General features: G+C 64.8%; 51 protein-coding genes (2 of these 51 running past the window's edge). 20 read left to right on the forward strand and 31 right to left on the reverse strand.

The features are described 5' to 3' along the window. The 3 genes in view from LGT36_RS04945 to LGT36_RS04955 are tightly spaced (at most 22 nt apart) and all read left to right on the forward strand, a layout consistent with a single transcriptional unit that may run on beyond the window. Window positions 1-921: the 3' portion of an RNA helicase gene (locus tag LGT36_RS04945; protein ID WP_226097538.1), read on the forward strand. 1,824 nt of this gene lie to the left of the window's left edge; the window shows 921 of its 2,745 coding nt (coding positions 1,825-2,745); its start codon lies beyond the left edge, outside the window; the stop codon is at window positions 919-921. Window positions 922-943: 22 nt separating this feature from the next. Continuing rightward, window positions 944-2,485 (forward strand): apolipoprotein N-acyltransferase, encoded by a 1,542-nt coding sequence (lnt, locus tag LGT36_RS04950; RefSeq protein WP_226097537.1) that lies wholly within the window; start codon window positions 944-946, stop codon window positions 2,483-2,485. Further along, window positions 2,482-3,219, forward strand: a complete 738-nt coding sequence (locus LGT36_RS04955) for a polyprenol monophosphomannose synthase (RefSeq protein WP_226097536.1) — start codon at window positions 2,482-2,484, stop codon at window positions 3,217-3,219. The genes lnt and LGT36_RS04955 overlap by 4 nt, the downstream gene beginning before the upstream one ends. On the opposite strand, the gene LGT36_RS04960 is transcribed toward LGT36_RS04955, so the two are convergent. The 10 genes from LGT36_RS04960 to LGT36_RS05005 form a co-directional block, all read right to left on the reverse strand. Beyond that, complete coding sequence (locus LGT36_RS04960) at window positions 3,216-3,551, reverse strand: RNA polymerase-binding protein RbpA (protein WP_226097535.1); 336 nt, start codon at window positions 3,549-3,551, stop codon at window positions 3,216-3,218. The genes LGT36_RS04955 and LGT36_RS04960 overlap by 4 nt on opposite strands. A gap of 151 nt (window positions 3,552-3,702) precedes the next feature. After that, entirely contained in the window at window positions 3,703-4,266 is a 564-nt protein-coding gene (locus LGT36_RS04965) for a cysteine hydrolase family protein (RefSeq protein WP_226097534.1), read from the reverse strand. A gap of 66 nt (window positions 4,267-4,332) precedes the next feature. Continuing rightward, window positions 4,333-4,830 carry a flavodoxin domain-containing protein gene (locus LGT36_RS04970; protein WP_226097533.1) on the reverse strand — a complete coding sequence of 166 codons (498 nt, stop codon included), beginning with the start codon at window positions 4,828-4,830 and terminating at the stop codon, window positions 4,333-4,335. Window positions 4,831-4,947: 117 nt separating this feature from the next. After that, the gene (locus tag LGT36_RS04975) at window positions 4,948-8,358 is read right to left on the reverse strand and encodes a pyruvate carboxylase (RefSeq protein WP_226097532.1); all 3,411 of its coding nucleotides are present in this window, start codon (window positions 8,356-8,358) and stop codon (window positions 4,948-4,950) included. Between the two features lie 182 nt (window positions 8,359-8,540). After that, a complete protein-coding gene (locus LGT36_RS04980) occupies window positions 8,541-9,104 on the reverse strand; it encodes a MerR family transcriptional regulator (RefSeq protein ID WP_226097531.1) in 564 nt (187 codons plus the stop codon). 100 nt (window positions 9,105-9,204) lie between these two features. After that, window positions 9,205-9,927: a MerR family transcriptional regulator gene (locus tag LGT36_RS04985; RefSeq protein ID WP_226097530.1), complete on the reverse strand. Its 723-nt coding sequence runs from the start codon at window positions 9,925-9,927 to the stop codon at window positions 9,205-9,207. An 8-nt stretch (window positions 9,928-9,935) separates the two neighbouring features. Continuing rightward, entirely contained in the window at window positions 9,936-10,358 is a 423-nt protein-coding gene (locus LGT36_RS04990; RefSeq protein WP_226097529.1) for an FHA domain-containing protein, read from the reverse strand. 24 nt (window positions 10,359-10,382) lie between these two features. Beyond that, on the reverse strand, window positions 10,383-10,967 hold the full coding sequence (locus tag LGT36_RS04995) for a CDP-alcohol phosphatidyltransferase family protein (protein ID WP_226097528.1): 585 nt from the start codon (window positions 10,965-10,967) through the stop codon (window positions 10,383-10,385). A gap of 34 nt (window positions 10,968-11,001) precedes the next feature. Beyond that, entirely contained in the window at window positions 11,002-11,157 is a 156-nt protein-coding gene (locus LGT36_RS05000; RefSeq protein ID WP_226097527.1) for a hypothetical protein, read from the reverse strand. A gap of 108 nt (window positions 11,158-11,265) precedes the next feature. After that, complete coding sequence (locus tag LGT36_RS05005; protein WP_226097526.1) at window positions 11,266-12,696, reverse strand: RNB domain-containing ribonuclease; 1,431 nt, start codon at window positions 12,694-12,696, stop codon at window positions 11,266-11,268. A gap of 80 nt (window positions 12,697-12,776) precedes the next feature. Between LGT36_RS05005 and LGT36_RS05010 the strand changes: the two genes are divergently transcribed. Further along, window positions 12,777-13,286 carry a MarR family winged helix-turn-helix transcriptional regulator gene (locus LGT36_RS05010; protein WP_226097525.1) on the forward strand — a complete coding sequence of 170 codons (510 nt, stop codon included), beginning with the start codon at window positions 12,777-12,779 and terminating at the stop codon, window positions 13,284-13,286. Here the strand turns inward: LGT36_RS05010 and LGT36_RS05015 are convergent. From LGT36_RS05015 to LGT36_RS05030, 4 genes are all read right to left on the reverse strand, one after another. Continuing rightward, a complete protein-coding gene (locus LGT36_RS05015) occupies window positions 13,283-14,053 on the reverse strand; it encodes an EI24 domain-containing protein (RefSeq protein ID WP_226097524.1) in 771 nt (256 codons plus the stop codon). The genes LGT36_RS05010 and LGT36_RS05015 overlap by 4 nt on opposite strands. A gap of 27 nt (window positions 14,054-14,080) precedes the next feature. Then, entirely contained in the window at window positions 14,081-14,563 is a 483-nt protein-coding gene (locus LGT36_RS05020) for a hypothetical protein (RefSeq protein WP_226097523.1), read from the reverse strand. A 31-nt stretch (window positions 14,564-14,594) separates the two neighbouring features. Further along, complete coding sequence (locus tag LGT36_RS05025) at window positions 14,595-15,023, reverse strand: OsmC family peroxiredoxin (protein WP_226097522.1); 429 nt, start codon at window positions 15,021-15,023, stop codon at window positions 14,595-14,597. A gap of 72 nt (window positions 15,024-15,095) precedes the next feature. Further along, window positions 15,096-16,496, reverse strand: a complete 1,401-nt coding sequence (locus LGT36_RS05030) for an MFS transporter (RefSeq protein WP_226097521.1) — start codon at window positions 16,494-16,496, stop codon at window positions 15,096-15,098. A gap of 81 nt (window positions 16,497-16,577) precedes the next feature. Between LGT36_RS05030 and LGT36_RS05035 the strand changes: the two genes are divergently transcribed. Genes LGT36_RS05035 through LGT36_RS05045 form a run of 3 tightly spaced genes read left to right on the forward strand, consistent with a single transcriptional unit; the run spans window position 16,578 to window position 19,065 of the window. Continuing rightward, window positions 16,578-17,507, forward strand: coding sequence for an alpha/beta hydrolase (locus LGT36_RS05035; protein ID WP_226097520.1), 930 nt, complete (start codon window positions 16,578-16,580; stop codon window positions 17,505-17,507). Next, window positions 17,504-18,271, forward strand: a complete 768-nt coding sequence (locus tag LGT36_RS05040) for a glycerophosphodiester phosphodiesterase (RefSeq protein ID WP_226097519.1) — start codon at window positions 17,504-17,506, stop codon at window positions 18,269-18,271. Before LGT36_RS05035 ends, LGT36_RS05040 begins: the two co-directional genes overlap by 4 nt. Beyond that, the gene (locus LGT36_RS05045; protein WP_226097518.1) at window positions 18,268-19,065 is read left to right on the forward strand and encodes a gamma-glutamyl-gamma-aminobutyrate hydrolase family protein; all 798 of its coding nucleotides are present in this window, start codon (window positions 18,268-18,270) and stop codon (window positions 19,063-19,065) included. The genes LGT36_RS05040 and LGT36_RS05045 overlap by 4 nt, the downstream gene beginning before the upstream one ends. On the opposite strand, the gene LGT36_RS05050 is transcribed toward LGT36_RS05045, so the two are convergent. Further along, a complete protein-coding gene (locus LGT36_RS05050; protein ID WP_226097517.1) occupies window positions 19,004-22,420 on the reverse strand; it encodes a proline dehydrogenase family protein in 3,417 nt (1,138 codons plus the stop codon). The two genes, LGT36_RS05045 and LGT36_RS05050, sit on opposite strands and share 62 nt — an antisense overlap. 101 nt (window positions 22,421-22,521) lie before the next feature. On the opposite strand from LGT36_RS05050, the gene LGT36_RS05055 reads away from it, so the two are divergent. After that, a complete protein-coding gene (locus LGT36_RS05055) occupies window positions 22,522-23,445 on the forward strand; it encodes a LysR family transcriptional regulator (RefSeq protein ID WP_226097516.1) in 924 nt (307 codons plus the stop codon). A gap of 58 nt (window positions 23,446-23,503) precedes the next feature. Then, window positions 23,504-25,075 (forward strand): SDR family NAD(P)-dependent oxidoreductase, encoded by a 1,572-nt coding sequence (locus LGT36_RS05060; protein ID WP_226097515.1) that lies wholly within the window; start codon window positions 23,504-23,506, stop codon window positions 25,073-25,075. On the opposite strand, the gene LGT36_RS05065 is transcribed toward LGT36_RS05060, so the two are convergent. Together LGT36_RS05065 and LGT36_RS05070 are read right to left on the reverse strand one after the other, a co-directional pair. Then, complete coding sequence (locus LGT36_RS05065) at window positions 25,054-27,027, reverse strand: acyl-CoA dehydrogenase (RefSeq protein WP_226097514.1); 1,974 nt, start codon at window positions 27,025-27,027, stop codon at window positions 25,054-25,056. The genes LGT36_RS05060 and LGT36_RS05065 overlap by 22 nt on opposite strands. A gap of 35 nt (window positions 27,028-27,062) precedes the next feature. Beyond that, entirely contained in the window at window positions 27,063-27,689 is a 627-nt protein-coding gene (locus tag LGT36_RS05070) for a TetR/AcrR family transcriptional regulator (protein WP_226097513.1), read from the reverse strand. A gap of 74 nt (window positions 27,690-27,763) precedes the next feature. Between LGT36_RS05070 and LGT36_RS05075 the strand changes: the two genes are divergently transcribed. The 4 genes from LGT36_RS05075 (at window position 27,764) to LGT36_RS05090 (ending at window position 33,036) form a co-directional block, all read left to right on the forward strand. Next, on the forward strand, window positions 27,764-29,032 hold the full coding sequence (locus tag LGT36_RS05075) for an acetyl-CoA C-acetyltransferase (RefSeq protein WP_226097512.1): 1,269 nt from the start codon (window positions 27,764-27,766) through the stop codon (window positions 29,030-29,032). Continuing rightward, window positions 29,032-30,378: a 3-oxoacyl-ACP reductase gene (locus LGT36_RS05080; RefSeq protein ID WP_226097511.1), complete on the forward strand. Its 1,347-nt coding sequence runs from the start codon at window positions 29,032-29,034 to the stop codon at window positions 30,376-30,378. The genes LGT36_RS05075 and LGT36_RS05080 overlap by 1 nt, the downstream gene beginning before the upstream one ends. Window positions 30,379-30,440: 62 nt before the next feature. Next, window positions 30,441-31,247 carry a MaoC/PaaZ C-terminal domain-containing protein gene (locus LGT36_RS05085; RefSeq protein ID WP_226097510.1) on the forward strand — a complete coding sequence of 269 codons (807 nt, stop codon included), beginning with the start codon at window positions 30,441-30,443 and terminating at the stop codon, window positions 31,245-31,247. Window positions 31,248-31,308: 61 nt separating this feature from the next. After that, window positions 31,309-33,036 (forward strand): AMP-binding protein, encoded by a 1,728-nt coding sequence (locus tag LGT36_RS05090; protein ID WP_226095175.1) that lies wholly within the window; start codon window positions 31,309-31,311, stop codon window positions 33,034-33,036. A 29-nt stretch (window positions 33,037-33,065) separates the two neighbouring features. Here the strand turns inward: LGT36_RS05090 and nrdG are convergent, their stop codons facing one another. From nrdG to LGT36_RS05110, 4 genes are all read right to left on the reverse strand, one after another. Then, a complete protein-coding gene (nrdG, locus tag LGT36_RS05095) occupies window positions 33,066-33,623 on the reverse strand; it encodes an anaerobic ribonucleoside-triphosphate reductase activating protein (RefSeq protein WP_226095176.1) in 558 nt (185 codons plus the stop codon). A gap of 10 nt (window positions 33,624-33,633) precedes the next feature. Then, the gene (gene nrdD, locus LGT36_RS05100) at window positions 33,634-35,862 is read right to left on the reverse strand and encodes an anaerobic ribonucleoside-triphosphate reductase (protein WP_226095177.1); all 2,229 of its coding nucleotides are present in this window, start codon (window positions 35,860-35,862) and stop codon (window positions 33,634-33,636) included. A 153-nt stretch (window positions 35,863-36,015) separates the two neighbouring features. After that, window positions 36,016-37,104, reverse strand: a complete 1,089-nt coding sequence (locus tag LGT36_RS05105; RefSeq protein WP_226095178.1) for a hypothetical protein — start codon at window positions 37,102-37,104, stop codon at window positions 36,016-36,018. Between the two features lie 81 nt (window positions 37,105-37,185). After that, window positions 37,186-38,226, reverse strand: coding sequence for a GGDEF domain-containing protein (locus LGT36_RS05110; protein ID WP_226264691.1), 1,041 nt, complete (start codon window positions 38,224-38,226; stop codon window positions 37,186-37,188). Window positions 38,227-38,492: 266 nt separating this feature from the next. On the opposite strand from LGT36_RS05110, the gene LGT36_RS05115 reads away from it, so the two are divergent. Then, window positions 38,493-40,235 carry a DEAD/DEAH box helicase gene (locus LGT36_RS05115; RefSeq protein ID WP_226264690.1) on the forward strand — a complete coding sequence of 581 codons (1,743 nt, stop codon included), beginning with the start codon at window positions 38,493-38,495 and terminating at the stop codon, window positions 40,233-40,235. Between the two features lie 32 nt (window positions 40,236-40,267). Here the strand turns inward: LGT36_RS05115 and LGT36_RS05120 are convergent, their stop codons facing one another. The 5 genes from LGT36_RS05120 to LGT36_RS05140 form a co-directional block, all read right to left on the reverse strand. Then, complete coding sequence (locus LGT36_RS05120; RefSeq protein ID WP_226095204.1) at window positions 40,268-41,506, reverse strand: MFS transporter; 1,239 nt, start codon at window positions 41,504-41,506, stop codon at window positions 40,268-40,270. 97 nt (window positions 41,507-41,603) lie between these two features. Next, window positions 41,604-41,840 carry a hypothetical protein gene (locus LGT36_RS05125; protein ID WP_226095205.1) on the reverse strand — a complete coding sequence of 79 codons (237 nt, stop codon included), beginning with the start codon at window positions 41,838-41,840 and terminating at the stop codon, window positions 41,604-41,606. A 6-nt stretch (window positions 41,841-41,846) separates the two neighbouring features. After that, window positions 41,847-43,043, reverse strand: coding sequence for an inorganic phosphate transporter (locus tag LGT36_RS05130; protein WP_226095206.1), 1,197 nt, complete (start codon window positions 43,041-43,043; stop codon window positions 41,847-41,849). Window positions 43,044-43,148: 105 nt separating this feature from the next. Further along, window positions 43,149-44,828, reverse strand: a complete 1,680-nt coding sequence (locus LGT36_RS05135) for an AarF/ABC1/UbiB kinase family protein (RefSeq protein ID WP_226095207.1) — start codon at window positions 44,826-44,828, stop codon at window positions 43,149-43,151. Between the two features lie 37 nt (window positions 44,829-44,865). Next, window positions 44,866-45,420, reverse strand: coding sequence for a PadR family transcriptional regulator (locus LGT36_RS05140; protein WP_226095208.1), 555 nt, complete (start codon window positions 45,418-45,420; stop codon window positions 44,866-44,868). Between the two features lie 241 nt (window positions 45,421-45,661). Here LGT36_RS05140 and LGT36_RS05145 point away from each other — a divergent pair, with 241 nt between their 5' ends. Then, complete coding sequence (locus LGT36_RS05145) at window positions 45,662-48,118, forward strand: glycosyltransferase family 2 protein (RefSeq protein WP_226264689.1); 2,457 nt, start codon at window positions 45,662-45,664, stop codon at window positions 48,116-48,118. Between the two features lie 13 nt (window positions 48,119-48,131). After that, the gene (locus LGT36_RS05150) at window positions 48,132-49,682 is read left to right on the forward strand and encodes a glycosyl hydrolase family 18 (protein WP_226095865.1); all 1,551 of its coding nucleotides are present in this window, start codon (window positions 48,132-48,134) and stop codon (window positions 49,680-49,682) included. A 15-nt stretch (window positions 49,683-49,697) separates the two neighbouring features. Here LGT36_RS05150 and arr read toward each other — a convergent pair whose 3' ends face one another. The 5 genes from arr to LGT36_RS05175 all read right to left on the reverse strand — a co-directional run bounded on the left by arr (window position 49,698) and on the right by LGT36_RS05175 (window position 55,008). Beyond that, window positions 49,698-50,129: an NAD(+)--rifampin ADP-ribosyltransferase gene (gene arr, locus LGT36_RS05155; RefSeq protein WP_226095866.1), complete on the reverse strand. Its 432-nt coding sequence runs from the start codon at window positions 50,127-50,129 to the stop codon at window positions 49,698-49,700. Between the two features lie 31 nt (window positions 50,130-50,160). Then, a complete protein-coding gene (locus tag LGT36_RS05160; protein ID WP_226095867.1) occupies window positions 50,161-50,955 on the reverse strand; it encodes a transglutaminase family protein in 795 nt (264 codons plus the stop codon). 20 nt (window positions 50,956-50,975) lie between these two features. Continuing rightward, a complete protein-coding gene (gene ppdK / locus LGT36_RS05165; protein ID WP_226095870.1) occupies window positions 50,976-53,627 on the reverse strand; it encodes a pyruvate, phosphate dikinase in 2,652 nt (883 codons plus the stop codon). 117 nt (window positions 53,628-53,744) lie between these two features. Further along, a complete protein-coding gene (locus tag LGT36_RS05170; RefSeq protein WP_226095871.1) occupies window positions 53,745-54,620 on the reverse strand; it encodes a pyruvate, water dikinase regulatory protein in 876 nt (291 codons plus the stop codon). Window positions 54,621-54,762: 142 nt separating this feature from the next. Next, window positions 54,763-55,008, reverse strand: a complete 246-nt coding sequence (locus LGT36_RS05175; protein WP_226095873.1) for a hypothetical protein — start codon at window positions 55,006-55,008, stop codon at window positions 54,763-54,765. 192 nt (window positions 55,009-55,200) lie between these two features. On the opposite strand from LGT36_RS05175, the gene LGT36_RS05180 reads away from it, so the two are divergent. The 4 genes from LGT36_RS05180 to LGT36_RS05190 form a co-directional block, all read left to right on the forward strand. Then, entirely contained in the window at window positions 55,201-56,319 is a 1,119-nt protein-coding gene (locus LGT36_RS05180) for a class I SAM-dependent methyltransferase (RefSeq protein ID WP_226095878.1), read from the forward strand. Window positions 56,320-56,427: 108 nt separating this feature from the next. Then, window positions 56,428-56,550, forward strand: a complete 123-nt coding sequence (locus LGT36_RS14135; RefSeq protein ID WP_255633412.1) for a hypothetical protein — start codon at window positions 56,428-56,430, stop codon at window positions 56,548-56,550. A gap of 3 nt (window positions 56,551-56,553) precedes the next feature. Continuing rightward, window positions 56,554-57,204 carry an enoyl-CoA hydratase/isomerase family protein gene (locus LGT36_RS05185; protein ID WP_226264688.1) on the forward strand — a complete coding sequence of 217 codons (651 nt, stop codon included), beginning with the start codon at window positions 56,554-56,556 and terminating at the stop codon, window positions 57,202-57,204. Next, window positions 57,201-57,499, forward strand: the beginning of a protein-coding gene (locus LGT36_RS05190; protein WP_226095875.1) for an NAD(P)-dependent oxidoreductase. The gene runs 541 nt beyond the window's last position; 299 of the gene's 840 nt are visible here — the first part of the coding sequence; the start codon lies at window positions 57,201-57,203; its stop codon lies beyond the right edge, outside the window. The genes LGT36_RS05185 and LGT36_RS05190 overlap by 4 nt, the downstream gene beginning before the upstream one ends.

The raw sequence follows: 57,499 nt of genomic DNA on the forward strand, positions 1-57,499 counted from the left end.
TTGCTGAGGCTGTCGCTGGCCGACTTGCCCGCGGGACTGGACAGGGTCGGAAAGATGCCGCTGCCAAGGAACTTCCCGTTCAAGGACGCTCGCGCCCGCAAGGAGCTCGGCTCTCGGGTCGCGGAAGAGGGCCGCACCCTTCACCGTGAGGCGAGGGCGGCACGAGCACCTGCCTCGCAGCCGCGCACGGAACTCGACGCCGTCAGGCAAGCCATGCGTTCGCACCCCTGCCATCACTGTCCAGACCGTGAGGACCATGCGCGCTGGGCAGAAAGGTACTTCCGAACGCTACGAGACAAGGATCGGCTGACGGGAGAGATCTCCCGCGCCACCGGTTCCATCGCGGCCATCTTTGACAGGCGCTGCGACGTGTTGCGCGAATTGGGATATCTAGACGGCGAGGGAGAAGACGTCGCCGTCACTGCCGCTGGCGGCATGTTACGGACTCTGTACGCCGAGAACGACATCGTGATCGCCGAGTGCTTGCGTTCAGGGGCCTGGGAGGCCCTCCATCCGCCGGCGCTCGCCGCCGCGGTGTCCACCTTGTTGTATTCGGCACGCCGTGACGACGGCGAGTACACGCCGCGCATCCCTGGTGGCTCTCAAGGCGTACTCGGGCAGGCTCTTCGCGAGACTCAGCGCATCTGGTCGCGACTTGACGACATGCACTCGGAGCACCAACTCCCGCCTTTGCCCGCCCCACATTGGGGGCTCGTGCGCTCCATTCACGGCTGGGCGCAAGGCAAAGGCCTCGACGCCGTGCTCGACGGCACTTCTATCGCACCGGGTGACATGGTGCGGTGGTGCAAACAGGTCATCGATGCCCTCGATCAGATCGCGCAGGTGGCGCCGTCTTCGGCCACGCGCGAACGGGCCGTGACGGTCATTTCTGCCATGCGACGGGGCGTCGTGGCCTACTGATACGAACCCGTATGATCGTTCAGTGTCTTCTACAGCGCGCAGGTTGATTCTCGCAGTGTTGGGTGGAGGGGTCCTCTTTTTGGCCTTCCCCGACGTCGGTTGGTGGGTCGCCGCACCGCTGGCCATCGGCATGCTCTACGTGGCGCTACGGGACGCCACGACGCGCGTCGGCTTCGCGGTCGGTTGGCTCTTCGGGGTGACGTTCTTCTTGCCGCACGTGTGGTGGGCGTACGTGACAGCCTCGTGGCTGCCGTGGATCGCGCTGTCCACCTTCGAGGCGCTCGCGATAGGCCTGGTGGGGGCCCTCACGGCGAGGATGACGCGGCGTCGCACACTCGGACGATTCCTGTGGCTTGAGCCCGCAGCCTTCGCTCTGGTCTGGGTCGGCGCGGAGCAGTTGCGGTCCGTGTGGCCCTTGGGAGGATTCCCCTGGGCTCGGCTGGCATTCGGAGTGGTCGACTCTCCCTTGGTGCGATTGGCCTGGCTTGGGGGAGCGCCGCTGGTCTCGCTTACGGTGGCGTTGCTCGGCGCCATCCTCGGGGTAGGGTTCTTCGCGCTGAGGGAACAACGAATTCTCCAGGGACTTGCGGCGCCCGCGGCGGTTGTCGCCCTGACCCTCTTGCCCATCGGCATCCCACTCGACGGCCGCGCCCAAAACGGCGAGATCACTGTCGCGTGGGCCCAGGGCAACCTCGCCAACGAGGGCCTCGATTCCTTTGGCCGTGCGCGCGAAGTCACCGCCAATCACCGCGACGCGACCCTCGCGCTGGCGCAGGAGTACCCCGACGCTGCAGTAGACCTCATCATTTGGCCCGAAAGCGCCGCAGACATCGACCCCCGCAGTGATGCAGAGACCGGGGCTGCGGCCACGGAGGCGGCCCGCGCGTTCGACGCGCCACTCCTGCTCGGGACGAACGATTACAGCCCCGCCGAAGGCCGCTACAACACGTCTATCGTGTGGCTACCAAGCGGCAAGGCCCTTCCCGGTGTCGAGTATCGCAAACAACAGATCGTCCCCTTCGGGGAGTACATTCCTATGAGGTCCTTCGTGAGGTTGTTCTCGAAGGAAGTGGATCGTGTGACCACCGATGTCATCCCGGGCGAGGGGCCCACCAGAATCGACATACCGATCGCGTCCCTTGACCGCGATGTCATCGTCGGACCAATTATCTGTTTCGAAGTGGCGTACGACTGGTTGTCACGCGAAGCCGTGCGATTGGGCGCGGAATTCCTAGCGGTGCAGACCAACAATGCGAGTTACGGCAACTCGGCGGAGAGTACGCAGCAACTGGCGATGTCGCGATTCAGGGCGATAGAGACCGGGCGGTCCACATTTCAGATATCGACCGTGGGCGTGAGCGCGGTCATCTCGCCGACGGGCCGCGTACTTGACAGGGCCGAACTCTTTACGAGGGACGCTGGTATTGTCACCGTGCCGCTGAGAACAACGCTTACTCCGGCAACCCAGTGGGGTGGTCCGTTTGCTCTGGCGCTCGAGCTTCTTGCGGGCGTGGTGGCGGTGGGGGTCCTGTGGAGGGGATCCACCAGAAAGCGCGGTCGATGACCGTCCTCGTCATCATTCCCACCTACAACGAGATCGAGTCCTTGCCACGCCAAGTGGACGGTGTGCGAGCGATCGCTCCCGATGTCGACATCATGGTGGTCGACGACGGATCCCCCGACGGAACAGGGGAGTGGGCCGACTCTCGCGCCGCTAGCGACGACAAGGTGTTCGCTCTCCATCGCGCGTCCAAGCAAGGACTCGGCGCCGCATACCTCGAGGCGTTTGCGTGGGCTCTCGAGCGAGATTACGACGTGGTGGTCGAGATGGACGCCGATGGCTCGCATCGTCCCGAGGACTTGCCGAGCATCCTGGCAAAGGCCGCCAGTCACGACCTCGTGATCGGGTCCAGGTGGGTTCCCGGCGGGAGCGTGGTGAACTGGCCGGCCCACCGCAAGTTCTTGTCAACGAACGCGAACCGTTATGTCAGGTTGGCTCTTGGCGTTCCCATCAAGGACGCAACAGCCGGCTTCCGCAGCTACCGCACGGAACTGTTGCGCCGCCTGGAACTCGACAGGGTCGAGTCGCAGGGTTATTGCTTCCAGGTCGACATGGCCTGGCGTGTGGTGGGCGCAGGCGGTACCGTCACCGAAGTTCCGATCACCTTTGTCGAGCGTGACGCGGGAGCCTCAAAGATGAGCGGGGCGATCATTCGCGAGGCGCTCATCAAGGTCACCTGGTGGGGACTTCAGAGGCTCTGGGGCGGACGCACGAGGCGGCATAGCCGCCGCGACTAGGCGCCGCGGCTTGCCCTCAAGACGTCGAGTCTTTCCTGGAGAAGGTCTTCCAGTTCTGCGATGGTGCGGCGCTCGAGCAGCATGTCCCAGTGGGTGCGCTGGTGGCGCACCTCTCGCGGTTCGGGGCTTTCGCCATCGCGAAGCAGCGCGAGCGAGCCGCAGTGGCATTCCCACGACAGCGGAACGTCTGCCTCGACGGCGAACGGAAAGACAAGCACGTGCCCTTGAGGGCAGTCGTAGTGGACCTCGCGGCGTTCCGCGAGATCCATGCCCGCGGTACGCTCCATGCTCTGGGTTCCCAGTCGCATTCCGCGCAGTGCACGATCGGCCATGTTGAGCCTCCTTCAGCTGGGTTTGTGACCCGTACCTCAAAGAACGCATGGTGGGGTGTGAATGTTCCTGCAGCCTTAAGACCCTCCAGGGGTTCCACGACAGCCCCGCTGCCACGCATCACCGGAACGCCGATAATGCACATTATGTCAGTTAGGACGCCAGAGACCCCAGATCGACGGTGTCCGCCAACTCGACCTCGGCAACGCGTCCAGGAGCGTCCTGGTAGGCCCAGTACAGATTCGTGTGTGCGATGACCTCTGCAGGAGAAGGCGCACCCAAAGACGTGTTGTCCTCAGTGGTGTGCGCATCGGCGACGAGCGTGACGTCGTAGCCCCGCGCAAACCCGCCGTGAATCGTGGACCGAATGCACGAGTCGGTCTGCGCGCCCGCCACCACGAGCCTTCCCACTCCATGTGCAGCGAGGGTCTGCTCGAGAGCCGTGTCCTCGAAGGCGTCGCCGTAATGCTTCTCGACCACCGGCTCATCTTCGCCAGGGGACAACTCCGGCACGATGCTCCACGCCTCACTCCCCCGCTCCAGTTCCTCGTTCGAGTGCTGGACCCAGATGACCGGGGCGCGCACTGCCCTCGCCCTGTCAAGCAGTCGCCCGATCGAGGCCACCACGGCGTCGCGGTCATGGGCGGCAGCAACCACGTCGCGTTGCACGTCGATGATCACGACCGCGGTCTTGCTCCGTCCCTCGAGCGTCGTCACCTGGCCACCTCCGCCGCTTGGCTTGTGGTGACCACCCTAACGGCCGGGTGTGACGCACCCTCCGTCTCAGCTGACAGCGGCCTCGCGCAATTGGGCACCAACACCCTCGGCCCACATCCGCACGTCCGCCATGTCGCGGAAGTCGCCAAGCGGGGGGTCGAGCGCGCGGATCAGAGCCCGCTCGCCGATGTTGAGCTTGCTGGGGTCGAGCGCACCTGTGAACCTGCGGTGCTCGCGGGCGCCAATGGATTCGGCGATTCCGTAGGCCTCGTCCTTTGGCTGTCCCTCAACGACCACGGTTTCGATTCCGACGGAGAAGGTCCAGACGTCGCGAGCCTTCAGATCCTCTCGGTGCTCCTTTGCCATCGCCGACGCGTCGCGTCGCCATAGTCCCCCGTAGACGGCCGAGCCGAGGATGACGGCGTCGTACGGCGTGACCGTGCGAACGTCGGCGGCATCCGAGTATTCGACGTCGAAGCCTTGGTTTTCCAAGGTGCCACAAATCGCCTTCGCAATCTCTCGCGAAGAACCGTACTTTGATCCGACTGCTACCAGAACCTTCATGGCGAACCTCCTGCCTGACATGGTCTCTCGTGGGTCTTGCACAGGCCCATGCCAAAGGTCCCGTGGTCCCAGATGGATCGGAAGTACCAGGGACAATACTGGCGAAAGTCCCTAGGACTACTCCCCTTCGATGACGACGACGAGATCGCCGCCTTGGAGGGGCTCCGTCCCACTCACCACGACCCTTGACACCTTCCCGCTGACAGGAGTCGTGATCGAGGCCTCCATCTTCATGGCCTCGATCGTGGCGACAGAACCGCCTGCCTCCACGGTATCTCCGACGGCCACCAAAGGTGTGACGGCGCCGGCGAACGGAGCGGCCACCTGCCCTGGGACGCTCGCGTCGGCCTTCTCGCGAGCGTGAACGCTGACTTCTGCCGAGAGGTCAGCCACTTGAACGGGGCGAATCGCGCCGTTGTAGTTGAACATCACCCACCGCAAACCGTGGTCGTCTGGCTCACCGATCGCCTCGAGGGTGACCAACATGGTCACGCCCTTCTCCATCCTGATGTTGACCTCTTCCCCACTGCCAGGGGTCATCCCATACAGGTAGTGGTACGTGTCGATGACGGAGATGTCGCCGTACAGTTCCACCGCCTTGTCGAAATCGTCGGCAGGCGCGGGGAAGAGCAAGTGGTTGAGACGACGCTGACGGACCTCGCCAGGTTCGGCCAGGGCGGCCTTGTCATCGTCGCTGAGCTCCGCCTTCGCCTTCACCTCTCCCCTGCCGGTCAGTGCCTTCGTGCGGAAGGGCTCGGGCCATCCGCCTGGCGGGTCGCCCAACTCGCCGCGCAAGAAGCCGATGACCGAGTCAGGGACGTCGTAAGAGCCTGGGTTCTCGGCAAAGTCCTTGGGGTCCGCGCCTAGTCCTACGAGGTGCAGCGCCAGGTCTCCTACCACCTTTGACGACGGCGTCACCTTGACCAGACGGCCGAGAATTCTGTCCGCGGCCGCGTACATGTTCTCGATGTCTTCGAAACGCTCGCCCAGGCCAAGCGACAGCGCTTGCTGACGCAGGTTGGACAACTGCCCGCCTGGAATCTCGTGCCGGTAGACCCGCCCTGTCGGTCCTGGCAGCCCTGACTCGAAGGGCGCGTACAGGCGCCTTACCGCTTCCCAGTACGGCTCGAGGTCCGTCACCGCCTCGAGCGACAAGCCAGTGTCCCGCTCCGTGTGCTCGAGAGCGGCCACGAGTGCGGACATCGACGGCTGGGAGGTCGTTCCTGCCATAGCGGCGTTGGCGACGTCAACCGCGTCCACTCCGGCGTCGCTAGCGGCAAGAAGCGTGGCCAATTGGCCGCCTGCGGTGTCGTGAGTGTGCAGGTGGACGGGAAGATCGAAGTTCTTCCTGAGAGCGGTCACGAGAGTGTGCGCCGCTGGTGGTCGCAACAACCCCGCCATGTCCTTGATCGCGAGCATGTGCACGCCCGACTCCACGAGCTTCTCGGCGAGCTTCAGGTAGTAGTCGAGCGTGTAGAGCTTCTCGCCAGGGTTCGTGAGGTCGGCCGTGTAACACAGCGTGCCCTCGGCGACCGCAGTGCCCGTCTCCAAGACGGCATCGATCGCGGGACGCATCTGATCGATGTCGTTGAGCGCGTCGAAAATGCGGAAGATGTCAACACCAGTGGCCGCGGCCTCGTGTACGAAGGCGTGGGCGACCTCGTCGGGGTAAGGCGTGTATCCCACCGTGTTGCGGCCTCGCAGCAGCATCTGAATCGGGAGGTTCGGCAGGGCCTCCCGCAACGCCGCTAGGCGCTTCCACGGGTCCTCGCTGAGGAACCGCATCGCCACGTCGTACGTCGCCCCGCCCCACGCCTCGACCGACAGCAACTGCGGCGTCATGCGCGCCACGTGCTCAGCGGACTGCAACATGTCGAAAGTACGCAGCCGCGTGGCAAGGAGGCTCTGGTGAGCATCGCGCAACGTGGTCTCGGTGACGGCCAGCGCCTTTTGTGCCCGCAAGTCTGCAGCGAATTGAGCGGGCCCCACTGCTCGCAGATGCTGCAATGCTCCGGCGGGAATGTCCGCGCTGGTATCGAGGGTCGGCAGCTTTGTCGCCGTGCGAATCATGAGCGGAGGCTCGCCTTGCGGGCGGTTGATGGAGACGTGGCCCAGATAGGCAAGGAGCTTGGTGGAGCGCTCCTGCGACTGCGACACCGCCACCAGGTCAGGGCGTTCCTCGATGAAGCGCGTCGAGAAGTCCCCTGCCAAGAACTCAGGGTCTTCCAGCACCGCCCGCAAGAACGGCACGTTGTTGGCCACTCCCCTGATGCGGAACTCTGCGAGAGCGCGCCGAGCGCGGCTCACTGCCATCGGGAAGTCCCTGCCGCGGCACGTCAGTTTGACGAGCATGGAGTCGAAGTGGCCGGTGATCCGGCCACCAGCGAGACCAGTGGCTCCGTCGAGGCGCACCCCCGCCCCTCCCGGGCTTCGGTATGCGACGATGCGCCCGGTGTCCGGCTGGAAGCCGTTGGCAGGGTCTTCCGTCGTGATCCGCGTCTGAATGGCGAAGCCATTCGTGCGGATCTCCTCCTGCCGGATGCCGATCTGCTCGAGCGTTTCGCCTGACGCGATGCGCAACTGTGCACTCACGAGGTCGATGTCGGTGACCTCTTCTGTCACGGTGTGCTCCACCTGGATGCGCGGGTTCATCTCGATGAAGACGTGCTGGCCAGCCCGCTCGCCCTCTGTATCAAGCAGGAACTCGACAGTGCCTGCGTTGACGTAGCCGATTGACTTGGCAAACGCCACGGCGTCCCGACACAGCGCCTCACGCACCTTCGGATCAAGGTTGGGAGCTGGCGCGATCTCGACGACCTTTTGGTGACGACGCTGGAGAGAGCAGTCGCGCTCGTACAGATGGACGACGTTGCCCTCTGCGTCGGCAAGGATCTGCACCTCAATGTGCCGGGGGCGAATGACGGCCTGCTCCAGGAACACGGTCGCATCGCCAAACGCGGCCTCAGCCTCCCGCATCGCAGCCTTCAGGGCCGGCTTGAGGTCCTCTTTGCGCTCGACCCGACGCATGCCGCGCCCTCCACCGCCGGCGACGGCCTTGACGAAGATCGGGAATCCGATCGCGTCGGCCTCGCCCAGCAGGGTCTCAACGTCGGTCGTTGGTTCCGTGGACGCAAGCACAGGAATGCCAGCGCTCTTCGCTGAGTCGATGGCCGTCTTCTTGTTCCCCGCCATCTCGAGAACCTCGGCTGGTGGGCCGACAAACGTGATGCCGTTCCGGGCGCAAGCGCGCGCAAGTTCGGGGTTCTCGCTCAGGAATCCGTAGCCGGGGTACACCGCGTCGGCGCCAGAGAGCTTGGCGACCCTGATCATCTCGTCGACGTCGAGATATGCCCGCACCGGGTGGTCCCTTTCGCCGATCTGGTAGGCCTCGTCCGCCTTGAGGCGGTGTTCGGACATGCGGTCCTCGTAGGGGAAGACCGCGACCGTCTTGGCTCCGTTCTCGAACGAAGCACGGAACGCTCTGACGGCGATCTCGGCGCGGTTGGCAACGAGGACCTTAGAAAACATTGGTATCCCTTCGACGTTGGCTTTATCTTGCCAGTTTTCTGGGGAGGGCGTCTTCACGGTTGTCGACCGACTTTGGGCCTATGAAGTCTCCGCTGGTCGTGGCGGACAGTGCACGACGCGGCCACACGTCCGACGCTGTTGCTGTCAGGACGAGCGCCGCAACGAGCGGCGCCTGCCGTGCGTCAGCTGGCCGTCGCCTTGCGGGCGCGCCTTTGGGCCAGTTCGTCGACCACCGAGGCGTCGGACTCTTGGCTGCTCCCCCGGTCGGCGGGAAGGCTCGCGAGAGAGCCCTCCAACTCCCGCCAGACCTTTCCCAACGCGATACCAAACACTCCCTGGCCACCCTGGACCAGGTCGATGACCTGATCATCCGAGGTGCATTCGTAGACGGAAGCGCCATCGGACATCAGCGTGATGCGCGAGACATCCTCGACACCCCGCTCGCGAAGGTGCTCGACGGCGCTGCGAATCTGCTGCAAAGACACCCCCGAATCAAGAAGTCGCTTCACCACTCGCAGTACGAGGATGTCCCGGAAGCCATACAGGCGCTGCGTCCCTGAACCGGTAGCCGACCTCACGGTCGGTTCCACGAGCCCGGTGCGCGCCCAATAGTCGAGTTGGCGGTACGTGATTCCCGCCGCCTTGCACGCGGCCGGTCCCCGGTAGCCCGCGTGTTCGTCGATGGAGGTCAGGCCGTCGTCAAACAGCACGCCTTGGTCGCGTGCGGGGATGTCGGCGTCTGCCATGACCCTCCTTCACCTTCGACCTTAACGTTAGGGTTTCAAGCCCTCCGAATCAACGACCTCGGCACTTCACGCTACCGCGTGTCGTCCGTGATCGGGCGCGCTACTCGCCGTCCCCTGCCGAATCACGCAGCAACGCGCCGAACAGCGCCGCCGCAGCCTCGATCCTGATGGCGCTCGCCGCATGCTCCGAGGCCCTGTCGTCCCGTCTTCTTAACGGAGCAGCCGCAGTGGCAGCCGCCTCGGTCTCGCGGCGGGCAGCCCGACCAAGTGCGCGCAACTCGCGAACATCGGCCCCCGACTCGAGATAGCGCGCGCACGCCGCAATGAGCGGAACCGACGACCGATTGAAGACGCCAGGCGACACAGCCGACACGACGCCCTCGCCAACGAGCGTGAGCACCACCGACGGCTCCGTATCTGCCAACGTGGCAGCGTCGGAAATGGACATCGTGCCATCGGAGCCGTCACCCGCTGCTGCCAGCGACAAAGGCTCGTGCGCCAGACCCTCGTCCAGCGCAGTGAGCCGCTCCTTGATGACGCTCAGCGGAGCGTAGGCGTCTCTTTGCTGGCGAAGCACAAAGCGGACCCGTTCAACGTCGGCGTGAGAGTACTGCCGATACCCAGACGGCGAGCGGTCGGGCGCGACCAAACCTTGGGCATCGAGAAAGCGCAGTTTGGAGGTGCTGAGCGACGGGAAGTCGATGCGGAGAGCCGCGAGAACGTCACCGACCCGCAGGGTCGGATCATGAGATAACTGATGGGGCCAGGTCGTGCGAGGCGGCTGGTGGCTTGCCGACGTGACCTCAGGCGCCGGTTCACTCACGACGGTGCCTAGTGCCTGCGGCCGGGATAGAAGGTCAGGCGGTACTTTCCGATCTGGACCTCGTCGCCCTCCTCCAACTGCGCTTCGGCAACGCGCTCGCGATTGACGTAGGTGCCGTTGAGCGAACCCGCGTCGCGGACCAGAAAGTCGGTTCCTGTACGCACAAAGTGGGCGTGCTCCCGGCTGACGGTGACGTCATCAAGGAAGATGTCGCAAGACACCGACCGGCCTGCCGTCGTCAGGTCAACGTCCAACAAGAAGCGTGCGCCAGCGTTCGGCCCGTGATGAACCACAAGCAGAGCGTGATCCTCCGACAGTGCGTCGACGGCTACTTGATCCTGATTGCTGAGGCGCGCTGGGGCTGCCTCGTCGGCGGGCAAATGCGAGCCGAGCGACATCGTCCTCTCGACTGGCGACTCGTCATATGACATGGCGCCTCCTTTCTTTGGACCATTCTAGGGCGTTGTCGCGGGGATGGAACCTGTGCGACGTACTTGTGCCAGGTATTGCACAGCGGAACCCCAGTATGCGACGGCGGCGCCCGCTGCTCCCCACACGGCGAGCGCGTGGACGCCGTCCCAGCGGTCGAATGCCAAGTACGACAGTGGAAGGAAGACGTATAGCGCGGCAGTTGCGGACTTCCCAAGGAACGTCACGACGGGAGTGGGGCGGTGAAGGCGAGCGAGCCACAGCAGTGCGATGGCCATGACGGCGTCTCTGGCAAGCAGTACAGCCACGAGCCACCACGGGATGATGTCCCGCCAGGCCAATCCAAGCACGACGGCGACGGTCAGGAGGCGATCAGCTGCGGGGTCGAGAATCCGTCCCAACTCCGACGTCTGGCCCCATCGTCTCGCCAGATAGCCGTCGACAAAGTCGCTCACGCCTGCGACAGCGAGCGCGGTAATGGCCCAACCGTCCTGGTGCCGCACCAGCAGCACCACAAACACGCCAATGAGTACGATGCGCAACACCGTGATGGCGTTGGGAACCGTGGCGTTCAGCCGCCACCATGACGCAGGAGAGTCGGCGGCCAGCATGAGGCCATCGTAGATGGCAAGGAAGCGTGCAGCGCTACTGCGACTTCTCCGCCTTCTTCACCTCCATGACGTGGTCAACCTTCTCGGCGGCGACGCGCGCGGCGTCGTCCTCCGACGCTCCCCTCGCCAACTCGCTGGCGCGGATTTGCTCAAAGACCTCGTGCCGACTCAGAGTCGTGTCCTCTGCCATGACGCCTCCTTCTGTTGGGGTAGTTCGAAACTACCTCGCCAGCCCGCCCATCGCCATACCGAGCGCGCTCGTTCGCGCACCGCGATATCGGCCCGTGTCGACGGCCGCCTAAACCAACGTGGCCAAGAAGGCGAACCGCACCCCCTCCCGGACGTCGGCCTGGACGAGTTTCACGCTCAGCCGCTCGCCAACCGGTACGTCCCCTGTGCAACGCGCCACCACGGCTGGCTGCGACAGCTGGATGGTGTCCTCGTCGATGCCAACCGCCTCGAAGTCCTCGCCCACATGCGGTGCGAGCACCGCTGCCTCAAGTGCGTCGATGCACGCCCTATCCACCTGCGCGCCCTTACGCACCCCAGTCACCATGGCCACGCCAAGTCGCGGCAGTGCGGCCGTCACCCAGTGCGGCGGACGCTCGCCCTGTTGGTGGGCGAGGCAAATCTCGGTCCCGTAGCGGTCGACGAGCCTGCGCAGCGGCGCGGTGACGTGGGCGTAGGGAGCGGCGAGCGCGCCGTGAGTGGTGACGTCGGGTAGCGAGAGGCCCTTAACGAGGTCAAACGCCTCCCATGACGCCCCCCTGAACAGCGAGACGGCCGCAGCAAGGAAGGCGGCGCCTTGCGCGGACGACGCATCGACCGTGTCGAGGACATCGGCATAGCTCGCGCCTGTCGGCCAATCAACGCCAAGAGCCAAGGCCTGGCGCCTCAGCCTTTCAACGGCTGCATCGCTCGCGGCTGGCATCGTGCGCAACACGCCTATGCCAGCGTCGAGCATGATGCGAGCTGCCGCCATCCCCGTGAGCAGAGACACCTGTGCGTTGTCGTCTTCGATTGCCCGCGCCGCACGAAACTCCAGATGAAGCCCGTCCTCGTCACGAGTCACCTCTTGGCTTGGCTTGGGCAGCGAGACGGCCCCAGCCTCGCGAAGTACGCGCCGACGCACCGCGCCCAGTTCTCCCATCAGTGCAACGAGTTCGGCCGCTTCGGATGGCGGTGACGATGCGAGCTCGTCATACGAGTACTGGCGCACCGACGTGACCCATGCTCGGTTCACGTGAGTGGACGTGAGGCGCCCGTCTGCCGCGACCAGAAGATCCCACACCACCGCTTTGGTGCGCTGAAGTGGAAGAAGAGACGCGAAGCCCTCCGCCATTGATGGAGGGTGGAGCCCCACCCTCATATCGGGGCAATAGACCGTCTCGACTCGACTCCAAGCGTCCTCGTCCTGCGCTCCGCCAGGCACGATGTGCGCCGCGACGTCGGCAATGGCGTAGCGAACTCGCCAGCCATCGCCGGCCCGTTCAAGGTGGATCGCTTGGTCAAGGTCGCGCGAGCCAGCGGGGTCAATCGTGACAAAGGGCACGTCGGTCAGGTCGACGCGCACGCCCACAATGTGGTCAGGATCGTCTTCCCTTTCGACGACTTCAGCGAGCACCGCTGCGCTTCTGCCCACCTCCACTCCGGCGTCGTGCCGAATCTCGGTGAAGCGAGGGATCAAGTCATCGACGGGAATCCTGGCTAAGGGATGGCGTGCTCGCATGCCACCCACACTATTGGGGCCTGACAGGGCCTGACCGCGGTACTCCTTGACGCGTCACCCACCGCGGCTAATCTTGCACCATGGAACTCACGCCGGGTAGCGACGTCGCGCTCTTCCGCGCGCTGCACCTGGCGACACGCCAGGTCACCGTCGGCGTGGAGCGGCACCTCCAGTCGGCGGCAGGGATCTCCCTGTCCGAGTACGAGATCCTGAGCGCGCTCGTCACGTCACCTGATCAGCGGGCACGCCCGCGCGAGATTGGGGACATGCTGGGTTGGGAGAAATCCCGAACATCGCATCAGATCACGCGGATGGAGAAGCGGGGCCTCCTCAGAAGGATCGACTGCGACGCCGACCTCAGGGGCACATGGGTCACCCTCACAGACGCGGGTGCGCGCGCGGCCCTCGTGGCCGAGCCGGCGTACGTCGAGGCGATCGGCAGCGAGCTCAGTCATGTCGCCACGCAAGAGGAGCGCGCCGCGATCGCCAACCAACTCATCGAGATTGGAAGGGACGCCGCACCCGAATCCTGCCAAGGCGAGGTGGCAGCTCTCGAGGCCTCGTTGCGTCCCGCTGCGAGCACCACCTAGCCGTTGGTACTGGCCGACTCGGCCTCGTCAAGCGCACGCCGCGCCAACAATGCTCCGCCAGCCACCGCCGAAGGCATGCTCAGCACCGCGAGGGGCGGAAGCGCCGACATGACGAAGGCCATCGCCCCGAAGCCGAGGGTTCGTGCACGTCGCGAGGCAAGGATGCGTCTGCGGTCGCGCAGCACCAGGCCCCTGCGCTCAAACGGAATTGCTGTGAACTCGAGGGCCACGAACCATCCGCCGAGAAGCGCGCCGCCGATCCATGATGCGAGAGTGCCGACGCCAGGGACGATTCCCACCGCGAACAGGCCTATCGACAGCGGCACTGTGAGCAACATCAGGCGGGCGCCCTCTCCCACACCTCTCGCTGCGTTGCGCCACCACGGCCACGCAGGGGCCTCCGGCACAGGGCCGAGCCGTTCATCGACCCTGTGCGCAATCCTCTCGAAGAAGGGCTGCCCCACCACTGACGTCACGGTCACGAAGGTGTACACCGCAAGCAGGACTCCTGCGCCGACAAGGGCGAAACCTGCCGCCCACTGGACAATGCCGTGGAAGTCGCTACGCTCCCCCACCAGAGCATCGGCAATCCACGCGGTGGCGTCAGGCAAGGCCCAGACGAGCGCGAGCAACAAGGTGAGAAACACGGCCATGGTGATGACGCCGGGGAGGAGCCCGAGCGCCATGAGCTTGGGATCGGCACTCCAGGTGCGCACTCCCCGCCAATAGAGCCCGACTCCTTGGGCGAACTCACTCAGCACGCGCATGACCTGCACGGTACCGTGACCGATCGCTCAAGCGTCGATAGAAACCCGCGACCTGACCGGAATCCGACACGAGCTCTCGCGCCGCACTCTGGCAACGAAGGCCCAACCCAGGAGCACAATCGCCGCCGCTGCGAGGAAGGGTTGCACGGGAGCGAAGTACTGGATCGCTCCCGTGTATCCCAAAGCGATGAGCACGAGCTTGTTGCATACCGGGCAGCCGACGGCGAAAAACGTCACGAGCCCGCCTGCCCAGCCGAGACGCCCTTCTCGCTTGCGCGGTGCCGCATCGGGCCCGGCAACATAGGTGGCCGCTACTAGCCCAGCAAGAAGAGAACTGGCGAGGAGCGCGCTTGTTGCCCATGGCGTCGGCGGCACCTCCCTGCCGAAGACGGGGTTGTCAATGAGCGCGGTGGGTAAGGCGATCACCAGATAGGTAGCGACCGCCGTGCCGACCGCAAACCACCAACGTTTGGCGGGCCAGCGGCGCAGTTCCGTCACGAAGAGGTGCATACCACGAGCATACCCCCCTCGGTATACCCGCTCAGGCGAGAGTCACGTCGGTGAGCTCGATCGTTGTGCCCGCAAGTGCCTTCGACACGGGGCAGGCCCCCTTGACCTCTTCTGCAAGTTCAGCGAACTCAGCGGCGTCAAGACCGGGGATATCTGCTGACACGCTCAAACCAATGTGCGTGATTCCTTCGCCTGGCACGAAGGTGACCTTGGCGGTGACATCGATCGCCTGAGCCGCCATGCCCTTGCCGCCGAGCGCGTGCGACATCGCCATCGAATAGCACGCGGAGTGGGCCGCGCCGAGTAGCTCCTCAGGAGTCGTGGTGGAGCGAGAGCCTTCTGACCGAGCCTTCCACGACGTGTCGAAGGTGCCGAGTCCAGACGACACCAGCGTGGTGGTGCCGGAACCCTCTTCCAGGTTGCCTGACCAGTGTGCTGCGGCCTTGCTGACGACGCTCATGATGCTCCTCACTCGTATGCGATCCCCTCGAGCGATGCAACGAGACTCAGCCCGCCTCTCTTCCCTTGCACGTCACAAGCGGGCAGAAGCACCGTCGTCGGCCGGGGTGCGCACCTGGGTGAGTAGCACCAGGCCCAGCAACACGACGAAGATCACGCCGAGCGTTCCCCAAATGGTCGCGCCCGTGATCCCGATCGTCAGCGCCCACATGCCGGGAGCGAGGAACGACGCAGCTCTGCCCGTCGTCGCGTACAGACCGAAGATCTCGGCCTCCCTGCCTTGAGGGCTCACGCGGGCGAGCAGTGACCTCGAGGCGGCCTGGGCAGGGCCAACGCAAGCGCTGAGTGCGAGACCGAACACCCAGAAGATGACAGCGCCAACTGCCTGGAGCGCCACCACAAGCACGCCGGAGGCGATGATCACCGACAGTGCGACCAGGATGACCCTGCGGGGGCCGATCGTGTCGTCAAAGCGGCCCGCCACCACCGTGGAGGCACCCGCGATCAGGTTCGCAGCGATCCCGAACACGATGACATTCTGGTCCGAGAACCCGAAAGACTTGGCGGCGATGATCGCGCCGAAGGTGAAGACTCCCGCAAGGCCGTCCCTGTACACGGCGGATGCCAACAGGAACCACAGCGTGGACCGCGCATGCTGCCAGAGGTCCTTGAGGTCATTCCACAGCACCACGTAGCCCTGGAAGAGTCCGACGGTGGGGCGATCGGCGCGCGGGGCTTCTGGCACGAACACGAAGACGGCCCAGCCGAACGCAACAGTCCAGACGGCGCAGCCGACGGCGATCAGGCGGTATGCCATGCCATTGGACGTATCCATCCCCCACCAGGCAGCGCCATCAGCGATGACGACGATCACCAGGGCCACAATCCCGCCCATGTAGCCAAGGCCCCAGCCGAGTCCCGAAACCCGGCCAACCGTCTTCGGCGTCGAGACTTGGACGAGCATCGCGTTGTAGTTGACTCCCGCGACCTCGCTCACGACCGTCCCCGCGGCGATCAGGCCAACACCGAGCCAGAAGTACGGCGGTGTTGCCTCCACGAAGAACAGGCCGAGCATGCAGGCCACCAACAATGCCGTGCTGACACCCAGCCACGCTTTGCGACGCCCAGATGCGTCGGCCCTTTGCCCCAGTACTGGCGCGACGAGCGCGACCACCACTCCTGCCAACGTGATTCCCCACCCAAGACTGCTGGTGAGGTGAGCGATCGCGGCGTCGTACTCGTCGTTTCCCTCGCCCAGGGGCACCAGATCGGGATCGATGAAGTTGTCAGACGTGAGGTACAAAGCCGTGAAGACGAACGTAATGATCACGGAGTTGAACGGCTGGGTCGCCCAGTCCCACAGCGCCCATGCCGCTACCCGAGAGCGTGGAATAGGGGCTGTCGCGTCCTCGCCGAATGGGGGCATCGCGTCGCGAACCGCGGGCAGGTCAGAAGGCTCGGCACCATTGCTCATGGACACAGTGTGCCCGGTCTCCGTGAACAAACGGTGGCCGCCCCGCTGCGAATCGGCGAACGGGGCCGCTACCCTGCGACGATGGGCGACATGGTGAGCCGTTGGGTGCCGGATATCCTCTCCGGCTTCGAACAAGCCTCCGTCGGTGCCGTCACGTTGGTGCGGCCCGTTCAGCAACCGCCCGCGCCCCGCAGCGTCGTGTTGCACGTGCATGGCTACAACGACTACTTCTTTCAGGACCATCTCGCCGCCGCGTTCGCAGATGCCGGTCACGCCTTCTATGCCGTGGACTTGGCGCGAGCCGGTCGATCCTTGAGACCAGGCGACATCCCGCACTTCATGAGCGACGTCTCAGAGCAGGCAGACGGCATCGCCGTAGCGGTGGCCGCCCTGGCCTCCCTCCACCCTGGGCTACCGCTTGTTGTCCATGCGCACTCGACAGGAGGGCTGGCAGCCGCCATCTGGGCCTCCGAGCTGCCGCACGACGCACTTGCCGCACTCATCCTCGACTCCCCCCTCTTCGGCACCATCTTGCGACCGTGGCAGCGTGTGCGCGGGCTCGCACTCCCGCTTGTCGCGGCGCGCAGCCCCATGACCATCGTCGCCGCCAAGCCGTCGATCTATGCCCAACGCCAACACGTCTCAGGAGGAGGCCGATGGCAGTTCGACCTCACGCTCAAGCGCCCGGAAGGGGTGCCCGTTCGCGCCGTGTGGTTGGCCGCCGCACGCCGGGCACGTGCGAAGGTCGCCGCCGGGCTCCACGTGGGCGTGCCCGTCCTGGTGGCGAGGTCGGATTCAAGCGGCCCTGACGTAGCGTCCAATCCCTTGCTCGATCAGCAGGACACGGTCATCGACGTCGCAGCCGTCGCCCAACTGGCTCCACGCATCGGCGACCGCGTCGATCAACTCGTCGTGCCTGGCGGAGTCCACGAGCTCTCCCTGTCTCAAGACGCACCGCGTGCCCTGTATCTAGAGACAGTGATGCAGTGGCTGGATACAGTTCTGCCATGAGCTCCCATCCCTACTTCGATACGGACGGCGCCATCGTCGCGCTCGCCCACAGGGGCTTCTCTCGCGAGGGACTCGAGAACTCGATGGCAGCCTTTCAGGCGGCCGTCGACTTGGGTTACCGCTACGTTGAGACAGACGCCCATGGCACGGTGGACGGCGTTGCGGTCGCGCTTCACGACGCTTCGCTCGACCGCACCACTGATGGCGCGGGGAAGGTGTCAGAGCTTCCGGTGAAGCGGGTCACGGCGGCGCTCATCGGCGGCAAGGAGCCAGTCCCGACGCTAGAAGAACTCCTAGGCACCTGGCCCCAGCTGCGCGTCAACATCGACGTCAAGGCCGAGTCTGGCATCGTGCCCATTGCGGAAGCGATCGAGAGAACCAAGTCTCACGACCGGGTGTGCCTCGCATCCTTCTCCACGGCAAGGCGGCGCGCCACCGCCGCCAGGCTCAGTCGCCCAGTCGCGACCTCTGCGGGCACGAGGGAGACTGCGGCGTTTGCTCTTGGCAGCGCAGCCCGCGCGAATGTGGCGGGAGCCCTCCGCGGCGTCGACGCTCTGCAGGTCCCTGTCACCGCCGGGCCTCTTCGGCTTGTCACTGCGAAAAGCGTGCGCGCGGCGCACGGTGCCGGAAAACACGTGCACGTGTGGACCATCAACGATCCGGAGCAGATGAACGCTCTTGTGGACCTTGGAGTCGACGGCATCGTGACGGATCGCGCCGATCTGCTCAAGGAAGTGCTGATGGCCAGAGGCAGGTGGGAGTGACGGATCAGCGCCTGCCCGTGATCGGCGTGAGCAGTTACCTCGAAAGAGCCGTGATGGGCGTCTTCGATGTGCAAGCGGTCTTCTTGCCGACGGCCTATATCGAGCCCATCCAGAAGGCCGGCGCTGTCATCGTGGTGCTTCCACCGCAGCGAGCGAACGATGGCGACGCGGACCTCGTGCTGGAGGGCCTCGACGGGCTGTGCCTCGCAGGCGGCTACGACGTCGATCCCGCCACGTACGCCAGGCCGCCCCATCCGCAGACGGATGCGCCGCGGCGTGACAGGGACGCATGGGAGTTCGCGCTGATCGAGGCCGCTCAGAGCAGGAACATGCCGTTGCTCGGGGTGTGTAGGGGGGCGCAGCTCCTCAACGTTGCGCGCGGAGGGACGCTCCACCAGCACGTGCCCGACGTCGTGGGCCATACCGGCTACCAGGGAAGCAACGGCGTCTTCGTCACGATGCCCATCACCGTCGTCCCCGACACCGTTCTCAGTCGCCTGCACCCTGCGCGCCGCGAAGTGCCCGTCTACCACCACCAGGCGATCGATCAGGTGGGTGCAGGCCTCACCATCTGCGCTTGGGGGGACGACGGCGTGGTCCAGGCCGTGGAAGATCCGGCGCTCGACTTCTGTGTGGCTACTCAGTGGCACCCCGAGCACGACGCAGGGTCGGCTCCCTTGTATGAGGGCTTCGTCGCAGCCGCGCGACTTTACGCCGCCAGGAGGCTTTCCCCTACAACGACCCGACGACCTGCTTCGCCGCCTCAAACGGCGTTCCGAAGCGGTGAGTCGTGATGGACACGGCCTGTTCCTTGAGGAACGGCATGAGTTCGAGCGCGGGACTACTCGTGACCCGTTGAGCGAAGACCGCCACCTCGCTCGTGCCGTGACCGTCGCGCTGCGCCGTTGCTACGAGCCGGATCCGGGCGCCCAGCCGCTGCCGTGCACGGCTCAAGCATTCCTCCCACGACTCCTCGAGGACCGCAATGCCCTCGGCCTTGAGGGCGTCGGCGAGGCCCTCCGGCACCGTCGAGGGGGCGGATAGCACGCCACTTCCACCGGCCCTGATGCGGGCCGCACACACCCTGATGAGTTCATCGACGGACCCAGAGCCGTCCCAATGGATGTCCGTGTTGGCGGGCGCGTACCGCAACACATTGGCTTCCGAGACGAGTCCCGTACGGTCGATCGCCTTGGAGAACTGGTCGTCCCAGGCTGCGGCATCGGCCGCGACAGCGGCCTGTACCCAGGAGGGCGCCTCGGCGTCCGTGAGGAACCTGCGAAGTCGGTCCTCGGTACTCAGGGAGGGGCCGCCGTTGATCGGTGCGGGAGCCCAGTCGGTGAGCGCGTGGAGATAGTGCGGCCCGCCAGCCTTGAAGGCGGGACCGACGATGGACCGCTTCCAGCCGCCGAATGGCTGGCGCTGGACGATGGCACCCGTGATGCCGCGATTGACGTAGGCGTTCCCTGCCTCGACGCGTTCCAACCAGGTCGCGATCTCCGCTGTGTCCAGCGAGTGAATCCCCGCCGTGAGCCCAAAGTCGACGCCGTTTTGAAGTGCGATGGCCTCGTCAAGGGTCGCCGCCGTCATGATCCCGAGCACCGGACCAAAGCACTCGGTGAGGTGAAAGAATGAACCGGGCACGACGCCTTGCTTCAGGCCCGGCGTCCAAGCCTTCCCCGCATCGTCGATCGATTCGGGCTCCACGAGCCAGCTTTCTCCCTCGTCAAGACTCGTGAGAGCGCGCCTGAGCTTGCCTGCGACAGGCTCGATGACAGGCCCCATCTGAGTCTCGAGGTCCCACGCTGGGCCCGACGTCACTGACGTGACGGCGTCGCGAAGTTGGGTGAAGAAACGGCGCGACGTCGCGGCGGATCCCACCGCGATCACCAAAGAAGCAGCGGAACACTTCTGGCCCGCGTGGCCAAAGGCAGACGCGACGACGTCCCTGACAGCGAGGTCGAGGTCGGCGCTTGGCGTCACGATGATCGAGTTCTTTCCGCTCGTCTCCGCGAAGAGGCGAAGATCGGGGCGCATGCCGAGGAACCGCTGCGCCGTCTCGTAGGCGCCCGTGAGGATGACCTGCTCGATGCGCTCGTCGGTGACAAGCCGCTCCCCCATCACGTCAGGGTCGATGTCGATGAGCCGGAGCACGTCGCGTGGAACGCCCGCATCCCACAGGGCCTGCGCGAGGACGGCGGCGCAGCGTCCCGACTGTTCGGCTGGCTTGAGAATGACCGCCGATCCAGCAGCGAGCGCCGCGAGGGTGGAGCCAGCAGGGATCGCGACAGGGAAGTTCCACGGCGGAGTCACGAGCGTGACGCGCCTTGGAACAGGGGTCGCACCTGGGGTCGCCCACAACTCAACGGAGCGCTCTGCGTAGTAGTAGGCGAAGTCGACCGCCTCTGACACCTCAGGATCGGCCTGCTCGAGGGTCTTACCAGCTTCGGACATCATCACTTCGATCAACTGGTCCCTGCGGGATTCCAGCGACTCCCCGGCGCGGCGGAGCACGGCGGCCCGATCGTGCGCTTCAAGAGACTGCCAGCCTGCGGCTCCGGCGTGCGCCGCCCCGATCTCCTCGTCGAGCCGCTGGCTTGAGTCGACCCTGGCGGCCCTCAGCACGGTGACTCCGAGCGTGGAGGCGGCGGCCCTCGCCGCGATCCCTCGCGCCCATTCCCTGTTCGCGGCCACGGCCGGGTCCGTATCTGGGGTGTTGGTGAAGACGGCGCCGTTCGCGGGGACGTCCTCACGGGGCGCGGCACGGTGCGTCGACTCCGCCCGCTTGCTCGCGAGTTCCCAGGACTTCGCGAAGCGCGCGCGCTCCGCCTCGAAGGCGTCCGCGCCCGACTCGCCGTCCATGTCGTACAGCGACGACAGGAAGTTCTGCTTACTGGCCACCTCTTCGAGCCTGCGCACCAGGTAGGCCAAAGCGACGTCGAACTCCCGCGGATGGACTACCGGCGTGTAGAGCCGCAAGGCGCCCACGTCACGCGCCACCGCTCGGGCGACGTGCTCGGCCATTCCTAAGAGCATCTCGAAGTCGACCGCGTCAGTCACCCCTCGCTCCACGGCGGTCAGGTGGGCATGGGCGATGTCGAACAGATTGTGTCCGGCGATGCCGACGCGCACGGCGGCAACGCGCTCGGGATCCAGGGCGTAGTCGATCAGCCGCTTGTAGTGAGCGTCAGATTCCGCCTTGGAGTGCCACGTTGCAAGCGGCCAACCGTGAATCTCCGCGTCGACGCGTTCCATCGACAGATTGGCACCTTTCACCAGTCTCACCTTGACGGGCGCGCCCCCGCGGGCAACGCGCTGCCCTGCCCACTCCTGGAGACGCTTCATGGCGTCCATCGAGTCCGGCAAGTAGGCCTGAAGCACAATTCCGGCGGTGAGAGGCGCAAACTCGTCGTCATCGAGCACGGTGGTGAAGACCGCCATCGTGAGATCGAGGTCCTTGTACTCCTCCATGTCGAGATTGATAAACACGTCGCCTGCCTGCACCGCTTCCCTGAACACGGGCCTCAGCGTGTCGGCGATGCGCGCGACGTTGCGCTCGAATGCCCACGGGCTGTGCGGTGCCACGGCGGCAGACACTTTGAGGGAGACGTAGTCGACGTCGCTCCTCCTGATCAGTTCCGTCGTGCGCTCGAGGCGCCTAGCCGCTTCCTCCTGCCCGAGCACCGCCTCGCCCAGCAAGTTGATGTTGAGCCGATGTCCTTGGGCCCGCAACCGGCTGAGGGCTGGGCCCAATCGCCTGGGAGTGGCGTCGACGACGAGGTGGGAGACCATGCGGCGCACGACGCGCCGCGCTATCGTCACGACGACACGCGGTACGAGTCGCGAGACCGCCGCGCCCAGCTTGAGCAGGGCGCGCTGGTAACCAGGCAGGAACTCACTTGCTCCGTACGCGATCGCTTGCAGGTTTCTGGCGGCCACCCGCTGGTCCTCTGGACGAATCACGCCATCGACAAACTGCGTGAGGAAGGGGAGCCCACCGTCCTGCCGGAGCAGGGACGCCAACAGCGACGCTGGCCCGCTCGTGGGATAGGCCCTAGAGGCCTCAAGCCAACGATGCACCAGCGCGGTCACGTCGTCAGTGGTGTGGCCGCTGTGCACCACGTGGTCGGCGTCGGGCGTCACGCGCATTCTGGCTCCTCTCGTGCCTTGGGGACAGTGTGCGCCTCGCAGACCATACGCACCAGTTCACGTTTCTGGTGACAACAGTGAAGTACTGCTTAACTGTAGGAATGCTTGAACTTAACGGACTGGCCATGCTGAGGGAGTTCGCTGCCAGGGGCACGCTCGCTGCGACCGCCTCGGCCATGGGCTACTCGGCGTCTGCCGTATCCCAACAGCTCGCAGCACTTGAGCGCGAGGCAGGCGTCGCCCTCACGGTCCGATCAGGGCGCCGCTTGCGGCTGACGCCTGCAGGAGAGCGGCTCGTCGTCCACGCCGACGCGGTGCTTGCGCGGCTGGAGGAGGCGCAGGTTGACCTTCGCCAGCACCATCACGCCCTGCGCGGCACCGTGAAACTCGCCGTATTCCAGTCCGCAGCGCTCGCGCTCGTCCCACCGGCCCTCAGGTCGCTCGCGACCACTCATCCTGAGTTGCGCGTCATGGTCACGCAATCGGAGCCGGGTGCGGCACTCGCAGATACCTGGGCTCGAGATTTCGACGTGGTGGTTGCCGAGGAGTACCCGCATCACTCCGCCCCGCACTACCCAGAGGTCGACAGGCGCCCGCTGGTGGTCGACGAGATCCGCCTGTGCGTTGGCGGGCCTTGGGCGGATGCAACCACCCTGCCCGCGGTGTCGGACGCCACCTGGGTGATGGAGCCGAAAGGCACCGCCACGCGCCACTTTGCCGAACAAGCGTGCAGGACAGCAGGCTTTGAGCCCGACGTACGCTTTGAAACGGCCGACCTTCAGGCGCACGTGCGCTTCATCGAGTCGGGACTTGCCGTCGGCCTCCTACCCGGTCTCATGTGGGGAAGAGGCGACCTGACAGCTTTTGCCAGGCCGCTCGATCCTCCCGCTCATCGCACGGTGTTCACGGCGACCCGGCGATCTTCTCGGCACGATGCGGCGATCGGCGCCGTGATCGCTGCCCTCGAGCGCGCTGCGCAGGACCTCAAGACGTTGGCGGGAACTTCTCCCCTTAGCGACCTGTAGACCTCGATGCCCCTAGCGCGAGCACGTCGGCCGCCAGGCCTTAGGTAGGCTCCTACGCGTGTCAGAACCCCCCGCCTCTCCCCCGGGCTCCACCGGCGGCATCGACCCGGATGACTTGGCCGTCGCCTTGAGGGTCCTGGGCCAGCTCCACGAGGTCGGTGAGGACCACCCCGACTTCGTGGCGGTGCGTCACGCGACGTCTCGTATGGTCAAGGCCGTTAAGCAGACCAGGCGGCGCGACAAGCGCGCGGCCATCGCCCAGGCGGACGGCGCGGTCGTGGCCGCCACCGCAACGGGCGCCCCCGACAGGATCGACGACGAGACACGCGGGCTGACGCTCACGGCGAGCGTCTCGGCGGCGATCGCCGGCACCTTTGTCAAGCCTCGCCCCTGCTACATCTGCAAGCAGAAGTACTCGGTGGTCGACGCCTTCTATCACCAGCTCTGCCCCGACTGCGCCGCCCTAAGCCACGCGAAGAGACACGCGCGCACAGACCTCACGGGCAAGCGCGCGCTGCTCACAGGAGGACGCGCAAAGATCGGCATGCATATCGCGTTGCGGTTGCTGCGCGACGGGGCTCACACGACCATCACGACTCGCTTTCCGCACGACGCGGTGCGACGATTCGCGGCGATGGACGATGCCGCTTCGTGGCTGCACCGGCTCACGGTGGTCGGAATCGACTTGCGCGACCCTTCCCAAGTGGTCGCGCTCGCAAAGACCGTTGCTGGCGAAGGCCCGCTCGACATTCTCATCAACAACGCGGCCCAGACGGTCCGCCGCTCCCCCGACGCCTACGCGCCGCTCGCCGACGCCGAGTCCGTACCGATCCCGCCGGGCCTGTGGGAAGAGGGCAGGGGGCCGCGCATGGTGACCCTTGGCCGCACCGCCGACCAGCACCCGCACGCGCTGCAGTCCTCGGTCGAGACTCACCCGTTGTTGGCCTCGGCCCACACCGCCGAGATGGGTACGCCCTCCCCTACGCCAACGCCGCACGCCAGCACCGTCGCGGGGATCAACGCCCAACGTCTCACCGACTTGGCTCTCGCACCCGGCTCATCATCACTCGCAAAGCTGGCGGACGGCAGCGCGATCGACGCCGGTGGGCTGATCCCCGACCTTCACGACACCAACTCGTGGGTCCAAGCCGTTGGCGACGTTGACGCCCTCGAACTGCTCGAGGTCCAGCTGTGTAACTCGACCGCGCCCTTCATCCTGATCAATCACCTGAGGGCCAATCTGGCAGCCGCCGCCTCGTCTGCCGCCAACGAGAACGGTCGTGCCTACGTCGTCAACGTCTCGGCGATGGAGGGTGTGTTCAGCCGCGGGTACAAGGGGCCGGGGCACCCGCACACCAATATGGCGAAGGCCGCCGTGAACATGCTCACGAGGACGAGCGCCCGGGAGATGTTCGAGGCGGACCGCATCCTCATGACCAGCGTGGACACCGGCTGGATCACCGACGAGCGCCCTCATCCCACCAAGGTGCGCTTGGCAGAAGAGGGCTTCCACGCCCCGCTGGATCTCGTCGATGGCGCCGCACGGGTCTACGACCCCATCGTGCGCGGCGAGGCAGGCGAGGACCTCTACGGCGTCTTCCTCAAGGATTACGCTCCGTCAGGCTGGTGAGCAGTAGCCTCCACGAGAGGCGCCGAAAGCCATGATGACGGCACTCCCATGCCCTCGACGAGCGCGAGTGAATGGGGCCGCAATTGACCGCACAGCGCATCGATCTGGTCGCCCAAGGCCTTCGACCTCGACGCGCTGATCCGATGGTGTTCAAGGAACCATGCGCGGTCGCCGTGAATGCTGTGGAGCGCATAGAGGCCACAGAGATTCTCCAGGACCTCCTTGGCGGCGTCGTCCTCGCACTGTGAGACGGCCTCCACGAAGGCGGCGAGCGTCACCTGCTCCATGTGCGCCCGCGCCACAAACTGCACGTGTGGTCCCAGTCGGTTGAAGGCCTCGAAGCCGTCGCCAGAGTCCTTGCGCGCCGCCCGCATCCGTCGAGCGAGCGACTCGAGCGAGTGGCGGGCCCTTTCCTCGAACATCAGCGCGTGCCATGCCTTGTCAACCACCGCCGTCTCTTCAGGCCGCCTCCTCACGGAGTTCGCCAACCGCTCGAAGGCAAGGTTCGCGGCGGTGCGCTCAAGCAGGGTCTCCCCCACCACCCTCGTGGTCTGCTGGACAACACCGGTGCGGTCCAGCGCGCTCCACTCCTGCGCGTAGTTGGTGAGCAGCCCCTTGGCGACCAACTGCATGAGCACCGTGTTGTCGCCCTCAAAGGTCGCAAAGATGTCGATGTCCTGGCGCAGTCCCGTGAGCCTATTCTCGCTCATGTAGCCGGCGCCACCGCAGGCCTCACGCGCCTCCTGGACCGCGTCGTTGGCAAACCAGGTGGTCATGGCCTTCAGTCCTGCGGCACGGGTCTCGAGCTCGCGCTGGTCCCTCTCGGTGTGTTCGCCTTGTCCCTGAACGTGCACGAGCGCCGCGGTCAGGTCGTTCTGTGCGAAGCCGAGCGCGTATGCCTTGGCAACCTTGGGAAGCAGCCGACGCTGGTAAGTCACGTAGTCGAGGAGCAACACCCCATCGGGTCGGCCAGCAGCAGGAAACTGGCGCCGGTTCATGCCGTGGCGCATGGCTATTGACAGGCCCCGACGCGCCCCGATCCCGCCCGCGGCCGCGATACACACCCTGCCACGCACGAGAGTGCCAAGCATGGTGAAGAACCTCTTGTTCTGGTCAGCGATGGCGGACCGATAGGTTCCCGTCTCGTCCACCCCGCCATAGCGGTCGAGGAGCATGCGCCTGGGCACCCTCACGTGATCGAACAAGATCGTGCCGTTGTCCACGCCCAAGAGGCCACCCTTGTGGCCCTGATCGCCGGTGGTCACGCCAGGGAGGTCGTGACCATCCTCGTCGCGAATGGGCACCAGGATCGTGTGGACCCCGTGACATACGCCGTCAACGGTCAGTTGGCCGAACACCGCTGCCATCGTGCCGTCGGCCGCAGCGTTGCCTATGTAGGCCTTGGCCGCGGAAGGCTTGGGCGAGTTCACGATGAACTCGTCGCTATCGCGGTCGTACACGATCTCCGTCTCAATGCTCGCCACATCGGAACCGTGACCCAACTCGGTCATGGCGAAGCCGCCCAACAGTTTCATCGACGTAATGTCCGGCAAGAAGGTGTCATGGTGCCAAGCCGTTCCGAGATTGGTCACCGCTCCCCCGAACAGCCCGAATTGCACGCCCGATTTGATGGTCACCGACATGTCTCCATGAGCGAGCATTTCGAAAGTCACCACCGCCGCGAGCGGATCGGCCGCTGCCCCTGCGCGCTGTGGAACTCCTGCGGAACCGAAACCAGAGGCCGAGAGCTCGTGGAGCCGCGCAAGGGTCCATTGCCGGGCGGTCGCCATGTCGAGCCCCGGTTTCATGTGCATGTTGGCAGCAGGGAATGCGCTCCGTGCCGCGGCCCGCTCCTCAGCGAAGTCGCCGTCGAGCGCGCGGCGCAACGCGGCGCCAAGGGTGGTGAGCTGCTCTGCGTTGTCGAGCTCCGTGGTTTCGTCGGTCAACGTCATTGTTGTTCCTCCGGTGTGTGAGGTTGAGGTGCTGGCTACTCCAGCGGGAGTGCTCCGGCGAAGGCTGGCGTGAACAGCCTGGTGATACGTTCGAGCACCACTTCACGAGGGGTATCTGGCTCAGAGGCCATCCAGTGATCGGCAGCGGCGCGCACAAAGCCTGCAAGGCCGTGACCCCAGGTCGAGGCGATCGCCGAGTCGATCCCCCTGTCATCGAGGTGCTCAGCGATCGCTTGCGCGACGTGAGCGCCGATCACATCAGGGAGGGCGCCCGCGGGGTCAATCACTCCTGCCGGCCCCGGCGCCGGACGTACCAAGACGAAGCGATAGATCTGGGGATCGCGCTCGACCAGGCTCAGGTAGGCGTCGGCAATGTCCGTGGCCAAGCGGCCGATGTCGGCCGCGTCCGTCAGTTGCAGCGCCGCGGTCATTCCCTCGTGAATGTTGGAGTGAACCTTCTCGACAACGGCGGCGTAGAGACCAGCCCTGTCACCGAAATGGCGATACAAGACCGTCTTGCTCACCCCTGCCTGGGCGGCGATATCGTCCATCCCCACGTCGGGCCCGTGAGCCCTAATGGCGCGCAGGGTGTCGGCGACGAGTTCGCGGCGCCTCGCGACGCGATGCTCCTCCCACCGGGTGTCCCTGCCATCAGTGCTCATGCGGTCATAGTACCCGTGTCTCACAGTATCTGCTACCGTGAGTTATAGGTAGTTCTCAACGACGAGGAGAAACCATGTCCCATGAAGCCGTTGTGATCGGCGGGAATCGCATCCCCTTCGCCAAGGCAGGCGGACGCTACGCAGAAGCCTCCAACCACGACATGCTGACGGCAGCCCTGGACGGCCTGACTGCACGCTTTGGCCTCAGCGGCCAGCGTGTGGGAGAGGTCGCGGCGGGCGCCGTGCTCAAACACGCTCGCGACTTCAACCTCACCAGAGAGGCCGTTCTCAGTTCGGCACTCTCTCCCCAGACGCCAGCGTGTGACCTGCAACAAGCGTGTGGCACCAGCCTCGAGACCACGATCTACATCGCCAACAAGATTCGCCTCGGGCAGATCGAATCCGGCATCGCCGCGGGCGTTGACTCGGCATCCGATGCCCCTATTGCGGTCAGCGAGCCGCTGAGGCGCATCTTGCTCAAGGCGAGCGCGGCACGGTCAGCGAAGGACAGGGTCGCCGCCCTGGCACGCATCCGGCCTTCGCACCTCGCTCCCGCCGCGCCGCAAGTGGCCGAACCGCGAACTGGCCTATCGATGGGCGAGCACCAGGCGTTGACCACCAAGGCGTGGGGCATTACGAGGGAGGCGCAAGACGAACTCGCCGCGGCTTCCCACCACCACCTCGCCGCCGCGTGGGACGAAGGCTTCTTCGACGACCTGGTGACCCCCTATCAAGGCGTCACCAAGGACGCGCTGCTGAGAGCCGATACCTCGGTGGAGAAGCTCTCTGCCCTCAAGCCCGTCTTCGGCGGACCAGAGGGCACCATGACAGCTGGCAACTCAACCGCGCTGTCCGACGGCGCCGCCGCAGTCTTCCTCGCAGACGCACAGTGGGCCGAGCGGAACCACTTCCCTGCTCTTGCCCGCATCGTTGACGCTGAAGTCGCGGCGGTTGACCACCCGTCGGGAGCGGATCTGCTCCTCGCGCCCGTCGCCGCTGCCGGACGCATCATGGCACGCCAGGGCCTCACGCTGGCCGACTTTGACTTGGTCGAGATACACGAGGCGTTCGCTTCGACGGTGCTCGCCACGCTGTCAGCATGGGAGTCGGACGAATACTGCCGCAGCGTCGGACTAGAAGGGGCCATCGGCACTCTCGACCGCTCCCGCCTCAACGTTGCCGGATCCTCGCTTGCCGTCGGCCACCCCTTCGCCGCCACGGGAGCTCGCATCGTGCCAACACTCGCCAAGTTGCTCCACCGCAAAGGACCGGGCTCCCGCGGCCTCATCTCCGTGTGTGCCGCCGGCGGGCTCGGCGTCGTCGCCATCCTGGAGGCCGTGTGATGACAACTCTCGAAAGAGTCTTCTACTCGTCACCAGGCCAGTCGCTCGCCAAGCGGGCGGGTTTGCCGCCGGCCCAGACCCTGCGCAGGGGCCGCAACTGGCCAGCAGGAGCGATCGTGCTGGCTTCCCTCGCGTCGGCCACGGCAGCGAGAGACGCTCTCGTCGGGCTTGGACTGGAATTCGACCACCCCGTGATCGACACCCCTGGCGACAAGCCCCCCGGCTACGGCTCGCGCATCGGCGCCATCGTCGTGGACGCCACCGAGGTGACCACCATCGACGGTCTCGAGGATCTCCGCGCGGTGCTGAGGCCAGCGGTGAGATCTCTCGAACCCTCTGGGCGAGTGATCATCCTTGCGCGTCCGGCTGCCGGCAACTGGGAAGCTCAAGCAGTGGCCCGCGCACTCGACGGCATCAACCGCACGGTGGGCAAGGAACTGCGCAAGGGCGCCACCGCCAACCTGGTGTATGTCGATCGTGGTGCCTCGAGCAACGATCTGACGTCAACTCTGTCCTTCTTGCTCCAGGGACGTTCGGCGTTCGTCGACGGGCAATCGTGGAGCGTCGGCGTTGGCGGCGTCGAGACGACCGCTGCCGAGCAGCCCCTCGCGGGCAAGGTCATTGTGGTCACGGGCGCCGCGCGAGGCATCGGCGCGTCGATCTCCAGGATCCTGGCGAGGGATGGCGCGACGATCGTGGCGGTCGACATTCCCGCGGCAGGACAATCTCTCGCTTCCGTTGCGAATGAGGTAGGTGGAACGGCGCTTCACCTTGACGTGACCGCGGCAGACGCTGGGGCAAAGATCGCGGCACACGTGGCAGAGCGAGGCTTGAGTCTCTACGGAATCGTTCACAACGCGGGGATCACGCGGGACAAGATGCTCGTCAACACCGATGCTGACCGGTGGGCGTCCGTGCTGCAAGTCAATCTCGCAGCCCAGTTGCGCATCAACGACGTGCTGCTAGATCCGTCCACAGAGGGAGGGCTGGGAGACAACGGCCGAATCGTGGGCATCGCGTCCACCTCTGGCCTTGCCGGGAACAAGGGCCAAGCGAACTACGCCGCGTCCAAGGCAGGCGTCGCCGGCCTGGTCGCGGCGATGGCCCCCGACCTCTCAGACCGCGGCATCACTGTCAACGCGGTGGCACCGGGGTTCATCGAGACCGACATGACGGCCCGCATTCCCTTTGTCCAGCGGGAGGTGTTTAGGCGCACCAACAGTTTGGCTCAAGGCGGCAACCCAGACGACGTCGCGGAGACGATCGGCTATCTCCTCGACCCGGCGTCGGCCGGGGTGTCAGGACAGGTGATCAGGGTGTGTGGCCAGAACCTGGTGGGTGCGTGATGGTGCGGGATGTCGAGACACTCGCCGCCCCTCCACGGTTGGCCCCAGCCTTCGCTCGCTCCTTGATTCCGCGCCCGCGTCGCGGCCAACCACGAATCCCCACGCGAACGGCCGTCATCGAAAATCTCACCCAGGATCGCGCCCGGCTGGCCGCGTATGACAGGCTGACGGGCTTCCCGCTGCGTGACAGTGTGCCTGCCACGTGGCTGCACGTCCTGACTTTCCCGCTCCACATTCACCTGCTGTCCGACCCGGAGTCGAGCGTTCGGCTCTTGGGGGCTGTGCACGTCAGCAACAGGATGACTCTGCACCGGCCGGTCGGCGTGGAAGAACGCCTCACCCTCGCGGTCCACCTCGACTCGCTCAGGGCTCACTCCCGTGGAGCACTTGTCGACCTCATTGGCGAAGTGGCGGTGGACGGAGAGACGGTGTGGGAAGGAGTGAGCACCTATCTCGCCCAGGGCGTTTCCGTCGACGGCGAAGCGGAGAGATCAGAGCGCCAAAGCTTTGAGCCGGGAACCCCGCAAGCCATCTGGAAGCTACCGGTGGGGCTAGGTCGCCAGTATCGGCACGTCTCAGGTGATCCCAATCCCATTCACACCAGCAGGATCGCAGCCAGGCTCTTTGGCTTCCCGCGGCCCATCATTCACGGCATGTGGACCCATGCTCGCGCACTCGCCGCGATCGAGTCACGATTGCCACCCGCTTATAGTGCAAAGGTGGCCTTCACGAAGCCGATCCTGCTCCCCGCGGCCGTCGGCTTGGTCACGGCGCCGACCTCCACCGGGTTCACGGCGGCCGTGACCGACCGATCAGGAACAAAGCCCCACCTGCTCATGACCGTCGACGGCGAGCCGCCTGGCGCTTGAGACCCCACGTCCCGCACAATCCCTCTACCCCATGGATCCATCAACGAGGATGGTGAAGACAATGACAACCCCCACGCAATTGCCGAGCAATGACCCCGTCGGAAGTGAAGACCGTCCCTGGTTCAACTTCTATGCCCCCGAAGTAGCGCGCCGCGTCCCTGATCTCACGGAATCATCGCTCTCCGACATGCTCCGCGACACGGCCGAGCGGCATCGAGACGCGGTCGCGTTCTCCAACATGGGCGGCACGCTCAGTTTCAACGACGTCGACCGACTCGCGACCCAGTTCGCGGCGTTTCTGCAGAGCGAGCTTGGGCTTGGCAAAGGCGACCGGATCGTGATCCAGATGCCCAACTTGCTGCAGTACCCCGTCGCGTTGTTCGGGGCTCTGCGCGCCGGGCTCATCGTCGTCAATGCCAACCCCCTCTATACCCACCACGAACTGGCCCGAGTCGTAGCAGACTCCCAGCCTCGCGCGATCGTGGTGCTGGCTAACTTCGCCGACAAGGTCCAGCGGGTGTTGCCTGGCAGCACGATCGAGCACGTGGTCGTGACGCAAGTGGCCGACCTGCTGCCCCAGCCACGACGTAGCGTCATCAACTTTGCCGCCGCGAAGATCAAGAAGATGGTGCCTGACTTCGACATCCCAGATGCCGTCACTTTCACCGCCGCCCTCGACCGCGGCAGCCGAGCTGACTTCATTGACCCTGCCGTCCAGCCCTCCGACATCGCGTTCCTGCAATACACCGGAGGAACAACAGGCGGGCCAAAGGCCGCCGTGCTGACGCATTGGAACCTGCTCAACAATCAGGAACAGTTCATGGGGCAGGTGCGCAACACGCTCGGCGAGGAGCGCCAGTCAACCGTCATCGCCGCCCTCCCGCTGTACCACGTGTTCGCGCTCACCGTGAACTGCCTGGGCTTCTTCCGCTTTGGTGCCCACAACGTGCTCATCACCAATCCCAGGGACTTGAAGGGTTTCGTCAAGACCCTCAAGAAGTCACGTCCTGACGGCCTCATCCTGGTGAGCACGCTTGCTGGCGCGCTCCTTGATGCCCCCGGCTTTTCGGGAGACGATTTGCGCGATTGCCGCATCACCGTCGCAGGAGGAATGGCCGTTCGTTCTTCCGTTGCCGAGCGATGGAAGGCCGCCACAGGGGCAGACATCATCGAGGGCTACGGACTCACCGAGGCCTCCCCCGTTGTCAGCGTGAACCCCACGCACATGCCCCCTCGCGTGGGAACGATCGGCGTGCCTTTGCCTTCGACGGACGTCCAGATTCTGGACGACGAGCGGCGGCCGGTTCCCCATGGCTCGCCCGGCGAGCTCGCTGTCAAGGGACCTCAAGTGATGCAGGGCTACTGGAACAGGCCAGAAGAAACCTCGGCATGCCTCACCGATGACGGCTGGCTGCTCACCGGTGACATCGCGGTGCTGTCGGAGGACGGCTTCTTGAGCATCGTCGACCGCAAGAAGGAGATGATCCTCGTCTCCGGCTTCAACGTGTATCCCGCCGAGATCGAAGAGGCGGCGATGCTTCATCCTGGAGTCGCCGAGGCTGGCGCGATTGCCGTGCCCGACGAGCACTCCGGGGAACTGCCCAAGCTCTTTGTTGCACGGCGCGACCCACACCTGACGGAAGACGCGCTCAGGGCGCACCTCAAGCAACACCTCGCAGGGTACAAACGTCCGCGCTACATCGTCTTCCTTGAAGAATTGCCCAAGACGAACGTCGGCAAGGTGTTGAGACGCGCCCTCGTGGACGCCGAGAACGCCGGGCCGCGGTAGCCGCCGTCACTCGCAGGCCTTCCCGACGTTCAGCCCTCGGTACGCAGGGTGGCGACGCCGGTGGCGAGCGACTCCCTGGCGTTGAGCACCCTTTGGTTGCGGCTGCCGCGAAACGCGAGCGTCAGATCCTTCTGTGACTCCTCGAAGCGCCCCTCGCACAGCACGTCGACTTCACCCAGCAACGCCCGTTTGTCGTCGGAGTCCGCCATGAGCTCCTCGAACGTGTAGCCGGTCCAGCACCACACGTCTTTGGTCCTTCCAAACTGGGCGCGCAGCCTGCTTACTACCTCAAGGCACACCTGCGTATTGAGGAAGGGCTCGCCGCCCAGCAGAGACAAGCCCTGCACCGACTCGTGCGCGAGGTCCGCCATGATGCGGTCGCCCAACTCGTCGGAGTACGGCTCGCCCAACCGGAAGCTCCACGCCCTCTCGTTGAAGCACCCTTCGCACTTGAACAGGCAGCCCGCCACGTACAGGCTGCACCTGACGCCCTCGCCGTCCACAAACGAGAAGGGTTTGTAGTCGGCCACATAGCTGTGACTGACCTTCTCGGCCTGCCACAGGCGCGGAATCGGTGTCAGTGGCATGGCTCTACGCCTAGTCGAGCGCGGACAACGGCACGCGCACGTCGTTGGACATGTGCTTCACGCGGGCCGAGATCTCGGTGTGACGCCCGTGCACCATCGGCCTTTGCTGAGGGTTGCCGAGGTAGCCGCAGGTGCGCTTGACGACGTCGCATGTGCGCGGGTCTTCGTTGCCGCAAGAGGGGCAGGCGAAGCCACGCGCGGTCGGGTTGAAGTCGCCAGCGAAGCCACACGCATAGCAGCGATCAATGGGCGTGTTCGTTCCGAGGTAGCCGACGCGGTCATACGAGTAATCCCACACCGCCTCAAGCGCCTTGGGGTTTTGTTGGAGCACGGGGTACTCGCAATAGTGGATGAAGCCACCGGAGGTGTACGGGGCGTACTCCGCCTCGAAGTCGAGCTTCTCAAAGGGCGTCGGGTTCTTGCGCACGTCATAGTGGAAACTGTTGGTGTAGTAGTCCTTGTCCGTGATGTCGGCGACGGAACCGAAGCGCTCCTTGTCGAGCCTGCAGAACCGGTCGGTCAGGCTTTCGCTTGGCGTGGAGTAGACGCTCACTTGATAGCCAGACTCGGCGGTCCATTCCTTAGCGTGGGACTGGAGCGACTCCAAGACGCTGAGCGTGAACTGCTTCGCATCGGGGTTGCCCTCCCAAGCGGCTCCATAGAACGCGGTCGCGACTTCGTAGAGGCCGATGTAGCCGAGGGAGACCGTCGCGCGGCCCCCGCGGAACAGGGTGTCGACCTTGTCGAGCGGCCCTAGTCGCTTGCCGAAGGCGCCGTGCACATACAGGATGGGCGCGTTGCCAGGCGAGGCCTCCGTGCACCGCTGGACGCGGTACATCAGGGCGTCGTGCATCGTGGCCAGTCGCTCCTCGAGCAGCGCCCAGAACACGCCAGGGTCGCCCTCAGACTCGAGCGCGATCCGAGGCAGGTTCAAGGTGACCACGCCGAGGTTCATGCGCCCCTCGACCGAGTCGTCTCCGTCCTCGTCTTCCCAGCCCTGGAGGAACGAGCGGCAGCCCATCGGCGCCTTGAAGGAGCCGGTGATCTCGACGATCTTGTCGTAGTTGAGCACGTCGGGGTACATGCGCTTGGTCGCGCATTCCACGGCAAGTTCCTTGATGTCGTAGTTGGGATCGCCCGCCTTGCGGTTGAGGCCCTCCTTGATGGTGAACAGGAGCTTGGGGAAGATCGCCGTGCGGCCCTCGCTGCCGAGGCCGCGCAAGCGGATCTGCAGGATCGCGCGTTGGATCTCCTTTTCGTACCAGCCAGTGCCGAGTCCGAAGCCGAGCGAGGTGAACGGCGTCTGCCCGTTGGAGGTGAACAGCGTGTTGATCTCGTACTCAAGCGATTGCATCGCGTCATAGATGTCCTTGCGCGTCTTTTCCTTCGCAAACTCGCGTTGGCGCTCGGGGTCCTCGATCCACTCGAGGGCATCGGCCTCGTGCTTCGCGAAGTTCATAGCCGCGTAGGGGGCAAGAAGCTCGTCGATGCGGTTGACGGTGCAACCGCCGTATTGGCTTGAGGAGACGTTCGCGATGATCTGAGAGATCTGCGCCGTCGCGGTACCGATCGATCGCGGGGTATCGACCTGGGCGTTCCCGATGCGGAAGCCCTTTGACAGCATCGACTCGAAGTCGATGAGGCAGCAGTTCGTCATCGGTGCATAGGGGTGATAGTCGAGGTCGTGGTAGTGGATGTCACCCTTTTGGTGAGCGTTGGCCACGTGAGCAGGCAGCATGCGGAGGCCGATCGCCTTGCCCACCGTGCCAGCGGTCAGGTCGCGCTGAGTGTTGAAGACCTCTGCATCCTTGTTCGCGTTTTCATTGACGACGCTTGAGTCCTTGTCGAGTAGCTTGACGATCGAGTGGTTCAGGTCTGTCGCCTTGCTGCGAGCGAAGTCCCTCTGCACCCGGTAGTCGATGTAGGCCTGAGCGACCTCGTACTCGCGCGCCTCAAGCAACACGTGCTCGACGACAGACTGGATCTCATAGATCTTGACCTCGCCGATGTAGCGCTCGGCCAGTTCCTTGTCCACCCGCTTGACCAACTGCTCGATCGAGCGCCGATGCATGGCGCCCAACTCGCCGTGCACCGCTTCGAAGGCCTTCGTGAGGGCCGCGCCGATGCGGCTGTCATCGAAACGCAGCGTGCGCCCATCGCGCTTCACGACCGACACCGTCGGCCGCTGTGCCGCGGCTGGAGCCTGCTGGCCTGCGTGGTCAAGGTTGGTGATGCTCATCGCTCTCCTCCGTGTGTGGATCCGCCTCGGGGGTTCGCCTCCGCGTGCAGCCTGCCGTGCCGTCGAAACACTACATATAGTGCGTTTGGCGGTAGAGCAACACTAGATCTGGTGAGCGAGAACGATTGGGCCCTTGGTCCCTGGCGCCGGCTATCAGCGAGCGACCGCGCCCTCCGCGACACCGTGAATGCGCAGGCCAAGAAGGGGATCGAACATCGCACCCGTCGCGCTCATCACCGCGTCAGCACCGGCGTGTCGCATCGCGGCGTAGTCCTCCTGGGTCCGCACGCCCCCGACTCCGACGATCTCAAAAGAACTGCCTCCGCGATCGCGCAGCACCGCCAATCGCTCCGTCATTTCCAGCCCGGCCCAAGCGATAGCTGATCCGCACACCCCGGCCACCTCACGACCCTCGCCGGGGAGCGCCTGCCCGCCTTCTGGATTGACAAGCTTCGCGGGAATCGTATTGACGGCGGCGTATCCCTGAACGATGCCGCGCGTGGCAGCAACAAGGCGGGCAAGCGGCGGGTCCTCCTTGAAGTACGCCAGCTTGAGAATCAACGGCAGATCACCCACCGCCTCCTTGATAGCGTCGACAATGCGCACCACCATCGCAGTGTCGAAGCACAGGAGGTCGGCAGCGCCTTCGTTCGGGCAACTGAGGTTGAGCTCAAGTAGCCGCGCGCCCGTCTCGGCCACGAGCGTGGCGGCGCGGACGTGATCCGCCACATACGCGGCCTCCCTGTCCACCGCGTTGGCCGCCGGTTTGGTTCCTTGGAAGGAGCCAATGAGCACTTGACCAGGGCCAGCCGAGCGCACTGCGGCCGCCATGTCCGGCTGCCATTCGTCCGGATCACGAGAAGGCACCCCGAAAGAGTTGGTGATGCTCGCTACATGACGGAAGTCGTCGTCAGCGAGCACCGGCTGCTGGGCGCGTTCGGGGGTAAGCGGCCCCTCAACGTGCACCGAGAGCGTGTTGGGGAACGGGTGTGCGGCGTGTGCCCTCGTCCTGACGGTCTTGTACACATTGACGTCGTAGCCGTGTCGGAACGCGGCGGCGCAGAAGGCCGCGTTCAGGAGCGGGCCCGCAGGAATCCCAAAAGGTCGGTCAACGTATTGCCCCAGAAAGCGCGCGCCCGCATTTCCGGCGCGCACGTAAGGCGAGGGCTCGCGGAACACCCCAAAGGGGCCGTTCGCGTAGTTGTCCTCGTAGGTACGCAGCGGGTCATAGAACGGAACCATTTGACACGACGCTATGCGCAATCGCTTGGCTACGGCCGGGACGTCTGGCACCCCGTTTGAGCGCCGCACCTTTGGGCTGGCCTACGTGCGTCCGTCGTGCACCGCTGCGCGGGCCCTTCCCTCACGCTTCGCCCTGTACATCGCGGCGTCAGCGGCCTGAATTCCATCGTCGATGGTCATGTCGCTTGTGAGAACTGCCACGCCATAGCTCACGGTGGGGATGTGTTCGCCCGCTTGCGCCGCGCCTTCGAAGGCCGCGTTGATGGCGCCGATCAAGGCCAAGGCTGCGGCGTTGTCGGCATCTGCGATCAGCAAGACGAACTCCTCGCCACCGAATCGCGCGGCGACGTCGCGCTCCGACAGCGTCGCAGCGACCGCCGACGCAAAGGCAACCAGCACGTGATCGCCATAGGCGTGACCGAAGCGATCGTTGATGTCCTTGAAGTGGTCGATATCCGCCACCACCACAGCCGGTACCGCCCCCGCCGTGCGGGATGCTCCCACGGTGGCGTGAGCTCGATCGACAAACGCACCCCGGTTAAGCATTCCCGTGAGGTCGTCAGTCAGCGCCTTCGTGCGCCAACCCTTCTCGATCTCAAAGTGGCTGAGGGCCGTGACGGTGTACGAGACCACCACAAGGAGCAAGAGGATGAGAAACGTCGTGCTTCGCGGCCCCACCCACGTCACGTAGAAGTCTGCGTCCGGTCCGATGGTGAGGTAGGCCACCACCCTGATTCCGTAGAAGAGCGTGGCCACGACCGAGGCGACGGCCAAGACAGCAATGGCGGTGAGCGCCTCGCCCCATACGCCGTTGTCCTCTCGGCGAGCACCGAGTCGGTGCGCGACGATCAATTCCCGAGCCGACAGACCGAGCATCGCCCCCATCCCGACGAGGAGGCCAAGCCCTCCGGGCCACGCAGCCTCTTGCGGGTACTCCCACCACGAGATCAGGCCGAAGGCTGTGCCAACCCCCACGGGAACCCGCCACGGCGTCGGCAATCCCCGCAATGAGCGTGCCGCGAGCCACACGCACGCGGCTCCAGCGACAGCGGCACCGTTGCCAAGAGCGGCGGCGATCCTCGGCGCGGTGCCCTCCCCCACGACATAGGCAGCTGTGCCCATGGCTGAGCAGGCAACGACGGCTCCCCACCACCCCGCGAAGCGCGAACGGGTCGGCCGATAGGTACCAACGAACACCAGAACAAACACGCAGGCAGCCACCGCAGCCTGCACCCCCCTTAGGGTCTCAATGTCGCCCACAAGACGAGCCTAGGGCCACAACAACGCCCGCTGCGCAAGGCCGCAACAGGTGCGCGTGAGACCACGTCGGCGAGCTCCAGCGAGGCGCGCCGCCCCCGAGAGACCCGAACAGGGCCTACCGTTGTCTCATGCCCTCGTCTTCTTTGCCGGATACAACTCCGGAATCTGGCCCAGCGTTCACCGACCTCGGACTCGACCCCGCGGTCCTCAAGTCACTCAAGGACGTCGGCTACGAGACCCCCTCTGCCATTCAGGCGGCCACGATTCCACCGTTACTTGCTGGCAGGGACGTGATCGGTCTCGCCCAGACGGGAACGGGAAAGACCGCCGCCTTCGCGCTACCGATCCTGTCGAGGCTTGACCACTCACAGAAGAACCCCCAAGCACTCGTCCTGGCGCCCACGCGGGAGTTGGCGCTGCAGGTGTGCGAGGCCTTCGAGAAGTACGCCTCGCACACCAAGGGTGTCCACGTGCTGCCTGTCTATGGCGGCCAAGGCTACGGAACCCAACTGTCGGCGTTGCGGCGTGGCGTCCACGTGGTGGTGGGCACGCCTGGCCGCATCATGGACCACCTCGAAAAGGGCACCCTTGACCTGTCGGAGCTGAAGTATCTGGTGCTCGACGAGGCAGACGAGATGCTGAAGATGGGCTTCGCGGAAGACGTCGAGACCATCCTCGCGCAGACGCCAGCAACCAAGCAGGTGGCGCTGTTCTCGGCGACGATGCCTTCCCAGATTCGCAGGCTGTCAGCGAAGTACCTCAAGGACCCTGAAGAGATCACGGTCAAGCAGAAGACGACCACCTCAATCAATCTTTCGCAGCGCTACCTCGTGGTCTCGTATCCCCAGAAGGTTGATGCGCTCACGCGCATTCTCGAGGTCGAGAACTTCGAAGCGATGATCGTCTTCACACGAACCAAGAATGAGACAGAGACGCTCGCAGAGAAGCTCCGCGCGCGCGGCTACGCAGCCGCCGCCATCAGCGGCGATGTGGTGCAGGCGCAACGAGAGCGCACCATCAAGCAACTGCGCGACGGCAAACTCGACATCCTGGTCGCGACCGATGTGGCGGCGCGTGGACTCGACGTTGACCGCATTAGCCACGTGGTCAACTTCGACATCCCGATCGACACTGAGTCCTACATTCACCGGGTCGGACGCACGGGTCGCGCCGGCCGCAAGGGCGATGCGATCAGTTTCGTGACCCCGCGAGAGCGCCGCTTGCTCACGTCTATCGAGCGCGCCACGCGGCAGCCGCTTACCCAAATGCACCTGCCGAGCGTTGACGACGTCAATGCGACACGCTTGACGCGATTCGATGACCGCATCACCGAGGCGCTGAGCCAGGTGGAACGTATTCAGGCGTTCAGGGACATCGTGGGCCACTACGTGGAGCATCACGATGTGCCTGAGGCGGATGTTGCCGCGGCGTTGGCGGTCGTCGCGCAAGGCGAGACTCCCCTTCTGCTCGACCCAGCCGAGGAAGTCAAGGCACCCCAGTTTGCTCCCGAGCGCGACCAATCATCTACGCTCTCGCGCCACCACGACGCCCCCAAGGGCGAGCGGTTCCGCCGTGAGGCCTCTGGCCCGATGGCCACGTACCGCATCTCTGTGGGCAAGCGCCACAAGGTCGAGCCACGCCAGATCGTGGGAGCCATCGCGAACGAGGGCGGCCTCAGTCGTGGCGACTTTGGCGCCATCAAGATTCACCCTGACTTCTCCCTGGTAGATCTGCCCGCCCAACTCCCGCAAGAGACGCTGCGCAAACTGGCCGGCACGCGCATCAGCGGCAAGCTCATCGAGATTCGACCCGATCAAGGGCCGATGCGGGGTCGGGCTGCCGCGCCAACGCGCAAGCCGCGTCGCTCGTAGACCCGGTTGCTTCGCCGGGGCGACGCCTCTCGCTAGCCGACAGGGATCGCGAGTTCGTCGCGAGGAGGGGGCTGCGATTGTCGCCTCGTCACCATCCAGCCGGCAAGGGCAAAAACCGAACCTGGCACACAAAGGGCCAAACCGAGCCAGGTGGGAGCGACGTAGCCGAGCCCTGCCGCGATCACCGCGCCGCCCAGAGCGGCGCCAAGGCTGTTGCCGATGTTGAGCGCGGAGTGGTTGACGGCAGCCGCCAAGGTCTGGCTGTCTCCAGCAACGTCCATGAGCCGAGTCTGAATGGCTGGCGCGAGCGCTTGGGCCGAACCACCCACGAGGAACACGCCGATGAGCAGACCCGGCACGGTATGAGCGGTGAGCCCGAGGAAAGTCAGCGAGATCGCAAGGGCGCCAAACAGGAGGAAGATGGCGCGGACCGCTCCCCTGTCGGCCAGCCTGCCTCCACCAAGGATGCCGATGGTCGTTCCGACGCCCAACACCATGAGCACGACGGGCACGAAACCGCTCGAGGCGCCCGCCACCTCGGTCGATAGCGGCGCCACGTAGCTGTACACGGCGAAGAATCCTCCAAAACCGAGGGACCCCGTGAGGAGCGCAAACCACACCGCAGGCCGACGGAAGGCGAGCAGTTCCCGGCTGATGGTGGCCCTGGGATCACCTTGGCTGCGCGGCACGAAGGCCGCGATGGCGAACGTGGTCACCGCGAAAAGTGCCGCGACGACGAGGTAGGCCCAGCGCCACCCGACTTGCTGACCGACGAACGTGATGGTCGGCACTCCCACGACACTCGCGATGGTGAGGCCGACGAGCACGGAGGCGACAGCCTGGCCGCGCTTCTCGGGACCCATCAGGCGCGCGGCAACGAGCGCTGCCACTCCAAAGAAGGCTCCGTGACCAAGACCGGAGACGAACCGAGCGGCGACGACGGTCTCAAAGGTTGGCGCCACTGCCGAGGCGACCGAGCCAAGCGTGAATCCAAGAGCGAGAACGATGAGCAGCGATCGGCGGGGAAAGCGCGCCGACGCTGCAGCAATGGTCGGCGCTCCGACGACAACGCCGATCGCATACGCGGTGATAAGCCAACCGGCCTTCGCGATCGCCGCCTCTGAATCGACGAGCGACAGTTCTTTCAAGAGGTCGCTGGATATCTCTGGCAGGAGGCCCATCGCGATGAACTCGGTGGCTCCGATGGAGAAACCGCCAAGAGCGAGAGCAAAGATGGCAAGTCGTGCGCGGGTGGCGGTCAGTTCAGTCATGTCACCCAGAGCCTATGCCCGCCGAGGCAACGAACGCACACGTCGCCGCCTCGCCTTCTACACCTTCTTAGCAGGGATGATCGAGAATCAGACTCGGTCAGTGACCACCGGAGACAATCAAACCCACCGCCACGATGATGGCTGCCATCACGACGCCAAAACTGGTGGCAGCGATCGCGACGCGTAAAGGTGGTCGCCGGCCATCGTCGTCCCGCGAGCCGGGGCCGGCGAGCGCCCGGACGCCTAGGGCAAAGAGTGCTGGCAGGCCCGCCCCCACCACGAGACCCACGACGACGACGTTGAGCAGCGCGCTCACGTTGATGTACTCAGACATGAGCGACTACCTCTCGTGCACGTGGCCGGGAGGCGCGGTGTCCAGCAAGGAAGGGTCGTGATCGGTCAACGATTGCGCGATGGTCGACTCCACTCCACCGTCCCAGTCGTCGTTGACGTTGAGGTGGTTCACCGGCCTCAGCTTCGACCAGGCGACGAGCCCTGCCGACACGACCACGACGAGTCCAAGGACGGCGTAGGAGCTCGCGAACTGGCCGAGGCCAAAGCAACCAGCCCCCACCAGGGCCGCCGCCGGCACGGTCACCAGCCACGCCAGGAACATCCGCCCAGCGACAGACCAACGCACGGCAGCGCCCCGCATGCCGACGCCTGACCCAAGAATCGAACCGGTGGCCACGTGCGTGGTCGAAAGCGAGAAGCCGAAGTGGCTCGACAGCAGGATGACCGCGGCTGACGACGTCTCGGCCGCCATGCCTTGGCGCGGTTCGAGCTCCACGAGCCCCTTGCCAAGCGTGCGGATGACTCGCCAGCCACCGGTGTACGTCCCGAGGGCCATGGCCAGAGCGCAACTCACGATCACCCACAGCGGCACAGAAGAGTTCTGTGGAACGGTCCCCGAGGCTATGAGCGCCAACAGAATAATGCCCATCGACTTCTGGGCGTCGTTGGTGCCGTGCGCGAGCGACACGAGCGAAGCCGAACCGATCTGCCCCCAGCGGAACATCCTGTCGTTGTCGGCCTGTGACACGCCCCTTGTCGCTCGGACGACGAACCACGTGGCTGCGGCGCCCACACCGATGGCGAGCACTGGCGCGAGGAGCGCGGGGATCATCACCTTGGCGATCAAGCCGGTCCACAACACGCCTGACGTTCCGATCGCTGCAATCACGGCGCCAACCACACCACCAACGAGCGCATGAGAAGAGCTCGAGGGTATGCCGAGTACCCACGTCACCAAGTTCCACACGATACCGCCCACCAGACCGGCCAGGACGACGTCGAGGGTCACCACTCCTGAATCGACGATGCCCTTGGCGATCGTCGCAGCCACGCTGAGCGACAAAAAGGCACCCACCATGTTGAGACAGGCGGACAGCAGCACAGCGGCTCGAGGCTTCAGAGCTCGAGTCGCGATGGACGTCGCCATCGCGTTCCCTGTGTCGTGAAAGCCGTTGGTGAAGTCGAAAGCGAGAGCAGTCGCGACCACGGCGACGAGCAGGACCGGTTCGGGCACAACTGCCATTGTCCGCTACTCGGAGCCGTCCTGGGACCCCGCGGGGTCGACTATTTCGCAGCATCCCTTCCTGAGTGGGCGTAATGCGAGACAGCCAGGAACAAAGCCCCGGCCTCACCTCCGGCGGCGGCCGCCAAAGAGGGCGTGCGCGAGGGGCAGGAGAGATGCCGCCATCAGCGCCGTCCCCATGCCCGCGTCGTCCGGTCGCGCAAGGACGCCTGCGATGAGCAGTGATCCGAACAGGACGGCAGACACTGCCCGTTTGCCGGTGCGGTCCGCGCGAGCCACTGCCGCCTCGAGACGCGGGACGGACAGGGGAAGCGTGCCTTCCTCTGCTTTCGTCAACACCGCGTCAAGCCGCTTGGGAAGTCGCCACGCGAGCCCGGCAATCTCAAGCGCCTCTTTGGCTACCTCGCGCGCCAGGTTTCCGCCTTCGGCGCTGAGCAATTGCTGCGCGTAGGGCTCGACCGAGTCCCACAGGTTGTACGTCTGATCAAGGGATGAACACATTCCAGAGGTGAGAGAAACCGCCCTGATCACGAGCAAGAAGTTCTCGGGGAGCTGGAATGGCAGGGTGAGCATGACGTCGCTGAATTGCATGGCAAAGTCGGTGAACTCTCGTGGGTCGAGTTCACGTAGCTCCGCAAAGCCCATGCCACCGAAACGCGCAAACACTTCGGTCATCACGCGTTCCAACTCTGCGGTGTCCGCGGACGGCAACAACACGCCCGCCTCGTTCATGGCCGCGACCATGCCCTTCCCGTCACGGGATGCGGCGGCGATGACAAGCTTTCGCAGCGTCGCACGCAAGGCAACGGGAACCTCCCCCATCATCCCGAAGTCGACAAACGTCAGTGTCCACGGGTTCTTGCCCGGCTCGGCTTCACGCGGGGTCACGAACAGATTGCCTGGATGCGGATCGGCGTGGAAGAAGCCGTGAAGGAACAACTGGTCGAACATCACCGCTGCGAACTCGGGTGCCACATCGGCGGGATTGATCCCCGCGGCATGCAGGGCAACCTTGTCATTGATCTTGATCGCCGTCACGTCCTCAAGCGTCAAGACCCTCCTACTCGCTCGCTCCCAGACAACGGCCGGCACCTTCACTCGATCGTCGCCCGCGAAGTTTTCCGCGAAGCGCTCTGCGTTCTGGCCCTCCTTGAGGTAGTCGATCTCATCGAGGCTGGTGATTGCGAACTCCTCAACGAGCGTCGGCATATCGACGCGGTTAGACACGAGCCGGACTCTGCTCAACCATCCGCCAACTTTGCGCAAAGCAGCCAGGTCAACGTCCACGATGTCGCCGATGCCTGGGCGCTGCACCTTGACGACCACCGCTTCAAAGCCAGCGACGTGTGCGTCTTCGCGTGAGAGCCTGGCGCGGTAGGCCTGCCCGAGGGATGCCGCGGCGATCGGCTCGGGGTCCACTTCCGCGAAGACCCGATCGAGCCGCACACCTAGTTCTTGCTCCGCGAGTTCGCGAATCGCGGCAAACGGTGCAGGTGGCACCTCGTCCTGAAGGTCCTCAAGTTCCTTCGTGATCTCAGGCGGAAGCACGTCCAGTCGCGACGACATGAACTGACCCAGTTTGATCATGAGCCCGCCAAGCGAGACGGCGAGAACCCTGAATCGCCGAGCAAAGCGGTGCATCCTGGCTGCCCGGGTACGCTCTGCGATCCTCGCCATGCCGACACTCGGCAAGAACAACTCGTACCACCAGGTCACCGCCAGGTGCCACGCGGCGAAGCGAAGGATGCGCCGGTAACGGGCGCGGCCTTGTATGACGTCGGGCATCTCGTCTCCTCGATCCCGACGCGTCGACGGCAACCGATCAGTCCTGCGCGAGGATCGAGTAGATCCTACGTCGAGCGTCGTTAAGCGCCTCGACCGTCTTGTCGTGCTGCTCGGATGTTCCAGTGCGCACCACTTGCGCCACGGCTTGGGCAAGATCGAGCCCCGCCTTTGGCACCGCACCGAACGGACCAGAGCCGTGAGACGCATCTGCCGTCCAAGGCGCGTTCGCCGCAGCCTCTGTGGCCTCTTCTTTGCCGGCTTGGGTCAGCGAGTACGTCTTGCGATCATTCGTGGTCTCGACGCTCACGACGCCCTCGTCCGTGAGGAGTTGCAGGGTCGGGTAGACGGAGCCGGCGCTCGGCTTCCAACGCCCGTCGGTGCGCTCCTCAATCTCCCTGATCATTTGGTAGCCGTGCATCGGCTTCTCTGCCAACAGCGCCAGCAGAGCCGCGCGCACGTCTCCCCTCCCCATGCGGGTCCCCACCTTCTTATCGAGCGAGGATCTCAGCTGTTCCATCGCCTGCCACATGGCATCGGCGGCCTGTCCTGCTCCTAGGCCCGTGGCGCTGCGTGAACGGAAATTGGTCGTCATGGTGACCTCCTAGGTGGACCACGCCACCGATAGCGAACGATATATCGCTATCTTGACATGGAACGCGACGAAACTCAACGTGAAAGAAGGACGTACGGCCCGGCGGCCGCGTTCGCCGATCTGATATTGCAGTCGCTAGTCGACCATTTCTCCCACGGCCCTAGCCGCAGCCGATTCTCCGGGTTAGACTTCGTCGCGGCACTATCTCAGAGCCGAGGAAATTCGCCGTTAGGGCAGGTAAATGCAGCACGAAACGTTCCGGACAAATCGGACACCCGGGGACGAAGCGGACGACGCCCAAGAGAGAACAACAACCTTGGTCGACGCGCACCACGATCACCACAATGCGCTTGAAGAGTTGGAGATGGCTCACCATCTCACCGATACACCCAGCGAGCCTCCGCGTCCCCCTCGCCGACGTCGGCGCCAATGGGGAGCAGAGAAGCCGCGCCCGCCGCTTCCAGCAATTGAGAAGCCAGCCACGACCGCCGCTACGTGGATGGGCGGTCTTGCCATTGTGGCGACGGTGGTCGCGTTCGTCGCCTACCTCGCGCTCACGACGGTCTCCCAGTTCATCGACAACGGGATCGAGAACAGCTCGTACGCCTGGCAATCGCTCGGCTACGTGCTCGTCATGGGCTTCCTCATCTTCTCGACCTTCTCCTACCTCTTGGCCAGGCAAGGAGCGTTGTACCGTTCGAGGGGGCACGTCAGAGTGCCTCGTGCAGAGATCGATGCTTTCATGGCACGCACACGGCGTTCCCTCACGACGCTCGTGCCTTCGTATGCGGAAGATGCCAGTGTGGTGCGCGCGACGTTGATGTCCGCGGCTCTGCAGGAGTACCCCGTGTTGCGCGTCGTACTCCTTCTGGACGACCCGCCACACCCGTCCGACCCTGCTGCGGCTAAGAGTCTGGACGACTGCCGTGCTCTTCCAGGCGAGATTCAGACGCTCCTGAACGGCCCGTACGAGCGCTTCAGTGCGTCACTCGTTCACCACGAAAAGGCCGCCGCAGACGGCGGCGCAGGCACGCCCGATCAGATACGGGCCCTTGCCCTCGACTTCGTCTGGGCCGCTGCTTGGCTTCGCGAACATCAGACGGGCTATGAGCGGACCTCGAACGCCGATGACTTCTTGGCCGATGAGGTGCTTGGCGGGCTGGCCGGAGACTTCGAAAGCACGTCTCAGGCGCTCTTCGCTGCGCTCGACCAGCAAGCTGGGGTGCCGGCCGCGCGTCTCGCTCAACTCTGCAGGCGTCTGGTGTGGACCTTCGATGTGCAGATCTCGTCCTTCGAACGCAAGGCGTACGCCAATCTGCCGCACGACGCCAACAAGGCCATGAACCTCAACGCCTACATCGGCCTCATGGGCCGAAAGGTGCGGCGAGTGGAGACCAGGGCAGGAGCGATGCTGCGTCAGACGGAAGCGGATGACGGCATTCTCATTCCCGACAGCGACTACCTGCTCACACTCGACGCTGACAGTGTGCTGCTGCGCGAGTACTGTCTGCGCTTGGTTCACCACATGGAGATGCCAGGCAACGAGCGCATCGGCGTGGTCCAGACCCCGTACTCCGCCTTCAGGGGAGCCACGACCCGGCTCGAACGCATCGCTGCTGCCACCACGGATATCCAGCACATCCTCCACCAGGGGCTGACGTACTTTGATGCGACGTTCTGGGTGGGCGCAAATGCCGTGATCCGGAAGTCCGCCCTCGACGACATCGTCGAGGTCTCGTATGTGGGCGGTCAAGAGATCCGCAGGTACGTTCAGGACCACACGGTCATTGAAGACACCGAGTCGAGCATTGACCTGATCTCGCACGGCTGGTCTCTGTACAACTATCCCGAGCGCCTCAGTTACAGCGCCACCCCGCCAGACTTCGGATCTCTGGCCGTGCAACGCGCACGGTGGGCAAACGGTGGTCTGCTGATCGCGCCGAAGTACCGCCGCTATCTGAGGAGCAAACGCAAAGAGGGCCAGCGGGTCCGACGTGCGTCGGTAGCGCTGCGACTGAATTACATGGCATCGATCTCTTGGGCCAGCGTCGGACTCCTGTTCTTGCTGATGTTTCCCTTCGACGACCGCCTGCTCAGCCCGATCATCGTTGCGGCCGCATTGCCCTACTTCATCGCGATGTCGTCTGACTTCAAGCGACTCGGCTACAAGCGGACCGACGTGTTCCGGGTGTACGCCTTCAATCTCATTTTGTTGCCCGTCAACTTGTCAGGGACCATCAAGTCTCTGCAACAGGCAGCGGCCAAGTCCAAGATCGCCTTCGCGAGGACGCCAAAGGTCTCGAACCGCACGGCTGCACCGGCGCTGTATATCCTCGCCGCATACTTCATCGCAGCGTTCTCGTTCCTCACCCTGGCGAACGACATCAGGACGGAGAACTGGAGCCACGCCGTCTTCGCTGGTTTCAACGGCCTCTTGACGACGTACGCGATTGGCGCCTTCATCGGCTTCCGCAACTCCATCGTGGACATCGTGCTCGGCGCCATCCATTGGGTCCAGGTGCCCCGCAAGCCGCGGCGCAGCGCTCCCCCGGAGCCCGCCCCTCAACTCGACTGGGAGTCGGTGCTCTATTTCGGACCCGACCACGTCGCCACCTCAGACAACCCGCCCCAGGTCGCCGTCACGCCCACAGCGCAGCCGCGACACGGCGATACCCGCTCGCGCCAGCGGACTTCGTGATTAAGGAAACCCCATGACCACTACCCGGGCGCAACATCGCACGCGAGTATCGCTGCTTCGAGTCCTCTTCCTGCTCGTGACCACCGGCCTCGTCGGCTGGTTTGGCTTTCAGACCGTCTCGGCGATCGCCTTCACCCCTGCGACACCTGGACCCTCCACCTTCAGCGGCTACGTCGACGTCACCGCATGGCCAAGTTTTGCCTTTGAGACGCCCGACGGGCCGGCACAGTCGGACGTCACACTGTCCTTTATCGTGTCGGACCCGAACGACGCCTGCTCGCCAAGTTGGGGAGGCTACTACTCGCTCGACGCAGCGGCGGAAGAGCTCGAGCTTGAGCGTCGCGTGCGACAGCTTCGCGATGTCGGCGGAGATGTGCGCATCTCGTTTGGAGGCCAGGCAAACGACGAGCTCGCAGTCGGCTGCACCGACCCCGACAGCCTTCTTAACGCGTACCGGTCCGTCGTCGACCGCTACTCCGTGACCACCATCGACCTTGACATCGAAGGCAGCGCCCTCGAAGACGCAGCCAGCCTCAAGCGCCGCGCTGACGCCGTCGCCATGCTTCAAGAGGAAGCAGCGGAGGACGGCGATGGCCTTGGAGTATGGGTCACTCTTCCCGTCGGTCCTGAAGGTCTGACATCCTCTGGTGAGAATGCCGTCGCGCAGCTCCTGGCTGCTGGTGTCGATCTCTCAGGCGTCAATGGCATGACCATGAACTTCGGCCTCGTCACCTCTGCGGCGGAGCCCCAGTCGGACACGATTGTTCAGTCAGCCACCGCGCTCCACAGCCAAGTCCTCGACCTCTTTTCCGACGCTGGCCAGTCACTCAGCGAAGGCGCAGCGTGGAGCAAGGTGGGCATCACGCCCATGATCGGTCAGAATGACGTGGCGACCGAGGTCTTCACTCTCAACGATGCCGCGGTGATCAATCAGTTCGCGCGCGACAACGGCGTCGGCCTGGTGTCGATGTGGTCGCTCAACAGGGACGCCACGTGCGCGCCACCCCTGCCTTCAGTGCTGACAGTGGTGCAGACGTCATGCTCTGGAGTGGATCAGCAAGGCGCGCTCTTCGCCAAGGCGCTCGCGGAGGATCTTCCAGCGGCCATCGCGACGCTGTCGCCTGCGCCTACCGATTCGCCTCGCCCCACGGCCGGTCAGAACGTCGCTCCTGCAGACCTCGTGGACGACCCTGCTACGAGTCCCTACCCGGTCTGGGACCCGCTCGGCACATACCCGGCGGGGACCAAGATCGTCTGGCGTAAGCAGGTGTACGAGGCGCGATTCTGGACCAGCGGTTTCGCTCCAGATGCCGTGGTGTCCAATCCGCTCGACTCGCCATGGACCTTGCTCGGACCAGTGTTGCCGGGAGACACTCCTGCACCGCTCCCGACACTGCCGGAAGGCAGCTACCCCCAGTGGGATGACGAGGAGATCTACGAGGCCGGTTCGCGCGTTCAAGTCGGACTAGTGCCGTACGAGGCGAAGTGGTGGAGCCAAGGAACGAAGCCTGGGGTCGCTGTCGCGGGCGGTTCCCCGTGGGTGCTCATCATCCCAGCAGAGTGATGACGCGTCTCCGTCTCAATCGATGATGACGGCTTCGCCGCGTGCCTTCAGCGCGGCGAGGCCGTCTCTCATCGCTGTGATCTGTTCTTCGCTGTGGCCAACCCAGTCGAGAAGTTCGCCGACGACGCGGACGGGGCCCTTGGTGCGGTACGACATCGTCGGGTTGCCCGGGAAACGTTTGTCCGTGACGTTCGGATCGTCCTCAAGCGAGCCTTCAGGCTCCACCACGTAGATACGTCCCTTGCCTTCACCCACTGCAAGCTCGGCGCCCCAGGCCGCCGCATCGAGGGTTTTGGTGACGTAGAGGTGGTTCGACACGCGCCGTTGCTCGTAGTTGGACGCGAAACCAGGCAGCAGCACGTCGCCCACAGCGAGGTTCGCCTTTGTGCCGTGCAAATACGCACCTGACTGGTGGGCTTCAAAGGGGACTGGCCCTGCGTTCACCATCCGGTCCTTTCGCGTGAAGTCGCCCTCACGACTACCCCAGTTGCATCGGGGTCGTCAGGTCGTCGTCGGGAAGCGCGTCGGCCGTGGCAGTGACCTCTAGCGACTCGAGGTTGGCTTGGCCCGCCACCGTCGTCAAGAAGGCGGTATCCGCTGCATCGCGGCCGGTCGCGATTCTTACCATCGTGCCACGTGGCGCCAACGTGGTCGGGTCAACGGCCCACCACTCACCGTCGATCAGCGCTTCACATACTGCGTGGAAGTCCATGGGTTCTAGACCGGGCGCATAGGCCGAGACCAAACGTGCCGGAACGCCTCGCGCTCTCAAGAGGGCGACACAAAGATGCGCGTAGTCCCGGCAGACGCCCTGCCTGGCAAGGTACGTCTGTGACGCGCCGTCGGTGGGTTCGCTCGATCCCGGCACGTACTCGAGATGGGTGCCCACCCAGGAGCTGATGCCGTCCAGGAGGGCGAAGTTCTCGAGGCCCTCGAACTCAGCGAAGGCGATGGCGGCGAGTTCGTCGGACTCCGCGTACCGACTCGGCCGCAAATAGCGCACTTCGTGGTGCGCCAACGACTGGACGGGGGCGCCGCGACCGGTGACCGTCGCCTCGTAGGACACCTCCAGCACTCCAGGCTCCACCTCAACTCTGTGGAGCCTGGTGCCGTGAGAGTCCGCGATCTCGATGGCAGGCACCTCGGCACCGTCCAGGGCGAACGACAGCCGCTCGGACACGTCCGCGGTGGTGTCCGCAACGGCGATCGCGAACACGAGGTCGCTGCGAACGGGAACCTCCAAGGTCATGGAGGCGGTGAGGTGACGGCGCATCCGCCTATCGTCCCATGCGGCTACTTCCTCGCGTTCAACACCGCCTTGGCCGCGGCGAACCTGGCGATCGGCACCCGGAAGGGCGAGCAGGACACGTAGTCGAGGCCTGCACCGTGGAAGAACTCGATCGAGTCGGGGTCGCCTCCGTGCTCTCCACAGACGCCTGTCTTGAGCTTCTCCTTGGTCATGCGGCCCCTCGTCACGCCCGTTTCCACCAATTGGCCAACACCCTCGACGTCTATCGACTCGAAGGGGTTGCGCTCGAGGGTGTGATCCATCACGTAGTGCGTCAGGAACCCGTTCTCGGCGTCGTCGCGGGAAATACCGATGGTCATCTGTGTGAGGTCGTTGGTGCCAAACGAGAAGAAGTCGGCGTGCTCGGCGATCTTGTCTGCGATGAGCGCAGCCCTCGGGATCTCGATCATGGTGCCGATCGTGTAGTCCAGTTGGGCACCGGCCGCGTCAAGTTCCTCCTTGACCGCCTTCTCCACAATGCGGCGCTGCACCTCGAGCTCCTTGGTGAGGGCCACGAGCGGAATCATGATCTCCACCCCGACCGTCTCTCCTTCTCGTTCCTTCACGGCAAGCGCCGCCCTGATGATCGCCCTCGTCTGCATTTCAGGGATCTCTGGATAGAGCATCGCGAGCCGGCAGCCCCTGGTGCCGAGCATCGGGTTTTGTTCGTGAAGGCGCTTGACTTGGCCGAGCGTCTCTCGAGCCTTCGCCAACTCCGCCTCATCGCCGCCCTGCAACTCGAGCCGCTGTACCAACAGCGCTTGCTCGACGAGGTTGGGCAAGAACTCGTGAAGCGGTGGGTCGAGCAACCGGACCGTCACCGGCAGACCCTTCATGGCCGTGAAGACGCCTTCGAAGTCGGCCTGCTGCATGGGCAGGATCTCTTCCAAGGCGTAGGCCCGCGCGTCGGCCGACTCTGCGAGGATCATGCGGCGCACCGCCGGCAGCCGGTCTTGAGCCATGAACATGTGCTCGGTGCGGCACAGGCCGATGCCCTCCGCTCCCAGCTCTCTCGCCTTCGTGGCGTCCTCGAAGTTGTCGGCGTTGGCCCTGACGCCAAGCGTCCGAACCTCGTCGGCCCACTGCACTACGCGCTGGAAGTCTTCGTTGATCTGCGGAGGCACGAGGTCGAGCGCCTCTCCGTAGACGTCTCCTGCTGTGCCGTCGAGGGTGACGACGTCGCCCTCGCGGAGCACTCTCTCTCCGATAGTGAGCGTCTTGCCAGCAACGTCGATCTTGATTCCTGCGGCGCCCGCAACGCAGGGCTTGCCCATTCCGCGCGCCACAACGGCAGCGTGGGACGTCATTCCCCCGTGAGCCGTCAGAATGCCCTGGGCCACGATCACGCCATGGATGTCGTCCGGCGTGGTCTCGTAGCGCACCAGGACCACGGCGTCGCCCTTGCCTCCTCGCTCGGCCGCCGTGTCAGCGTCGAACACAATCTCGCCGACGGCGGCTCCGGGAGAGGCCGGCAGCCCCTTGGCGATCGGCTTGTGGCCGTGGTGAGGATCGATGGCAGGGTGGAGCAGTTGATCGAGTTGAGCGGGCTCAATGCGCATGAGCGCCGTCTCGTGATCGATCAGACCCTCGTCAACGAGGTCGGAGGCCACCTTGAGCGCCGCGGCCGCCGTGCGCTTGCCGTTACGGGTCTGGAGCAAGAACAGTTTGCCGCTCTCGATCGTGAACTCCATGTCTTGCATGTCGCGGTAGTGCTGTTCCATCTTGTGCATGGTCGCGATCAGCTGCTCGTACGCCTCGGGAAGAACCTCCTTCATCTCTCCCAAGGGGCGCGGCGTGCGGATGCCCGCCACCACGTCCTCGCCCTGAGCATTGACGAGGAACTCGCCGTACAGGGCCTTCTCCCCTGTCGATGGGTTGCGGGTGAAGCACACGCCCGTGGCGGAGGTGTCGCCCCTGTTGCCAAAGACCATCTGCATCACGTTGACGGCGGTGCCGAGTTCTGCAGAGATGTTGTTCGCTCGGCGGTAGACGTCCGCACGAGGGTTTCCCCACGACTTGAAGACGGCGTTGACGGCCCTGTGCAGCTGCTCATGCGGGTCGGTGGTCCAGTCGCCGCCAAGGTGTTCGCTGGAGATCTCCTTGAAGGTCGCGACCAGCTCCTTGAGGTCTTCTGCCGACAGGTCAGTGTCCTGGTCTACTCCCCTGCTGGCCTTGAGGCCCGATAGTGCGTCTTCATAGGCGTGGCCAGGCACTCCCTCCACCACCTCGCCATACATCTGGATGAACCGGCGGTAGCAGTCCCAAGCGAAACGCTCGTTGCCGGACTCCTCCGCAACCGCCACCACGGACTCGTCTGAGATGCCCAAGTTCAGGATGGTGTCCATCATCCCTGGCATGGAGTGCACCGCTCCCGAGCGAACGGACACGAGCAAGGGATTGCTACGACCGCCGAGTCTCTTGCCAGTGCGCTCCTCGAGGCGCGCCAAGGCAGCGTCAATCTCTCCACCCAGTCCTTCGGGCCACTCGCCGCCCCGCTTCATGGTTTCGACGCACGCCTTTGTGGTCACCGTGAATGCGTCCGGTACCGGAACGCCCACCCTCGCCATCTCTGCAACGCCGGCGCCCTTGCCTCCCAGCAAGTTTCGCATCGAGGCGTCGCCCTCGGAGAGATCGTAGATATAAAGCTTTTCGCTCATGATCGCCTTCAATCCCGCGCAAATGCGACAGAACGGGACCCCGTTGTCCCGACTTTCCCAGCCTAGACACGTCGCCCTAGCGGAAGTCGGGACCAGTAGCCCAGTCGGAGGTCCCGGTTATCGTTTGCAGACGACGCCGGGTAGCAGGCGCAAAGAGGCGCCGAAGCGTTCTGCTCGCTTGACGACGAGGTCAAGAATTCGCGAAGCGAGTTCTTCGAGAGCGACGCCGGTGGTGTCGACGATGGGGCAGCCGAGCTTCTTCTGGATCGCGGTGACCTCGTCCAACTCGTCGAGGATCCTGGTCAGGTCCGCATAGCCGTCCCTGGTGCCAAAGCCGCCCATGGCGCGCACCCGCTGGTTGCGAATGACCTGGAGTTGCTGTGGTTCCATCGTGAGGCCCACGATGCGCCAACGGTCAACGGAGAAGAGCTCCTCAGGGGGCGCTATCGCGGGCACCAGTGGCACGTTTGCCGTCTTGTAGCCCAGGTACCCCAGATACATCGACAAGGGCGTCTTGCCCGATCGAGATGCCCCTACCAGCACGATGTCAGCCTCGCGCAAGGCTCCAGGCGCCGCACCGTCGTCGTTGCGCACGGCGAAGTCGATGGCCGACACCCTGGTGAAGTAGTCGGCCTCGACACCTACCGGGCGGCGCGCCACCGCGTCGGCCTCGTCTCCGGTGGCATGCTCTAGCGCCCTGAGAGCATCGGTCATCAGGTCTGCATACGGGATGCCGAGTTCCATGCAGACCTCTTCGACGATCTGCACCATCTGGTGGTCGACCAGCGTGTAGAGCACTGCAGTCGGGTGACCTGGCCTATCCCGCAAGGTCTCGAGGGCCTTGTGGACGTGCTCAAGAGTGTCCATGCGGCGGTGCCGCACAAACGAGAATTGCCTGCCAGGAAACTGCGTAATCGCGGCCCTGGCAATGCGAGTGGCTGACTCGCCTGTCGAGTCGGCGAAGATGTGAATCTCGAGTGGCTCCGTTGCCATGACCTCAATGTAGTCCTTGCGCGCGACTCTCCTGGGCGAGGGTTATTGTCCGCGAGTTGCAGAACACCTTCTAGAGACCCCACGCCAGGAGCTTGACCTCAGACCTCATCCTCCTGAGACACGCCGGAATCGGGCTCCTCGTTCAGCGCGTCGGCGATCTCCTCCTCCGGACGTGGCGCGGCGGCACTTCCTTTGCGGCGACGATATCTGCCACTGCGATGCGCTCGACGCCACGGACCCCATTGACGACCACCGTCTGGTCATCGATGCTGAGCAGCTCGCCTAGCGCATCTGTGGCTTGCCCAGTCGAGATCAAGTAGCGCACCACCACTCGAGACCCGGGCGCAGTCAGAGATATCAGGCCCCTTTCATCTCTCGGCTCGGTCATGACTTCATTCTCCCCACATGAGCGCCTGCCCATGGACGAGCAAGCATTCCCACGCATCGGGAATGTCCCCGGCACCCACCGCTAGGCTTTCATGATGAGCGGAACTGCCCGGACGACTCGCTCCGCTGGCGTCGAGTCACGCGGATGCTGCAGCGCTCTGCGGGTGCGGCCCTCCGACGGCAATCGGACGTTGTGAGCGCGCTGCTCGATGGGCTGCGGCGGTGGCCCGACATCGAAGCGCCAGGACTCGTCGCCGTCGATGCCGCAGACCGCTTGATTCTGGATGAATCCGCTGCACTGCGCGCTGGCGCGGATCCTGGCTCGATCGTCGTCATTGGGGACGCCTACGGGGCACTGACCCTCGGCGCAGCACACGCGGGCGCGACCGGCATTCGCGCGCACCTTGACGCGCTGAGTGGTGAACGGGCCCTCGCCGCCAACGCCGAGCGCGCCGGTCTTTCGGGGAGCTACCGCGCGCTCCCGCTGGACGGTGAACTTGTGCATGGCGCGCGCATCGTCCTGCTGCGACTACCAAGATCCCTCGACGCGATCCGAGACATCGCCGGAGTCCTTGCTGCTCACGCAGATTCGGGCGTCGTCGTGGTCGCCGGCGGCCGTCTCAAGCACATGTCGTTGTCGATGAACGAGGTGCTAAGGGAGCATTTTGGGCGGTTGGACATCAGCCATGCCCGGCAGAAGTCCCGCGTGCTCTTGGCACGCGAGCCGCATGACGGTCGCGACCCAGAGCCGGCTGCAACGCGCGTCGAAGGTCTCGAGGTGCGGGCTTTCGGAGGCGCCTTCGCTGGAGCACGCCTCGACATCGGTACTCGACTTCTGCTCGACAGCCTCCCCGCGGAGCTGAAAGGCGGGACGGCCGATGATCCCTTCATCGATCTTGCCTGCGGGACGGGAGTCGTCGGCGCATGGCTGGCGACTCGGTATCCGAATGCACACGTCTACGCGTGCGACCAGTCGGCCATCGCGGTCAGATCGGCTCGCGCGACGATGCTCGCCAACGAGGTCGACACCCGCGTCGAGGTCAGGCAAGACGACGCACTCACTGCCAGGGCCTCCGCTAGCGCCTCGCTGATTGCGCTCAACCCGCCGTTTCACTCTGGGGCGGCCGTCACGGACCTTCTCGCGCCAAGGCTGTTCGCCGATGCCGCGCGTGTGTTGCGCCCCGAAGGACAACTGTGGTGCGTGTGGAACTCGTCGCTGCGCTACCGACCACTGCTGGAACGGACGGTCGGACCGACCCAACAAGTCGCCCGCAATGCGAAGTTCACGGTGACGGTCTCAACACGGCGCTGAGCGCTCTGCGGTCGCTCGCCGCATGTGCGTCGTCCTCGCTTGATGGTGGAGACGCCCCCTATGACAAGATGAAAGGAACGATTCAACGACGACTCGTGGGGAACGCTCGTGCAATCAAGAATTCACGTCACCACCGATCACGGCATCGCGCACATCGTGCTGGCCAACCCTGAGAAGTGGAACGCGATCGATTTTGACGCTGGACAGCAGTACCGTGACGCGTGCGTCTGATCCGTGTCCTCAAGCGAGGTCCGCGTGATCCTCATCACCGCGTTGGGTCCGGCGTTCTGCGTCGGGGGTGATCTTCTCGCCATGGCCGACGCTGCCGTCTCCGGTGCACAAGTCACCGACGCCGCACACATCATCCACGAGGGCATCGCCGCGCTCGTCGGCTCGTCCATTCCCGTCGTCGCAGCGGCGCGGGGCGCCGTGGCTGGCGGCGGAATCGGCCTGATGCTCGCTGCGGACTACGTGGTGGCAGGCGCTGACCTGAGGGTGACCGGCAGTTACGCAGACGTGGGCCTCACCCCCGATTTGGGCGTCAGCACACTGCTCACGCGTGCAGTGGGCGAACGCCGCGCACTCCAAGTGCTGTTGGGGCGGCGCGAGCTCGACGCGGAGACGGCGCACAACTGGGGCATGGTCGCGGAGGTGACGGATGACCCGGACACCCGAGCGACGGAGATCGCGCATCAGTGGGCGGAGGGACCGAGCCGAGCCCTTGGTGAGGCGAAACGCCTAGTCAGAATCTCAGGTCAACGTGATTTTGTCGTCAGCCTGGCCGACGAGGCACGCAGCATCGGCGAGGCTTTTGACGGCGACGAGGCTCGTCAACGTGTTGCGGCATTCGCCGCAGCGAGCGCCGCACGGGGGACACAGCGATGAATTCTCGCTCCCTTGCTGGCAAGACGATCCTGATCTCGGGGGGAAGCCGAGGCATCGGGCTTGCCATCGCCCTCAGGGCAGCTGGTGACGGCGCCAACGTGACGTTGCTAGCAAAGACCGACGAGCCTCATCCGCGTCTCGAGGGCACGGTCCACACAGCGGCCCAAGCAGTGAAAGCCCGCGGTGGGAAGGCGCTGGCGGTCGTGGGCGACGTGCGAAACGATGACGACATTTCGCGTGCAGTCGACCTCACGGTTGAGACGTTCGGCGGCATTGACGTCGTGGTCAACAATGC

The organism is Demequina sp. TMPB413 (genome assembly GCF_020447105.2).
Lineage (GTDB): Bacteria > Actinomycetota > Actinomycetes > Actinomycetales > Demequinaceae > Demequina.

Excerpts from the sequence above, each read along its gene's own strand:
- LGT36_RS05140 (WP_226095208.1), bottom strand. The coding sequence starts at position 45,420 with ATGACGACCAATTTCCGTTCACGCAGCGCCACGGGCCTAGGAGCAGGA.
- LGT36_RS05080 (WP_226097511.1), top strand. The coding sequence starts at position 29,032 with ATGACAACTCTCGAAAGAGTCTTCTACTCGTCACCAGGCCAGTCGCTC.
- arr (WP_226095866.1), bottom strand. The coding sequence starts at position 50,129 with ATGGTGAACGCAGGGCCAGTCCCCTTTGAAGCCCACCAGTCAGGTGCG.
- LGT36_RS04955 (WP_226097536.1), top strand. The coding sequence starts at position 2,482 with ATGACCGTCCTCGTCATCATTCCCACCTACAACGAGATCGAGTCCTTG.
- ppdK (WP_226095870.1), bottom strand. The coding sequence starts at position 53,627 with ATGAGCGAAAAGCTTTATATCTACGATCTCTCCGAGGGCGACGCCTCG.
- LGT36_RS05015 (WP_226097524.1), bottom strand. The coding sequence starts at position 14,053 with ATGCGCGTGCTGAGTGAGTTCGCCCAAGGAGTCGGGCTCTATTGGCGG.
- LGT36_RS05000 (WP_226097527.1), bottom strand. The coding sequence starts at position 11,157 with ATGGCAGAGGACACGACTCTGAGTCGGCACGAGGTCTTTGAGCAAATC.
- nrdG (WP_226095176.1), bottom strand. The coding sequence starts at position 33,623 with ATGCCACTGACACCGATTCCGCGCCTGTGGCAGGCCGAGAAGGTCAGT.
- LGT36_RS05160 (WP_226095867.1), bottom strand. The coding sequence starts at position 50,955 with ATGCGCCGTCACCTCACCGCCTCCATGACCTTGGAGGTTCCCGTTCGC.
- LGT36_RS05115 (WP_226264690.1), top strand. The coding sequence starts at position 38,493 with ATGCCCTCGTCTTCTTTGCCGGATACAACTCCGGAATCTGGCCCAGCG.
- LGT36_RS05030 (WP_226097521.1), bottom strand. The coding sequence starts at position 16,496 with ATGAGCAATGGTGCCGAGCCTTCTGACCTGCCCGCGGTTCGCGACGCG.
- LGT36_RS05175 (WP_226095873.1), bottom strand. The coding sequence starts at position 55,008 with ATGACCGAGCCGAGAGATGAAAGGGGCCTGATATCTCTGACTGCGCCC.
- nrdD (WP_226095177.1), bottom strand. The coding sequence starts at position 35,862 with ATGAGCATCACCAACCTTGACCACGCAGGCCAGCAGGCTCCAGCCGCG.
- LGT36_RS05005 (WP_226097526.1), bottom strand. The coding sequence starts at position 12,696 with ATGCGAGCACGCCATCCCTTAGCCAGGATTCCCGTCGATGACTTGATC.
- LGT36_RS05170 (WP_226095871.1), bottom strand. The coding sequence starts at position 54,620 with ATGGCAACGGAGCCACTCGAGATTCACATCTTCGCCGACTCGACAGGC.
- LGT36_RS05150 (WP_226095865.1), top strand. The coding sequence starts at position 48,132 with ATGACCACTACCCGGGCGCAACATCGCACGCGAGTATCGCTGCTTCGA.
- LGT36_RS05050 (WP_226097517.1), bottom strand. The coding sequence starts at position 22,420 with ATGCGCGTGACGCCCGACGCCGACCACGTGGTGCACAGCGGCCACACC.
- LGT36_RS05055 (WP_226097516.1), top strand. The coding sequence starts at position 22,522 with ATGCTTGAACTTAACGGACTGGCCATGCTGAGGGAGTTCGCTGCCAGG.
- LGT36_RS05125 (WP_226095205.1), bottom strand. The coding sequence starts at position 41,840 with ATGTCTGAGTACATCAACGTGAGCGCGCTGCTCAACGTCGTCGTCGTG.
- LGT36_RS04995 (WP_226097528.1), bottom strand. The coding sequence starts at position 10,967 with ATGCTGGCCGCCGACTCTCCTGCGTCATGGTGGCGGCTGAACGCCACG.
- LGT36_RS05035 (WP_226097520.1), top strand. The coding sequence starts at position 16,578 with ATGGGCGACATGGTGAGCCGTTGGGTGCCGGATATCCTCTCCGGCTTC.
- LGT36_RS05120 (WP_226095204.1), bottom strand. The coding sequence starts at position 41,506 with ATGACTGAACTGACCGCCACCCGCGCACGACTTGCCATCTTTGCTCTC.
- LGT36_RS04970 (WP_226097533.1), bottom strand. The coding sequence starts at position 4,830 with ATGAAGGTTCTGGTAGCAGTCGGATCAAAGTACGGTTCTTCGCGAGAG.
- LGT36_RS05090 (WP_226095175.1), top strand. The coding sequence starts at position 31,309 with ATGACAACCCCCACGCAATTGCCGAGCAATGACCCCGTCGGAAGTGAA.
- LGT36_RS04960 (WP_226097535.1), bottom strand. The coding sequence starts at position 3,551 with ATGGCCGATCGTGCACTGCGCGGAATGCGACTGGGAACCCAGAGCATG.
- LGT36_RS05020 (WP_226097523.1), bottom strand. The coding sequence starts at position 14,563 with ATGCACCTCTTCGTGACGGAACTGCGCCGCTGGCCCGCCAAACGTTGG.
- LGT36_RS05070 (WP_226097513.1), bottom strand. The coding sequence starts at position 27,689 with ATGAGCACTGATGGCAGGGACACCCGGTGGGAGGAGCATCGCGTCGCG.
- LGT36_RS05145 (WP_226264689.1), top strand. The coding sequence starts at position 45,662 with ATGCAGCACGAAACGTTCCGGACAAATCGGACACCCGGGGACGAAGCG.
- LGT36_RS05075 (WP_226097512.1), top strand. The coding sequence starts at position 27,764 with ATGTCCCATGAAGCCGTTGTGATCGGCGGGAATCGCATCCCCTTCGCC.
- LGT36_RS05010 (WP_226097525.1), top strand. The coding sequence starts at position 12,777 with ATGGAACTCACGCCGGGTAGCGACGTCGCGCTCTTCCGCGCGCTGCAC.
- LGT36_RS05025 (WP_226097522.1), bottom strand. The coding sequence starts at position 15,023 with ATGAGCGTCGTCAGCAAGGCCGCAGCACACTGGTCAGGCAACCTGGAA.
- LGT36_RS05040 (WP_226097519.1), top strand. The coding sequence starts at position 17,504 with ATGAGCTCCCATCCCTACTTCGATACGGACGGCGCCATCGTCGCGCTC.
- LGT36_RS04975 (WP_226097532.1), bottom strand. The coding sequence starts at position 8,358 with ATGTTTTCTAAGGTCCTCGTTGCCAACCGCGCCGAGATCGCCGTCAGA.
- LGT36_RS04980 (WP_226097531.1), bottom strand. The coding sequence starts at position 9,104 with ATGGCAGACGCCGACATCCCCGCACGCGACCAAGGCGTGCTGTTTGAC.
- LGT36_RS05105 (WP_226095178.1), bottom strand. The coding sequence starts at position 37,104 with ATGGTTCCGTTCTATGACCCGCTGCGTACCTACGAGGACAACTACGCG.
- LGT36_RS05110 (WP_226264691.1), bottom strand. The coding sequence starts at position 38,226 with ATGGGCACAGCTGCCTATGTCGTGGGGGAGGGCACCGCGCCGAGGATC.
- LGT36_RS05135 (WP_226095207.1), bottom strand. The coding sequence starts at position 44,828 with ATGCCCGACGTCATACAAGGCCGCGCCCGTTACCGGCGCATCCTTCGC.
- LGT36_RS05065 (WP_226097514.1), bottom strand. The coding sequence starts at position 27,027 with ATGACGTTGACCGACGAAACCACGGAGCTCGACAACGCAGAGCAGCTC.
- LGT36_RS05130 (WP_226095206.1), bottom strand. The coding sequence starts at position 43,043 with ATGGCAGTTGTGCCCGAACCGGTCCTGCTCGTCGCCGTGGTCGCGACT.
- LGT36_RS04990 (WP_226097529.1), bottom strand. The coding sequence starts at position 10,358 with ATGTCATATGACGAGTCGCCAGTCGAGAGGACGATGTCGCTCGGCTCG.